The sequence below is a fragment of the Streptomyces sp. NPDC051064 genome (assembly GCF_044455985.1).
GTDB lineage: Bacteria > Actinomycetota > Actinomycetes > Streptomycetales > Streptomycetaceae > Streptomyces.
Window position 1 is genome coordinate 425213 of the sequence record NZ_JBITFK010000001.1, and the last position, 56232, is coordinate 481444.

The 56232-nt window shown below is 71.7% G+C and carries 51 protein-coding genes and 1 pseudogene (1 of these 52 running past the window's edge); 33 read left to right on the forward strand and 19 right to left on the reverse strand.

The annotated features are described in order from the left end of the window. Positions 1-119: 119 nt before the first annotated feature. Positions 120-476: an iron-sulfur cluster assembly accessory protein gene (locus ACIBCU_RS01970; protein ID WP_056784314.1), complete on the reverse strand. Its 357-nt coding sequence runs from the start codon at positions 474-476 to the stop codon at positions 120-122. A gap of 221 nt (positions 477-697) precedes the next feature. Between ACIBCU_RS01970 and nadA the strand changes: the two genes are divergently transcribed. Then, the gene (gene nadA, locus ACIBCU_RS01975) at positions 698-1885 is read left to right on the forward strand and encodes a quinolinate synthase NadA (RefSeq protein WP_399228562.1); all 1188 of its coding nucleotides are present in this window, start codon (positions 698-700) and stop codon (positions 1883-1885) included. Between the two features lie 83 nt (positions 1886-1968). On the opposite strand, the gene ACIBCU_RS01980 is transcribed toward nadA, so the two are convergent. From ACIBCU_RS01980 to ACIBCU_RS02000, 5 genes are all read right to left on the reverse strand, one after another. After that, the gene (locus ACIBCU_RS01980) at positions 1969-5121 is read right to left on the reverse strand and encodes an efflux RND transporter permease subunit (RefSeq protein WP_399228564.1); all 3153 of its coding nucleotides are present in this window, start codon (positions 5119-5121) and stop codon (positions 1969-1971) included. Positions 5122-5305: 184 nt separating this feature from the next. After that, the gene (locus ACIBCU_RS01985) at positions 5306-5992 is read right to left on the reverse strand and encodes a response regulator transcription factor (RefSeq protein ID WP_362933820.1); all 687 of its coding nucleotides are present in this window, start codon (positions 5990-5992) and stop codon (positions 5306-5308) included. Next, entirely contained in the window at positions 5989-7254 is a 1266-nt protein-coding gene (locus ACIBCU_RS01990; protein WP_362933823.1) for a sensor histidine kinase, read from the reverse strand. Before ACIBCU_RS01990 ends, ACIBCU_RS01985 begins: the two co-directional genes overlap by 4 nt. A gap of 131 nt (positions 7255-7385) precedes the next feature. Further along, positions 7386-7664 carry a hypothetical protein gene (locus ACIBCU_RS01995; protein ID WP_104784897.1) on the reverse strand — a complete coding sequence of 93 codons (279 nt, stop codon included), beginning with the start codon at positions 7662-7664 and terminating at the stop codon, positions 7386-7388. Positions 7665-7674: 10 nt separating this feature from the next. Then, positions 7675-8457: a PspA/IM30 family protein gene (locus ACIBCU_RS02000; RefSeq protein WP_362933826.1), complete on the reverse strand. Its 783-nt coding sequence runs from the start codon at positions 8455-8457 to the stop codon at positions 7675-7677. Positions 8458-8753: 296 nt separating this feature from the next. Here ACIBCU_RS02000 and ACIBCU_RS02005 point away from each other — a divergent pair, with 296 nt between their 5' ends. The 3 genes from ACIBCU_RS02005 (at position 8754) to ACIBCU_RS02015 (ending at position 11341) form a co-directional block, all read left to right on the forward strand. After that, positions 8754-9353 carry a DUF3043 domain-containing protein gene (locus ACIBCU_RS02005; protein WP_362933829.1) on the forward strand — a complete coding sequence of 200 codons (600 nt, stop codon included), beginning with the start codon at positions 8754-8756 and terminating at the stop codon, positions 9351-9353. A gap of 26 nt (positions 9354-9379) precedes the next feature. Beyond that, positions 9380-10147 (forward strand): methyltransferase domain-containing protein, encoded by a 768-nt coding sequence (locus ACIBCU_RS02010; protein WP_362933832.1) that lies wholly within the window; start codon positions 9380-9382, stop codon positions 10145-10147. Positions 10148-10267: 120 nt separating this feature from the next. After that, positions 10268-11341, forward strand: a complete 1074-nt coding sequence (locus ACIBCU_RS02015; RefSeq protein ID WP_399228569.1) for a S1C family serine protease — start codon at positions 10268-10270, stop codon at positions 11339-11341. 68 nt (positions 11342-11409) lie between these two features. Here ACIBCU_RS02015 and ACIBCU_RS02020 read toward each other — a convergent pair whose 3' ends face one another. Beyond that, positions 11410-11613: a hypothetical protein gene (locus ACIBCU_RS02020; protein WP_099176312.1), complete on the reverse strand. Its 204-nt coding sequence runs from the start codon at positions 11611-11613 to the stop codon at positions 11410-11412. Between the two features lie 86 nt (positions 11614-11699). Between ACIBCU_RS02020 and ACIBCU_RS02025 the strand changes: the two genes are divergently transcribed. Beyond that, positions 11700-12902, forward strand: coding sequence for a bifunctional adenosylcobinamide kinase/adenosylcobinamide-phosphate guanylyltransferase (locus ACIBCU_RS02025; RefSeq protein ID WP_362933838.1), 1203 nt, complete (start codon positions 11700-11702; stop codon positions 12900-12902). Between the two features lie 114 nt (positions 12903-13016). Then, positions 13017-14171 (forward strand): nicotinate-nucleotide--dimethylbenzimidazole phosphoribosyltransferase, encoded by a 1155-nt coding sequence (cobT, locus tag ACIBCU_RS02030; RefSeq protein ID WP_399228571.1) that lies wholly within the window; start codon positions 13017-13019, stop codon positions 14169-14171. A 37-nt stretch (positions 14172-14208) separates the two neighbouring features. Here cobT and ACIBCU_RS02035 read toward each other — a convergent pair whose 3' ends face one another. Then, positions 14209-14982, reverse strand: coding sequence for a hypothetical protein (locus tag ACIBCU_RS02035; RefSeq protein WP_362933844.1), 774 nt, complete (start codon positions 14980-14982; stop codon positions 14209-14211). Positions 14983-15069: 87 nt separating this feature from the next. Here ACIBCU_RS02035 and ACIBCU_RS02040 point away from each other — a divergent pair, with 87 nt between their 5' ends. From ACIBCU_RS02040 to ACIBCU_RS02080, 9 genes are all read left to right on the forward strand, one after another. Then, positions 15070-15858 carry an adenosylcobinamide-GDP ribazoletransferase gene (locus ACIBCU_RS02040; protein ID WP_399228574.1) on the forward strand — a complete coding sequence of 263 codons (789 nt, stop codon included), beginning with the start codon at positions 15070-15072 and terminating at the stop codon, positions 15856-15858. Positions 15859-16041: 183 nt separating this feature from the next. After that, positions 16042-17589 (forward strand): leucyl aminopeptidase, encoded by a 1548-nt coding sequence (locus tag ACIBCU_RS02045; protein ID WP_362933850.1) that lies wholly within the window; start codon positions 16042-16044, stop codon positions 17587-17589. Positions 17590-17931: 342 nt separating this feature from the next. Then, positions 17932-19320 carry a dihydrolipoyl dehydrogenase gene (gene lpdA, locus ACIBCU_RS02050; protein ID WP_104784911.1) on the forward strand — a complete coding sequence of 463 codons (1389 nt, stop codon included), beginning with the start codon at positions 17932-17934 and terminating at the stop codon, positions 19318-19320. A 55-nt stretch (positions 19321-19375) separates the two neighbouring features. Next, positions 19376-21172: a 2-oxoglutarate dehydrogenase, E2 component, dihydrolipoamide succinyltransferase gene (gene sucB / locus ACIBCU_RS02055; RefSeq protein WP_399228577.1), complete on the forward strand. Its 1797-nt coding sequence runs from the start codon at positions 19376-19378 to the stop codon at positions 21170-21172. 149 nt (positions 21173-21321) lie between these two features. Next, on the forward strand, positions 21322-21945 hold the full coding sequence (locus tag ACIBCU_RS02060; RefSeq protein ID WP_104784914.1) for a GntR family transcriptional regulator: 624 nt from the start codon (positions 21322-21324) through the stop codon (positions 21943-21945). Positions 21946-22215: 270 nt separating this feature from the next. Beyond that, the gene (gene aceE / locus ACIBCU_RS02065; protein ID WP_399228579.1) at positions 22216-24885 is read left to right on the forward strand and encodes a pyruvate dehydrogenase (acetyl-transferring), homodimeric type; all 2670 of its coding nucleotides are present in this window, start codon (positions 22216-22218) and stop codon (positions 24883-24885) included. Positions 24886-25272: 387 nt separating this feature from the next. Beyond that, a complete protein-coding gene (locus tag ACIBCU_RS02070) occupies positions 25273-26931 on the forward strand; it encodes a glycosyltransferase (protein ID WP_399228581.1) in 1659 nt (552 codons plus the stop codon). Between the two features lie 75 nt (positions 26932-27006). After that, a complete protein-coding gene (locus ACIBCU_RS02075) occupies positions 27007-27975 on the forward strand; it encodes a YafY family protein (protein ID WP_362933862.1) in 969 nt (322 codons plus the stop codon). Between the two features lie 83 nt (positions 27976-28058). Continuing rightward, positions 28059-28580 (forward strand): DUF4240 domain-containing protein, encoded by a 522-nt coding sequence (locus ACIBCU_RS02080; protein WP_399229718.1) that lies wholly within the window; start codon positions 28059-28061, stop codon positions 28578-28580. A gap of 22 nt (positions 28581-28602) precedes the next feature. On the opposite strand, the gene ACIBCU_RS02085 is transcribed toward ACIBCU_RS02080, so the two are convergent. Next, positions 28603-29130, reverse strand: a complete 528-nt coding sequence (locus tag ACIBCU_RS02085; RefSeq protein WP_362933865.1) for a GNAT family N-acetyltransferase — start codon at positions 29128-29130, stop codon at positions 28603-28605. A gap of 76 nt (positions 29131-29206) precedes the next feature. Here ACIBCU_RS02085 and ACIBCU_RS02090 point away from each other — a divergent pair, with 76 nt between their 5' ends. Next, complete coding sequence (locus ACIBCU_RS02090; protein WP_362933868.1) at positions 29207-30106, forward strand: TIGR01777 family oxidoreductase; 900 nt, start codon at positions 29207-29209, stop codon at positions 30104-30106. Positions 30107-30291: 185 nt separating this feature from the next. Then, a complete protein-coding gene (locus ACIBCU_RS02095; RefSeq protein WP_399228584.1) occupies positions 30292-31599 on the forward strand; it encodes an NAD(P)/FAD-dependent oxidoreductase in 1308 nt (435 codons plus the stop codon). Between the two features lie 8 nt (positions 31600-31607). On the opposite strand, the gene ACIBCU_RS02100 is transcribed toward ACIBCU_RS02095, so the two are convergent. Next, the gene (locus tag ACIBCU_RS02100; RefSeq protein WP_399228586.1) at positions 31608-33218 is read right to left on the reverse strand and encodes a regulator; all 1611 of its coding nucleotides are present in this window, start codon (positions 33216-33218) and stop codon (positions 31608-31610) included. A 309-nt stretch (positions 33219-33527) separates the two neighbouring features. Between ACIBCU_RS02100 and lipB the strand changes: the two genes are divergently transcribed. The 4 genes from lipB to ACIBCU_RS02120 all read left to right on the forward strand — a co-directional run bounded on the left by lipB (position 33528) and on the right by ACIBCU_RS02120 (position 36625). Continuing rightward, positions 33528-34337 (forward strand): lipoyl(octanoyl) transferase LipB, encoded by an 810-nt coding sequence (gene lipB, locus ACIBCU_RS02105; RefSeq protein ID WP_399228588.1) that lies wholly within the window; start codon positions 33528-33530, stop codon positions 34335-34337. 111 nt (positions 34338-34448) lie between these two features. Continuing rightward, positions 34449-35417 carry a lipoyl synthase gene (gene lipA / locus ACIBCU_RS02110; protein ID WP_399228590.1) on the forward strand — a complete coding sequence of 323 codons (969 nt, stop codon included), beginning with the start codon at positions 34449-34451 and terminating at the stop codon, positions 35415-35417. Positions 35418-35686: 269 nt separating this feature from the next. Then, on the forward strand, positions 35687-35887 hold the full coding sequence (locus ACIBCU_RS02115; RefSeq protein WP_362933880.1) for a hypothetical protein: 201 nt from the start codon (positions 35687-35689) through the stop codon (positions 35885-35887). A gap of 30 nt (positions 35888-35917) precedes the next feature. Next, entirely contained in the window at positions 35918-36625 is a 708-nt protein-coding gene (locus tag ACIBCU_RS02120) for a DUF4191 domain-containing protein (protein ID WP_104784929.1), read from the forward strand. A 114-nt stretch (positions 36626-36739) separates the two neighbouring features. Here ACIBCU_RS02120 and ACIBCU_RS02125 read toward each other — a convergent pair whose 3' ends face one another. Beyond that, positions 36740-37207 carry an RDD family protein gene (locus tag ACIBCU_RS02125; RefSeq protein ID WP_362933883.1) on the reverse strand — a complete coding sequence of 156 codons (468 nt, stop codon included), beginning with the start codon at positions 37205-37207 and terminating at the stop codon, positions 36740-36742. A 222-nt stretch (positions 37208-37429) separates the two neighbouring features. Here ACIBCU_RS02125 and glnA point away from each other — a divergent pair, with 222 nt between their 5' ends. Further along, positions 37430-38839 carry a type I glutamate--ammonia ligase gene (gene glnA, locus ACIBCU_RS02130; protein ID WP_104784933.1) on the forward strand — a complete coding sequence of 470 codons (1410 nt, stop codon included), beginning with the start codon at positions 37430-37432 and terminating at the stop codon, positions 38837-38839. Positions 38840-39030: 191 nt separating this feature from the next. Here glnA and ACIBCU_RS02135 read toward each other — a convergent pair whose 3' ends face one another. The 3 genes from ACIBCU_RS02135 to ACIBCU_RS02145 all read right to left on the reverse strand — a co-directional run bounded on the left by ACIBCU_RS02135 (position 39031) and on the right by ACIBCU_RS02145 (position 42599). Beyond that, a complete protein-coding gene (locus ACIBCU_RS02135; RefSeq protein ID WP_399228594.1) occupies positions 39031-40779 on the reverse strand; it encodes a choline/carnitine O-acyltransferase in 1749 nt (582 codons plus the stop codon). A 99-nt stretch (positions 40780-40878) separates the two neighbouring features. Beyond that, positions 40879-41685, reverse strand: a complete 807-nt coding sequence (locus ACIBCU_RS02140) for a class I SAM-dependent methyltransferase (RefSeq protein ID WP_362933889.1) — start codon at positions 41683-41685, stop codon at positions 40879-40881. 50 nt (positions 41686-41735) lie between these two features. Continuing rightward, positions 41736-42599: an arpA protein gene (locus ACIBCU_RS02145; protein WP_362933892.1), complete on the reverse strand. Its 864-nt coding sequence runs from the start codon at positions 42597-42599 to the stop codon at positions 41736-41738. Positions 42600-42813: 214 nt separating this feature from the next. Here ACIBCU_RS02145 and ACIBCU_RS02150 point away from each other — a divergent pair, with 214 nt between their 5' ends. Then, a complete protein-coding gene (locus ACIBCU_RS02150) occupies positions 42814-43263 on the forward strand; it encodes a hypothetical protein (RefSeq protein WP_399228597.1) in 450 nt (149 codons plus the stop codon). A 127-nt stretch (positions 43264-43390) separates the two neighbouring features. Here ACIBCU_RS02150 and ACIBCU_RS02155 read toward each other — a convergent pair whose 3' ends face one another. After that, entirely contained in the window at positions 43391-43660 is a 270-nt protein-coding gene (locus ACIBCU_RS02155; protein WP_362933898.1) for a hypothetical protein, read from the reverse strand. A 119-nt stretch (positions 43661-43779) separates the two neighbouring features. Here ACIBCU_RS02155 and ACIBCU_RS02160 point away from each other — a divergent pair, with 119 nt between their 5' ends. Then, positions 43780-44139, forward strand: coding sequence for an arsenate reductase family protein (locus ACIBCU_RS02160; RefSeq protein WP_362933901.1), 360 nt, complete (start codon positions 43780-43782; stop codon positions 44137-44139). On the opposite strand, the gene ACIBCU_RS02165 is transcribed toward ACIBCU_RS02160, so the two are convergent. Then, positions 44069-44998 carry an alpha/beta fold hydrolase gene (locus tag ACIBCU_RS02165; RefSeq protein ID WP_399228600.1) on the reverse strand — a complete coding sequence of 310 codons (930 nt, stop codon included), beginning with the start codon at positions 44996-44998 and terminating at the stop codon, positions 44069-44071. The genes ACIBCU_RS02160 and ACIBCU_RS02165 overlap by 71 nt on opposite strands. Before the next feature lie 52 nt (positions 44999-45050). On the opposite strand from ACIBCU_RS02165, the gene ACIBCU_RS02170 reads away from it, so the two are divergent. Then, positions 45051-45503 (forward strand): MarR family transcriptional regulator, encoded by a 453-nt coding sequence (locus tag ACIBCU_RS02170; RefSeq protein WP_399228602.1) that lies wholly within the window; start codon positions 45051-45053, stop codon positions 45501-45503. 146 nt (positions 45504-45649) lie between these two features. Here the strand turns inward: ACIBCU_RS02170 and ACIBCU_RS02175 are convergent. Then, a pseudogene (locus ACIBCU_RS02175) lies at positions 45650-46572 on the reverse strand (Gfo/Idh/MocA family protein). Between the two features lie 205 nt (positions 46573-46777). Between ACIBCU_RS02175 and glnII the strand changes: the two are divergent. The 4 genes from glnII to ACIBCU_RS02195 all read left to right on the forward strand — a co-directional run bounded on the left by glnII (position 46778) and on the right by ACIBCU_RS02195 (position 50872). After that, positions 46778-47812 (forward strand): glutamine synthetase, encoded by a 1035-nt coding sequence (gene glnII / locus ACIBCU_RS02180; RefSeq protein ID WP_399228604.1) that lies wholly within the window; start codon positions 46778-46780, stop codon positions 47810-47812. Positions 47813-48167: 355 nt separating this feature from the next. Beyond that, positions 48168-48797, forward strand: coding sequence for a winged helix-turn-helix domain-containing protein (locus ACIBCU_RS02185; RefSeq protein ID WP_362933916.1), 630 nt, complete (start codon positions 48168-48170; stop codon positions 48795-48797). Between the two features lie 177 nt (positions 48798-48974). Further along, a complete protein-coding gene (locus ACIBCU_RS02190) occupies positions 48975-50240 on the forward strand; it encodes a sensor histidine kinase (RefSeq protein ID WP_399228607.1) in 1266 nt (421 codons plus the stop codon). Next, positions 50225-50872, forward strand: a complete 648-nt coding sequence (locus ACIBCU_RS02195) for a response regulator transcription factor (protein WP_362933922.1) — start codon at positions 50225-50227, stop codon at positions 50870-50872. The genes ACIBCU_RS02190 and ACIBCU_RS02195 overlap by 16 nt, the downstream gene beginning before the upstream one ends. Before the next feature lie 18 nt (positions 50873-50890). On the opposite strand, the gene ACIBCU_RS02200 is transcribed toward ACIBCU_RS02195, so the two are convergent. Beyond that, positions 50891-51373 carry a MarR family winged helix-turn-helix transcriptional regulator gene (locus tag ACIBCU_RS02200; RefSeq protein WP_399228609.1) on the reverse strand — a complete coding sequence of 161 codons (483 nt, stop codon included), beginning with the start codon at positions 51371-51373 and terminating at the stop codon, positions 50891-50893. Positions 51374-51442: 69 nt separating this feature from the next. On the opposite strand from ACIBCU_RS02200, the gene ACIBCU_RS02205 reads away from it, so the two are divergent. Continuing rightward, the gene (locus ACIBCU_RS02205; RefSeq protein ID WP_362933928.1) at positions 51443-51988 is read left to right on the forward strand and encodes a carboxymuconolactone decarboxylase family protein; all 546 of its coding nucleotides are present in this window, start codon (positions 51443-51445) and stop codon (positions 51986-51988) included. Positions 51989-52087: 99 nt separating this feature from the next. Next, a complete protein-coding gene (locus tag ACIBCU_RS02210; RefSeq protein ID WP_362933931.1) occupies positions 52088-53581 on the forward strand; it encodes a DUF1996 domain-containing protein in 1494 nt (497 codons plus the stop codon). A gap of 34 nt (positions 53582-53615) precedes the next feature. Here the strand turns inward: ACIBCU_RS02210 and ACIBCU_RS02215 are convergent, their stop codons facing one another. After that, positions 53616-54092, reverse strand: a complete 477-nt coding sequence (locus tag ACIBCU_RS02215) for a hypothetical protein (protein ID WP_362933934.1) — start codon at positions 54090-54092, stop codon at positions 53616-53618. 108 nt (positions 54093-54200) lie between these two features. Here ACIBCU_RS02215 and ACIBCU_RS02220 point away from each other — a divergent pair, with 108 nt between their 5' ends. Beyond that, positions 54201-56126 carry a hypothetical protein gene (locus tag ACIBCU_RS02220; protein WP_399228613.1) on the forward strand — a complete coding sequence of 642 codons (1926 nt, stop codon included), beginning with the start codon at positions 54201-54203 and terminating at the stop codon, positions 56124-56126. Between the two features lie 54 nt (positions 56127-56180). Beyond that, a protein-coding gene (locus ACIBCU_RS02225) for a TetR/AcrR family transcriptional regulator (RefSeq protein WP_399228615.1) crosses the window boundary here: on the forward strand, positions 56181-56232 show its beginning. The gene runs 683 nt beyond the window's last position; the window shows 52 of its 735 coding nt (coding positions 1-52); its start codon is at positions 56181-56183; the stop codon falls past the right edge of the window.

A 56232-nucleotide genomic window follows, 5' to 3' on the forward strand; every position in this document is an offset into this window, starting at 1 on the left:
TGGGGGGCGCGGCGGGGGGGGGGGGGGCCGGGCGCCGCGGCCGCCCCCCCCCCCCCGCCCCCCCCGGGGGGGGGCCCCCCGGGGGGGGGGCCCCCCGCCGCTGTCGTACGACTCAGGGTTCAGCTGAAGGAGTCACCGCACGCGCAGGAGCCCGTGGCGTTCGGGTTGTCGATCGTGAAGCCCTGCTTCTCGATGGTGTCCACGAAGTCGACGGAGGCGCCGCCCAGGTACGGGGCGCTCATCCGGTCCGTGACGACCTTGACGCCGCCGAAGTCCTTCACGACGTCGCCGTCGAGCGAGCGCTCGTCGAAGAAGAGCTGGTAGCGCAGCCCCGAGCAGCCGCCGGGCTGTACGGCGACGCGCAGCGCGAGGTCGTCACGGCCTTCCTGCTCCAGCAGGGTCCTGACCTTGTCTGCGGCGGCGTCGGACAGGAGGATGCCGTCGCTCACGGTGGTGGTCTCGTCCGATACGGACATCTGCTTCTCTCCCGGGGTTGTACGGACTGCTTGCCGACGGTCCAACCATCGGGGCCGCGGATTCATTCCGGGCCAGGCGCGTGTCTGTTCCCTTCATGCTCGCACACCGCATGCGCGGGGGGATGCGTCACATCGACGCTATGGGCATCGTCAAGCTGACACAAAGCGGTTATGATAGATAGCGTCAATTAGACGAAAAGGCTTTTCGCAGAAAAGAAAGGGTGCGTGTCGTGACCACCGCCCAGCCCCTGGATGTCCAGCCGACGCCCCTCGCCCTTCTGCTGCTCGGCCGCGAGGCCGACCCGCGGAGCGAGCGCGGGGTCGAATGCCCCGGCGACCTGCCCTCCCCGTCCGACCCGGACCTGGTGGAGCGGGCTCGCGCCGCCAAGGAGAAGCTCGGGGACAAGGTCTTCGTGCTCGGGCACCACTACCAGCGCGACGAGGTCATCCAGTTCGCGGACGTCACCGGTGACTCCTTCAAGCTCGCCCGCGACGCGGCGGCACGGCCCGAGGCGGAGTACATCGTCTTCTGCGGCGTGCACTTCATGGCCGAGTCCGCGGACATCCTGACGGGCGACGACCAGAAGGTCGTCCTGCCGGACCTGGCCGCCGGCTGCTCGATGGCCGACATGGCCACCGCGGAGCAGGTCGCCGAGTGCTGGGACGTGCTGACGGAGGCGGGAGTCGCCGACCAGGTCGTGCCGGTCTCGTACATGAACTCCTCCGCCGACATCAAGGCCTTCACCGGTAGGCACGGCGGCACCATCTGCACCTCGTCCAACGCGAAGCGGGCGCTGGAGTGGGCCTTCGACCAGGGCGACAAGGTGCTCTTCCTCCCGGACCAGCACCTGGGCCGGAACACGGCCGTGCGGGACATGGGGATGACCCTGGAGGACTGCGTCCTCTACAACCCGCACAAGCCGAACGGCGGCCTGACAGCCGAGCAACTGCGGGACGCGAAGATGATCCTGTGGCGCGGGCACTGCTCGGTGCACGGGCGCTTCTCGGTGGAGTCCGTCGAGGACGTACGGGAGCGGATCCCGGGCGTCAACGTGCTGGTGCACCCGGAGTGCAAGCACGAGGTCGTGGCGGCCGCGGACTACGTGGGCTCGACGGAGTACATCATCAAGGCCCTGGAGGCGGCCCCGGCCGGCTCGAAGTGGGCCATCGGCACGGAGCTGAACCTGGTGCGCCGGCTGGCGAACCGTTTCGCCGACGAGGACAAGGAGATCGTCTTCCTCGACAAGACGGTGTGCTTCTGCTCGACGATGAACCGGATCGACCTGCCGCACCTGGTGTGGACCCTGGAGTCCCTGGCCGAGGGGAACCTGGTCAACCGGATCCAGGTCGACGCCGAGACGGAGAAGTTCGCGAAGCTGGCGCTGGAGCGGATGCTGGCGCTGCCGTAGCCCCCGTGGCTCCCTCGTGACAGAGGAAGGCCCCCGACGCCCTTGCAAGGGCGTCGGGGGCCTTCCTCTGTCACCGGAGGGTGTCAGGCCTTCGCGGGCTCCGGCTCCTCGGAGGTGGCTTCCTCCGGAGCGTCGGGGGCCGCCTCGCCGGACTTCGCCTCGCGCTTGGCCGCCTTCTTCTTCGCGCGGCGCTCCTTGCGGAGCTCGACCATCGCGTAGAGCGTCGGCACCAGGAGCAGGGTCAGCAGCGTGGACGTGATCAGACCGCCGATCACCACGACCGCCAGCGGCTGGGAGATGAAGCCGCCCTCACCCGTGACGCCGAGCGCCATCGGGAGCAGGGCGAAGATCGTCGCCAGTGCCGTCATCAGGATCGGACGCAGACGGTGGCGACCGCCCTCGACGACTGCCTCGACGACGCCCATGCCCTGCGCCCTGTACTGGTTGATCAGGTCGATCAGCACGATCGCGTTGGTCACCACGATGCCGATCAGCATCAGCATGCCGATCATCGCCGGGACGCCCATCGGGGTGCCGGTGGCGACCAGGAGGCCGATGGCGCCCGTCGCCGCGAACGGGATGGAGACCAGCAGGATCAGCGGCTGGATGAGCGACCGGAAGGTGGCCACCAGCAGCATGAAGACGATCGCGATGGCGGCCAGCATGGCCAGGCCGAGCTTCATGAAGGCGTCGTCCTGGTCCTGCGAGACGCCGCCGATGGTCGCCGTGGCGCCTTCCGGGAGGTCCAGGGCGTCGATCTTCGTCTGGAGCGAGGCACTCACCGCGCCCGTGTTGTCGCCGGTCGGCCTGGCGGTGATCGTCGCCGCGCGCTGACCGTCGATCCGGGTCATCGAGACCGGGCCGGGGACCAGCTTCACGTCGGCAATCTGGCCGAGCTCGACCGAACCGAGCCGCAGGGCCTTCAGCTCGGCCATCGTGGTGGCCGGCTTCGCCGACTTCACCAGGACGTCACGCTCGGTGTCGTCCATGATCGCCGTGCCGGACGGGGTGCCGCGCACGGCGCCCGCGACCGCCGCGCCGAGCGTCGCCTCGCTGAACCCCGCGTCGGCCGCTTTGTCGTTGGCCTTGACCGAGATGCGCGGGACACTCTGCGCCAGGTCGCTCTGGACGTCGGTGACGTCGTCGAGCTTCGCGACCTCGGTCCGCACCTCTTCGGACGCCTTCTTCAGGACGTCCGCGTCGGCGGCCTTGACCACGACGCTCAGGTCCTGGCTGCCGAAGCCGTCGCCGCCGGCGATGGTGGTGTCACCGATGCCGTCGAGCTTGCCGAGGGCCTCGTCGATCCGCTCCTGGGTGGCGTCGAAGTCCGCCGAGTCCTTGAGGGTGATCTGGTAGGACGCCTGGTTGGCGCCCGTACCGCCGCCGAAGGCCGCCATGAAGCCGGAGGAGCCGACGGTCACCTGGTAGTCCTTCACGCCGTCGTCCGCGGCGAGGACCTTCTCCACCTTCTGCGCCGCCTCGTCGGCCGCAGCCAGACTCGTGCCGGGAGTCAGCTCCTGCTTGATGGAGAGGACTTCCTGCTCGCCCTGGTCGAAGAAGTTCGTCTTCAGCAGGGGGGCCATGCCGAAGGTGCCGAACAGGACCACGAAGGCGATGACGATGCTGGTGATACGGCGCCGGGTCGCGAAGCGCAGCACCGGGACGTAGATCCGCTGGAGCCGGCTGGCGGCTTCCTTCTCCTCGGCCTTGCGACGCGCCTCGTCCGGGTTCGCGGCGGTGCCCTTGGGGGCCCGCAGGAACCAGTACGAGAGGACCGGGACCACGGTCAGAGAAACCAGCAGGGAGGCCAGCAGGGCCGCCGTGACGGTGAGGGAGAACGACCCGAAGAGCTGGCCGACCATGCCGCCGACCAGACCGATGGGCAGGAAGACCGCGACGGTGGTGAGCGTGGACGAGGTGACGGCGCCGGCCACCTCCTTGACCGCGGTGATGATCGCCGACTGGCGCTCCTCGCCGTAGCCGAGGTGCCGCTTGATGTTCTCCAGGACCACGATCGAGTCGTCGACGACGCGGCCGATCGCGATGGTCAGCGCGCCGAGGGTGAGCATGTTCAGCGACAGGTCGCGGGTCCAGAGCACGATCAGCGCGAGGACCACGGAGAGCGGGATGGAGACCGCGGTGACCAGCGTCGAGCGGATCGAGGCGAGGAACACCAGGATCACGACGACCGCGAAGAGCAGGCCGAGCGCGCCTTCGGTGGTGAGACCGGAGATCGCCTTGGAGACGGCGGGCCCCTGATCGGAGACGACGGTCAGCTCGGCGCCGGCGCCGAGGTCCTTGCGCAGGTCCGGGAGCTTGTCCTCGACGGCGTCCGAGATGGCGACGGCACTGCCGTCCTTGTCCATCGTCGCCATGACGGCGAGGCTCGGCTTGCCGTTCGTACGGGTGATGGAGACCGCGGTGGCGGGCTCCTGCTTCACCGTGGCGACGTCACCGACGCGGACCGGCTTTCCGGCCTTGCCCGCCGGGTCCGCCGCGGAGACCTTCAGGTCCTCGATCTGCTGGAGCGAGGTGAAGGAACCGCCCACCTGGATGGTGCGGCTCTTGCCCGACTCGGCGAAGGAGCCGGCCGGGACGGTGGCTCCGCCGGCCTGGAGTGCCTGGGCCAGCGAGGCGGCGTTCATGCCCGCCGCGGCGAGCTTCCTGTCGTCGGGGACGACGGAGACCTGGAGCTCCTGGACACCGTCGACCGCGACCTGGCCGACGCCCTCGATGTCCTGGAGCGCCGGGACGACCGTGCGGTCCAGCTTGTCGGCGAGCGCCTGCTGGTCCTCGTCGGAGGTGACGGCGAGGACGACGGTCGGGATGTCGTCCGTCGAACCCGCGATGACCTGCGGGTCCACATCGTCGGGCAGCTGGATGCGGGCGCGGTTCACGGCCTGCTGGATGTCGGCGACGAGCTGCTTCGTGCCTTCGTCACCGAAGTCGAAGCTCGCCATGATGACGGCGTTGCCCTCGCTGGCGGTCGAGGTGATGCCCTCGACTCCGTCGACGGCCTTGATGGCGTCCTCGAGGGGTTCGACGACCTGCTTCTCGACCACGTCGGGGGACGCACCCTGGTAGGGCGCCAGCACCGACACCATCGGGAGTTCGATGGTGGGCAGCAGCTGCTGCTTGAGCTGCGGGATCGCGATCGCTCCGAAAACGAGCGCGACGATCGAGATCAGCCCGATCAGGGCCCGTTGCGCGAGGCTGAATCTGGACAGCCAGGACATGGGTGGGTCTCTCTTCTGTGGCGTACGCGGCAGGTGAGGGGCCGTTCGGTACTCACTCCGGTGAGCACAGGGGACACAGCCCGCCCATCTATACGATCGCCGTCCCCGTGACCGAAATCGTCGGCCCCCGGGTTGCTTTCTTGTCCCGCGCATACCGCAGCTGGAGTAGCCGCTTCTCCACCCGTCACTCCACCCTGGGGCGGACCAGACCCGATTCGTAGGCAATGACGACCAATTGCGCGCGGTCCCGCGCGCCCAGTTTCGCCATGGCCCGGTTCACATGGGTCTTCACGGTGAGGGGGCTGACGACGAGCCGGTCGGCGATCTGGTCGTTGGAGTGACCGCCCGCGACCTGGACGAGCACCTCGCGCTCGCGCCCGGTGAGCGCGGCGAGGCGCTCGGTGTACTCCGTGCCGTCCGGGTCCTCCGTGCCGCCGCCCTGGGCCAGGAAGCTGGCGATGAGGCCCTTGGTCGCGACCGGGGAGAGCAGGGCCTCTCCGGCCGCAGCGACACGGATGGCGTTGAGCAGCTCGTCCGGCTCCGCGCCCTTGCCCAGGAAGCCGGACGCGCCGGCGCGCAGGGACTGCACGACGTACTCGTCCACCTCGAAGGTGGTGAGCATGACGATCCGTACGCCCGCCAGGTCCGGGTCCGCGCTGATCATGCGGGTGGCGGCGAGTCCGTCGGTGCCCGGCATCCGGATGTCCATCAGCACGACGTCGGCGAGGGTCGAGCGGGCCAGTTCCACGGCCTCCGCCCCGTCGGCGGCCTCGCCGACGACCCGCATGTCGGGCTCGGAGTCGACCAGCACCCGGAAGGCGCTGCGCAGCAGCGCCTGGTCGTCGGCGAGCAGCACCTTGATGGGCGTCATGCGCGTCCCCCCGTCGTCCCCGCCGTGTCCGGCCCTTCCGGAGCGCGTGTGCGGGATGTGACGGGCAGGATCGCATGAACCCTGAATCCGCCTCCGTAACGGGGCCCCGCCGTGAGGGTGCCGCCCAGGGCGGTGACGCGCTCGCGCATGCCGATCAGGCCGTGCCTGCCTCCGTCGGACGGCGCGGGGCGCGGGTCCCCTCCCCTGCCGTCGTCGAGCACGGTGACCTCCGCGGTCCTCCCGACCCGTACGACGCTCACCTCGGCCTTCGCGTCGGCGCCCGCGTGTTTGCGTACGTTGGTCAGCGCCTCCTGGATGATCCGGTAGGCCGCGAGGTCGACCGCCGCGGGCAGCGGGCTGTCCGGGTCGGTACAGGCGACCTCGACGGGGAGCCCGGCATTGCGGAAGGTGTCGACCAGGGTGTCGAGGACGGCGAGCCCCGGGGCGGGTTCGGTGGGCGCCTCCGGGTCGCCGGACTGGCGCAGCAGCCCGACCGTGGTCCGCAGTTCGTTGAGGGCGGAGCGGCTGGCTTCCCTTACGTGGGCGAGCGCCTCCTTCGCCTGGTCGGGGCGCTTGTCCATGACGTGGGCCGCGACCCCGGCCTGGACGTTGACCAGGGCGATGTGGTGGGCGACCACGTCGTGGAGGTCCCGGGCGATCCGCAGCCGCTCCTCGGCGACCCTGCGGCCGGCCTCCTCCTCGCGGGTGCGTTCCGCGCGCTCGGCCCGTTCCCTGATCGCGTCGATGAACGCGCGTCTGCTGCGCACGGCGTCACCCGCGGCACCGGCGAGGCCGGTCCAGGCGAGGACACCGAGGTTCTCCTGGCTGTACCAGGGCGTCGTGCCGACCACCATCGCGGCCACGGTCAGCACCCCCATGGTCAGCAGGCCCACCCGCCAGGTGGTGGGGCGGTCGGTACTGGCCGCGACGGAGAAGAGCGCGATGACGGCGCTCATCACGACGGGGGCGGGCGGATCCATGAAGACGAACTCGACGACGGACAGCAGCCCGGTCACCGCCAGCACCGTCATGGGCCTGCGCCGGCGCAGGACGAGTGCCGCGGCGGCGAGCACCATCAGCAGGACGCTCGACACCTCGGGCGTCCGCGCTCCGAAGACGGGCCCGTGGCCCGGGTCCGGCTCGGCGAACGACGCGCAGATCATGCAGACGAGCACGGCCAGGGCGAGGCCGGCGTCGAAGGCGAGGGGGTGGCCTCGCAGCCAGCGGCGGGTGCGCACGAGCCCGGTTCCGAGGGTGGTCACGTCGAGCTACGGTACGGCGTGCCGTCGGCGGTGCGGTCCGGACGGTGTCACGGCAGTGTGCGCGCGGCACGATGCCCCGCACCGGTCCGGCCGGTACGGGGCATCGTGGGAGTGCGGAGCGGGCGGGCCGGTCAGCCGGGGATCAGCCCGTCGTCGCGGAGCATGGAGCGCACCTCTTCGAGGGTGGCGTCGGGTGACGGCAGGATCAGTTCGGACGGCTCCAGGGAGTCGTCCGGGAGCGGTGAGCCGAGCTCGCGCACCTTGTCCAGGAGAGCGTGGAGCGTGGTGCGGAAGCCCGGTCCGTCACCGCTCTCCATCTCCGCGAGGAGTATGTCGTCGAGCTTGTTCAGCTCGGCGACATGACTGTCGGCCAGTACGACCTGGCCCTCCCCCATGATCCGTACGATCATGACGCCGCCCTCACTGCTTGTCGAACTTGTGCGGGGACTGCTGCGCCTGCGGTGCCGCGTCCTCGGCGCCGCCCTCGATGGCCTGCTGCTGCCCGGCGGAACCGCCGGCCAGCTCGGCCTTCATGCGCTGCAGCTCCAGTTCTACATCCGTACCACCGGAGATCCGGTCCAGCTCGGCGGCGATGTCGTCCTTCGCCGTGCCGGACGGGTCGTCGAGGGCCCCGGAGGCCAGCAGCTCGTCGATGGCCCCGGCGCGCGCCTGGAGCTGCTGGGTCTTGTCCTCGGCCCGCTGGATCGCCAGGCCGACGTCGCCCATCTCCTCGGAGATGCCGGAGAATGCCTCGCCGATCCGCGTCTGGGCCTGGGCCGCGGTGTAGGTGGCCTTGATGGTCTCCTTCTTCGTCCGGAAGGCGTCGACCTTGGCCTGCAGACGCTGGGCCGCGAGGGTGAGCTTCTCCTCCTCGCCCTGCAGCGTCTGGTGCTGCGTCTCCAGGTCCGAAACCTGCTGCTGGAGGGCGGCGCGCCTCGACAGCGCCTCGCGGGCCAGGTCCTCGCGGCCGAGCGCGAGCGCCTTGCGGCCCTGGTCCTCCAGCTTGGACGACTGTCCCTGCAGCTGGTTCAGCTGCAGCTCCAGCCGCTTGCGCGAGGTCGCCACATCGGCGACACCGCGGCGTACCTTCTGGAGCAGTTCGAGCTGCTTCTGGTACGAGTAATCGAGGGTCTCGCGCGGATCCTCGGCCCGGTCAAGGGCCTTGTTTGCCTTCGCGCGGAAGATCATTCCCATACGCTTCATGACACCGCTCATGGGCTTCGCGCGCCCCCTTCTGACGGACTGAGCTCCAGCACTCCAACAGAACCCACAGTACGGGCCCTGTCTCCATTACCGCACTGTTCGAGCACGGATGTGCTCCTCCGCAAGGACGACTGCCGCCGGTAACCGCTCCCGCGCAGGGAGTAGAAGACCATCAGGGATGGCGTGGGCAACGTCCGTTCTGCCCCTGTCGGAACACTTTTCAGGACGCAGGCCGTTGCCGGATCGTTCCCGGCCGGTCCCCGGTAGTACCGGACGACCCCGTACCCTTGGGTTTTGTGTTCCGTAGCCGTTCCAAGGAAGAGAAGGCCCCCACCGGCAAGGTGACGGCGGACCTCTCCAAGCAGCCCCGCGACCCCCAGGCTCCCAAGGGTCGCCCCACCCCCAGGCGCAGCGACGCCCAGACGCAGCGCCGACGTGCCTCCAGCGGTGCGCCGACCGACCGCAAGGAGGCCGCCAAGCGCCAGCGCGAAGCACGCCGGGCCGACATGGCCCGGCAGCGGGAGGCTCTCGCTTCGGGTGACGAGCGTTATCTGCCGGTGCGCGACAAGGGGCCCGTGCGGCGCTTCGTCCGTGACTTCGTGGACTCGCGCTTCTGCATCGCGGAGTATTTCCTTCCGCTCGCGGTGATCATCCTGATCCTCAGCGTGATCCAGATCCAGAACATCCAGAACATCTCGCTGCTGCTCTGGCTCGGCGTGATCGTGCTGATCGTCGTCGACTCCATCGGCCTCGGGTTCCGGCTCAAGAAGCAGCTGGCCCAGCGCTTCCCCGACACACCGAAGCGCGGCGCGGTGGCCTACGGCCTGATGCGTACGCTCCAGATGCGCCGGCTGCGCCTTCCCAAGCCTCAGGTCAAGCGGGGAGAGCGGCCCTGAGCACGGAGACCTCCGGCTTCACGGGGGTGTCCTCCCAGTGGCTGGGCGGGCTCGGCGGACTGCGCAACACGGTCCGCCAGGAGCTCGTCGCCCGGCAGCTCGACGAGCAGATAGCCGCTCGCTACCCCGTGGGGCAGCGGCTGCGGGTGCTCGACGTCGGCATGGGCCAGGGCACGCAGGCACTGCGCCTGGCCCGGGCCGGCCACTCCGTGACGGGCCTCGAGTCCGACGCCGAGATGCTGCGGTCGGCCCGGGAGTCCCTGGCGGCCGAGCCCGAGGGCATCCGGGAGCGGGTGCGGCTCATCGAGGGCGACGGCCGTGACACCGGGGTGCACTTCCTGCCCGGCAGCTTCGACGTGGTGCTCTGTCACGGGGTGCTGATGTATGTCCCCGAACCGGATCCGCTGCTGGCCGGCCTGGCCAGGATGCTGGCCCCCGGCGGGCTGCTCTCCCTGCTCGTGCGGAACGCGGACGCGCTGGCGATGCGCCCGGGATCGGCCGGCGACTTCGGCGCGGCCCTCGCCGCGTTCGACACGGACACGTACACGAACAGGCTCGGCCTCGACGTCCGGGCCGACCGGCTCGAAGTCCTGCGGGCCACCCTCGCCGGGATCGCCGCCCCGCTGCACGCCTGGTACGGCGTGCGGGTCTTCACGGACAACGTGAGCAACGACGCGGAGCTGCCGGGCCCCGAGGAGCTGGCGCGGGTGTTCGCGGCCGAGGACCGCGCGGGGCGGACCGATCCGTACCGCGGGGTGGCGGCGCTGCTGCACCTGTGCGGCGTACGCGGCTGACGCAGCCGGGGAGCGCACCCCGGGCCGGCACGGCCTGAGCGGCTGAATCCGTCGCCGCCGTACGCCTGATCGGCCCACCAGCGCAGGCCGTGGACGGCGGGCCCTGGCGATACTCCGGGCATGGACGCAACCCCTTCCCGCAGGCGGGTACGCCGCTCACTCATGCCCCTGGCCGCCGGCGCCTGCGTGATCGCCCTGGCGGTCGGCTGCGCCGGGCCGGGCCCCGCCCCGTCCGCCGCTCCGGCCCAGCAGGCGGTGGTGTCCCGGGCCACGAGCGATCTGGAGGATCAGTACCAGACCGTCATCAAGGACGTGCTGCCCTCCGTCGTGCAGATCGGCGCCGGAGACTCGCTCGGCTCGGGCATCGTCTACGACGACAAGGGCCACATCGTCACGAACGCCCATGTCGTGGGCAGCGAGAAGACGTTCGACGTCAGCGTCGCCACCGGAGAGAAGGTGCTCAAGGCGTCCCTGGTCTCCTCCTACCCGGAGCAGGACCTGGCCGTCATCAAGCTGGACGCCGTCCCCGGCGGGCTGCGGGCCGCGGAGTTCGGGGACACGGACGAGGTCGAGGTGGGACAGATCGTCCTGGCGATGGGCTCACCGCTCGGTCTCTCCAGCAGCGTCACCCAGGGCATCGTCTCGGCCGTGGGCCGGACGGTCAGCGAAGGCCGCTCGGGCGGCGGCACCGGGGCGACGCTCGCCGACATGGTGCAGACCTCGGCGGCCATCAACCCGGGCAACAGCGGCGGCGCACTGGTGAACCTCGACAGCGAGATCATCGGCATCCCGACCCTCGCGGCGACGGACAGCGAGCAGGGCGGCGGCGCGGCACCCGGGATCGGGTTCGCGATTCCCGTCTCGATGGTGCGGACGGTCGCGGACCAGATCATCCGGTCGGGAAAGGTCACCGACTCGGGCCGGGCGGCTCTGGACATCACGGGCCGCACCGTCGTCGACGACGACTACCAGCCCGCCGGTGTCGCGATCGTCAGCGTCGAGAAGGACGGGGCGGCGGCGGATGCCGGCCTGCGCGTCGGGGACGTCATCACCCGGATCGGCGACACTCCCGTCACGACGATCACCTCGCTCTCGGAGGCTCTGGCGGGCGAGAAGCCGGGCCGGAAGGTCCGGGTGACGTACACGCGGGGGGACTCGAGGAAGACGGCCGAGGTCACCCTGGGCGAGATCTGAGGGCCGGTCGGTGAGGGCGGGGAGACGAAGTCCCGCCCGGGCCCCGGGGCCCGGGCGGTCGCGGGGCCTCAGTCGGCCTGGAGGCTCATCGGGCCGTAGATCTTCGTCGCGTCCTCGAAGAGCGTCACCTGGTCCGCGCCGCCTTCGAGGAGCTCCTTCCAGAACTCACCGATCCAGGACTCCGCGTCGCCCTGAGTCGTGAACTCCTCCGGCTGCAGCGCCGGCTCCGTCTCCGTACCGTCGGACTTCTCGAACCGCCACGTCCACGCCATGTCCGCCTCCTGGGTCACGTTGCTCCCCGCAGACTAGTGGGTGTCCCGGGCGCGCAGGTGGTTCATGGACACGGGAGGATCAGAGCGTGGAACTGACACTGCTCGGCACCGGAGCCCCCGACGGGCTGCCGCGGCCCGACTGCCCCTGCGCCGTCTGCGCGTCCTCCCGCGGCGCCGGGGCCCGCGCCGCGACCGCGCTGCTCGTGGACGACGCGCTGCTGCTGGACCTCACCCCGGGCGCCGTGTTCGCCGCCGCCCGCGCGGGACACTCGCTCGCCGGCGTACGGCAGGTGCTGCTGACCCACCCCCATGACGGGCCCGCCGTGGAGCTGCCCGCCTCGCTCCCGCCCGCCGGGCGTGTCCCGGACGGCCAGGAGCTGACGCTGATCAGCGGGCACCGGATCCGGGCCCTGGCGATGGACGCCCCGGGCACCGGTTACGAGGTGACGGCACCGGAGGGCGAACGCCTGCTCTATCTGCCGCCCGGGGCCTCCCCCGCCGGTCTGGCCGACCCGGTGGCGGAGCCGTACGACATGGTCGTGTGCGATGTGATCGCGCGGCCGGACGCCGTGGCCCGGCTGCGGGCCGTGCAGGCCGTGGGGCCCACCACCGAGGTGATCGCCGTCCATCTGGACCACGACGCGCCCCCCGGCCCCGCGCTGGACCGCCGGCTCGCGGCGGGCGGGGCGCGGGCCGTACCGGACGGGACGACGCTGCCGGTGGGCGCCTACCACGCCGTGCCCGAGGTCCCCCGCCGCACTCTGGTCACGGGCGGGGCCCGGTCGGGGAAGTCGGTGGAGGCCGAACAGCGGATGGAGACCTTCCCCGAGGTGGTGTACGTGGCGACGGGCGGGCGCCGCGAAGGGGACGCGGAGTGGGAGTCCCGGATCGGGCTGCACCGGGAGCGCAGGCCTGCCGCCTGGCGCACCGAGGAGACCTGCGAGCTCGCCGGTCTGCTGGAGGAGGACGGCCCGCCGCTGCTGATCGACTGTCTGTCCCTGTGGCTGACGGACGCGATGGACCGGGTCGGCGCGTGGGACGACGACCGGTGGGCGGGCGGCGGGGAGGAGAAGCTGCGCGGACGGGTCGCCGAGCTGGTCCGCGCGGTGCGCGGGACCCGTCGTACGGTCGTCGCCGTGACCAACGAGACCGGCTCGGGTGTCGTCCCGGCGACGGCCTCCGGGCGGCGCTTCCGGGACGAACTGGGCCGTCTGAACGCCGCGTTCGCGGCCGAGTGCGAGCAGGTGCTGCTGGTGGTCGCGGGGCAGGCGCTGGTGCTGCGGGGCTGAGCCGTGGGCGGATGCGGGGCCGTGGGTGCGGGAAGGAGCGCCGGGTACTGTTCCGGGCAGGAGCCCCCCGGCGGGTTCCGGCCCACCTAGCGCCGACCCGCGAGGCAGACCCCCGTGAATCTGGACGACTTCTCCGACCTGATCGAACGCCCCGACGGGGGCGTACGGCGTGATGCCGAGGAACGACGGGAGCGGCTCGCCGTTCCCGTCGGTGCGCTCGGCCGCCTGGACGAGCTGGGTGAATGGCTGTCGGCCGCCCAGCAGTCGGTGCCGGTCAAGGCGGTCGAGCAGCCGCGCGTCGTGCTGTTCGCCGGTGATCACGGGGTGGCGGAGCTGGAGGTCTCCGGGCGGGCCGCGGGAACCGCGCACGAGCTCGTCCGGGCGGTGCTGGACGGTGCGAGCCCCGTCGCCGTGCTGGCCCGGCGCTTCTCCGTCCCCGTACGGATCGTGGACGCCGGCCTGGACTGCGACCCGGAGCTGCTGCCCGAAGCCGTCGTACGCCATCGGGTGCGGCGCGGCAGCGGCCGGATCGACGTCGAGGACGCGCTGACGGCCGAGGAGGCCGAGCAGGCCGTACGCCTCGGGATGCGCGTCGCCGACGAGGAGGCCGACTCCGGCACCGACCTGGTGGTGCTGGGCGATCTGAGCGTCGGCGGTACGACGGCCGCCTCGACCCTGATCGCCGCCCTGTGCGGCACGGACGCCTCGGTGGTGACCGGGCGCGGCGGCGCGGGTATCGACGACCTGGCGTGGATGCGTAAGTGCGCCGCGGTCCGGGACGCGCTGCGGCGGGCCCGGCCGGTCCTCGGTGACCAGCTGGAGCTGCTGGCGGCCGTGGGCGGTGCGGACCTGGCGGCCATGACGGGGTTCCTGCTGCAGAGCGCGGTGCGCCGCATGCCCGTGGTGCTGGACGGCGTGGTCTCGGCGGCCTGCGCCCTGGTGGCCCAGCGGGCGGCATTCCGGGCGCCGGACTGGTGGCTTGCGGGGCAGCTCAGCGGGGAGCCGGCGCAGCTGAAGGCGCTGGACCGGATGGCCCTGACCCCGCTGCTGGACCACGGGGTGACGGTGGGCGAGGGGAGCGGGGCCCTGCTGGCGCTGCCGCTCGTCCAGGCCGCGGCGGCGCTGGCGGCGGAGCTGCCCGAGCGCGCCCCGGAGCCCGAGTCGGAGCCCGAGTCGGAGTCCGCGCCGGAGCTCCCGTCGGAGTCCGCGCCGGAAAAGAAGGAAGCGGAGACCGAGGAGCCGTCGAAGGCCGCGGACTCGACCGCCTGAGACGACGCCCCCTCGGGGGCGGCCCGGTGGCGTGGCCTCACGTCCCGCCGCCGGGGCCGGGTCCCGGCAGCGGGGTCCTGTCCGGCGCCCCTCCGATCAGGTCCTGGAAGCGGCGTCGGGGCCCCGCCCAGCGGACATCGTGGTGATACGCCCTCAGCACCGCCCTGGCGCGGGCCCGGTGGCGCCGGCGGTAGAAGCGCTTCGCCCACAGCGAGGCGGGCCGGGCCAGGCGGAGCGCTCCGATCAGCGCGATGAACGGGATGAGGGTGCCGAGCACCGCCATCCGGGCCTTGCCCTTGAACAGGGTGATCAGGACGAAGCCGAAGTTGAGGACGTAGGTCAGGACGACGCCCAGCCTGTTCTGCTGCTGCTCACCGCTCAGTTCGTCCACACCGAGCGGTGAGAAGCCGGCGAGCACCAGCAGGACGAGCGAGGCGGTGAGGACGACGACCTCCACGCTCTGCCGGCCCTCCTCGGTCCAGTACACGTCGTCGAGGTGCAGGATCAGGGCGAACTCGTCGAGCACCAGGCCGGCTCCCGTCCCGAAGACCACCGCGAGGATCCCGGCGGCGACACCGTGCTGGCCGCTCGCGACCGCTCCGAAGCCACCGATCACCGTGAGCACGACGCCGGGCACCACGTGGTGGACGTGCACACCGCCGGGCGCGATGTTGCGGAACGGGCCCTTCCCGGCCCTGATCATCCGGGTGACCATCCTGGTGACGGCGAAGGTCAGCACGAACGCGCTCAGGGCGAGCAGCAGCGGGAGCTTGCCGGGCTCGACGATGTTCTGCTGGAACCAGTGACTCATGCCACCTCCGTCCGGACAGCCGCATGTGCGGCTTATGTGCCACTCTGCCCAATCCGGCACGCCGCCGCACCGGCTAGCCTGCGCGCGGTGACCTCCCTGAACAGCCACGGTCTGCGCTTCGCCTTCGGCACCCTGACCGCGCTCCCCGTCCGCGTCTCCCGCTGGGACCGCGGTACCGCCCGCGCCGGCATGCTGTGCGCCCCGCTCGCCGGACTCGTCGTGGGAGTGCTCGCGGCGGTCCCCGGGGTGCTCTTCCTGTGGGGCGGGTCGGGACCCCTGCTGGCGGCGGTCGCCTCCGTCGCGCTCCCCGCCGCGCTGACCCGCGGGCTGCACCTGGACGGCCTCGCGGACACCGCGGACGGGCTCGGCAGCGCCAAGCCGGCCGAGGACGCGCTGCGGATCATGAAGCAGTCGGACATCGGTCCGTTCGGCGTCATCACGCTTTTGTTCGTGCTGCTGGCCCAGGTCGCCGCGCTCCACGAGCTCTACGGCCGCGGCTGGGCGGACGGCGCGCTGGGCACCGTCACCGCCGCCGTCACCGCACGGCTCGCGCTCACGCTGGCCTCGCGCCGCGGCGTCCCGCCCGCCCGTCCGGAGGGCCTCGGCGCGGCGGTGGCGGGCACCGTCCCGCCCCGGGGCGGGGCGGCCGTGGCCTGTGCGGTGGTCGCGTGCTGCGCGGCGGCCGGTGCGCTCCTGGGCGGATACGGCACCGGCCTGCACCATGCCCTCGCCGCCCTGGCCGGCCTCGGCGCCGCGCAGGTGATGCTGCGTCACTGCGTGCGCCGCTTCGGCGGGGTGACCGGCGATGTGTTCGGCGCGCTGGAGGAGGCGGCGGCCACGGTGACGCTGCTGGCGCTCTCCCCCGGCCTCTCGTGACGGGACCCCGAGGGCCCCTGACGGCAGGGCCGGCCCCTCGGACGGCCCCGCCCCCGTGAGCCGGAAGCGGAGGCGCGCGTAGGCTCGTTCCCGGCGCGTCACGGCGGGATCTACGATGCGCTGGGCACGGTCGGCCCACCCCTCGACCGGCACACAACTCAACGGAAGCGAGATTTCACCACCGTGACTGCTCTCACTCTCAGCACCTCAGGTGCGGCGACGCTGCGCGCCGACGCACTCGTCGTCGGCGTCGCCAAGGGAGCCAAGGGGCCGGTCCTCGCACCGGGCGCCGAGGCCGTGGACAAGGCGTTCGACGGAAAGCTCGCCACCGTCCTGGAGACGCTTGGCGCCTCCGGTGCCGAGGGCGAAGTGACCAAGCTCCCCGCCCCGTCCGGCCTCAAGGTCCCGGTCGTCATCGCGGTCGGCCTCGGTCCGGTCCCGGCGAAGGACGAGGGGTACGAGGCCGAGGCGCTGCGCCGGGCCGCGGGCTCCGCCGCGCGTGCGCTGAAGGGGTCGAAGAAGGCCGGGTTCGCGCTGCCCGCCGAGTCCGCGGAGGACGCCGGTGCCGTCGCGGAGGGCGCCCTGCTGGGTGCGTACGCGTTCACCGCCTACCAGGGCGGCGAGAACAAGCTCGCCCCCAAGAGCGCCAAGTCCGGCCGGAACGACGCGAAGCTTCCGCTCGCCGAGGTCGCCCTGCTCGGCGCCAAGCCGCGTGACAAGGCCTTCAAGGCGGCCGCCGAGCGCGCCGTCGCGGTCACCGAGGAGATCAACCGGGCCCGCGACCTGATCAACACCCCGCCGAACGACCTGTATCCCGAGTCCTTCGCCGCCGTGGCCACCGCCGCCGGCAAGGAGCACGGCATCAAGGTGCAGGTCCTCGACGAGAAGGCGCTCGTCAAGGGCGGCTACGGCGGTCTGCTCGGCGTCGGCCAGGGCTCCACGCACGGCCCGCGCCTGGTCAAGCTCGCCTACACGCACCCCAAGGCGGAGAAGACACTCGCCCTGGTCGGCAAGGGCATCACCTACGACTCGGGCGGCATCTCGCTCAAGCCGGCGGGCCACAACGAGACGATGAAGTGCGACATGAGCGGCGCCGCCGCCGTGTTCGCCGCCGTCGTCGCGGCCTCCCGCCTCGGCCTCCAGGTCAACGTCACCGGCTGGCTGGCGCTCGCCGAGAACATGCCGTCCGGCAACGCCACCCGCCCGGGTGACGTCCTGCACATGTACAGCGGCAAGACCGTCGAGGTCCTCAACACCGACGCCGAGGGCCGGCTCGTCCTCGCCGACGCGCTGACCCGTGCGTCGGAGGAGAAGCCGGACGCGATCGTCGACGTGGCGACCCTGACCGGTGCGATGGTCCTGGCGCTGGGCAACCGCACCTTCGGTGTGATGGCCAACGACGACGCGTTCCGTACGTCGGTCCACGAGATCGCCGAGGAGGTCGGCGAGGCCTCCTGGCCGATGCCGCTCCCCGCCGACCTGCGCAAGGGCATGGACTCCCCGACCGCCGACATCGCCAACATGGGCGAGCGCATGGGCGGCGGCCTGGTGGCCGGTCTGTTCCTGAAGGAGTTCGTGGGCGAGGGCATCGCCTGGGCGCACCTGGACATCGCGGGCCCGGCCTTCCACGAGGGCGCGCCTTACGGCTACACGCCCAAGGGCGGCACCGGATCCGCTGTCCGCACCCTGGTGCGGCTGGCGGAGCGCACCGCGGCCGGCGACCTCGGCTGAGTCCGGAGCCGGCACCGCGCGCGGTCCCGCGCGCGAGGTTCGCTTGCGGCGCAGACGGCCCCGGGCATACGTCCGGGGCCGTCGGTGTTCCTCACGGTGGATCCGACCGGCATATTTCCGGAAATATGTACGTCTCGGCAACCATCCGGTCCGGATCTTCGTCCGGCTCGGAGCAGGGGCCCGCGTCCCGTCCGGACTCAACAAGTGCGAAGATGGGTTCTCGGCAGGACAGGGCCCCCACCACAGGGCCGAAAAACGCAAGCGGCCGAACACCAGCCGACCGGCCGGTCACACCCCAGCGACGGGGCCCGGCGTACGGCGCACATGCATGGAGGACGTGACGTGGCGAACGACGCCAGCACCGTTTTCGACCTAGTGATCCTCGGCGGTGGTAGCGGCGGTTACGCCGCGGCCCTGCGCGGAGCTCAGCTGGGCCTGGACGTCGCACTGATCGAGAAGGGCAAGGTCGGCGGCACCTGCCTGCACAACGGCTGCATCCCCACGAAGGCGCTGCTGCACGCCGGCGAGATCGCCGACCAGGCCCGCGAGGCCGAGCAGTTCGGCGTGAAGGCCACCTTCGAGGGCATCGACATGGAGGCCGTCCACAAGTACAAGGACGACGTGATCTCGGGCCTGTACAAAGGCCTGCAGGGTCTCATCGCCTCGCGCAAGGTGCACTACATCGAGGGTGAGGGCCGTCTCTCGTCGCCCACCTCGGTGGATGTCAACGGTCAGCGCGTCCAGGGCCGTCATGTGCTGCTGGCGACCGGCTCCGTGCCGAAGTCGCTGCCCGGCCTGGAGATCGACGGCAACCGCGTCATCTCCTCGGACCACGCGCTGAAGCTGGACCGCGTGCCGAAGTCCGCGATCGTCCTGGGCGGCGGCGTCATCGGCGTCGAGTTCGCCTCGGCGTGGAAGTCCTTCGGGGCCGACATCACGATCGTCGAGGGTCTGAAGCACCTGGTCCCGGTCGAGGACGAGAACAGCTCGAAGCTTCTTGAGCGCGCGTTCCGCAAGCGCGGCATCAAGTTCAACCTCGGCACCTTCTTCGACAAGGCCGAGTACACGCAGGACGGCGTGCGGGTGACCCTCGCCGACGGCAAGACCTTCGAGGCGGAGGTGCTGCTGGTCGCGATCGGCCGCGGCCCGGTCTCGCAGGGTCTGGGCTACGAGGAGGCGGGTGTCGCGATGGACCGCGGCTACGTCCTCGTCGACGAGTACATGCAGACCAACGTCCCGACGATCTCGGCCGTCGGCGACCTGGTCCCGACCCTCCAGCTCGCGCACGTCGGCTTCGCCGAGGGCATCCTGGTGGCGGAGCGGCTCGCCGGACTCAAGACCGTGCCGGTCGACTACGACGGCGTGCCGAAGGTGACGTACTGCCACCCCGAGGTCGCCTCCGTCGGCATCACCGAGGCCAAGGCCAAGGAGATCTACGGTGCGGACAAGGTCGTCGCCCTCAAGTACAACCTGGCGGGCAACGGCAAGAGCAAGATCCTGAAGACCGCGGGCGAGATCAAGCTCGTCCAGGTCAAGGACGGTGCCGTGGTCGGCGTCCACATGGTCGGTGACCGTATGGGCGAGCAGGTCGGCGAAGCCCAGCTGATCTACAACTGGGAGGCGCTGCCGGCCGAGGTCGCGCAGCTCATCCACGCCCACCCGACGCAGAACGAGGCGATGGGCGAGGCCCACCTGGCCCTGGCCGGCAAGCCTCTCCACTCCCACGACTGATCCAGTCCCGGGGACGACCGACCACTTCACACTTTCGTAAGGAGCAACTGAAACCATGTCGGTTTCCGTAACCCTTCCGGCGCTCGGCGAGAGCGTCACCGAGGGCACCGTCACCCGCTGGCTGAAGGCCGAGGGCGAGCACGTCGAGGCCGACGAGCCGCTGCTCGAGGTCTCGACCGACAAGGTCGACACCGAGATCCCCGCGCCCGCCTCCGGCGTGCTCGCGTCCATCAAGGTCGCCGAGGACGAGACCGTCGAGGTCGGCGCCGAACTGGCCGTCATCAACGACGGTTCGGGCGCCCCCGCCGCCGCGGCTCCGGCCGCCGAGCCGGAGGCCGCTCCGGCCCCGGCCGAGGAGGCTCCGGCGCCCGCCGCCGAGGCCCCTGCCGCCGAGGCTCCCGCCGCCGCTCCGGCCGGTGGCGCCTCCGGCACCGACGTCACCCTTCCGGCGCTCGGCGAGAGCGTCACCGAGGGCACCGTCACCCGCTGGCTGAAGGAGGTCGGCGAGGAGGTCGCGGAGGACGAGCCCCTGCTCGAGGTCTCCACGGACAAGGTCGACACCGAGATCCCCGCCCCGGTCGCCGGCGTGCTGCTGGAGATCGTCGTCGGCGAGGACGAGACCGCCGAGGTGGGCGCCAAGCTCGCCGTCATCGGCGCTCCGGGTGCCGCACCGGCCGCCGCTCCGGCAGAGGCCGCACCGGCCCCCGCCGCGGCTCCGGCCGAGGCCGCCCCGGCTCCTGCCGCCCCCGCACCGGCCGCTCCGGCACCGGCTCCCGCAGCCCCGGCCGCCCCTGCTCCGGCACCGGCCCAGGCCGCGCCCGCCGCTCCGGCGCCGGCTCCGGCCGCCCCGGCACAGGCCGCCGCTCCGGCGCCTGCCGCCCCGGCCGCGCACGCCGGTGACGACGGCGCGTACGTCACGCCGCTGGTCCGCAAGCTCGCCGCCGAGAACGGCGTCGACCTGGGCGCGGTCAAGGGCACCGGCGTCGGTGGCCGTATCCGCAAGCAGGACGTCGTCGCCGCGGCGGAGGCCGCCAAGGCCGCCGCCGCCGCTCCGGCTCCGGCCGCCGCCGCTCCGGCTCCGGCCGCCGCCACCCCGGCGGCCAAGGCCGCGCCGAAGCTCGAGGCGTCCCCGCTGCGCGGTCAGACGGTCAAGATGACCCGCATGCGCAAGGTCATCGGCGACAACATGATGAAGGCGCTGCACTCGCAGGCCCAGCTGACCACGGTCCTCGAGGTCGACATCACCAAGCTGATGAAGCTGCGCAACCAGGCGAAGGAGTCCTTCGCCGCCCGTGAGGGCGTCAAGCTGTCCCCGATGCCGTTCTTCGTGAAGGCGGCGGCCCAGGCGCTGAAGGCCCACCCGGTCGTCAACGCCCGGATCAACGAGGACGAGGGCACCATCACGTACTTCGACTCGGAGAACATCGGCATCGCCGTGGACGCCGAGAAGGGTCTGATGACCCCGGTCATCAAGGGTGCGGGCGACCTGAACATCGCCGGTATCGCGAAGAAGACCGCCGAGCTGGCCGGCAAGGCCCGCGGTGGCGGCCTCACCCCGGACGACATGTCGGGCGCGACCTTCACCGTCAGCAACACCGGTTCGCGCGGTGCGCTGTTCGACACGGTCATCGTGCCGCCGAACCAGGCGGCCATCCTGGGCATCGGTGCCACGGTCAAGCGTCCGGCGGTCATCGAGACCGCCGAGGGCACCGTCATCGGCGTCCGCGACATGACCTACCTGTCGCTCTCCTACGACCACCGTCTGGTGGACGGCGCGGACGCCGCCCGTTACCTGACCACGGTCAAGGCGATCCTCGAGGCGGGCGAGTTCGAGGTCGAGCTCGGCCTCTGAGCCGTACAGCTGTAACCAGCCTCACCAGCGGCGCCCCCGTCCGGAACACCTCCGGGCGGGGGCGCCGCCGTATTGTCTAGACACCACCGGTCGCCCCCGGCCGCCGCATCGGTGAGCAGCACCGGTTTGTTCGCCCGAAGGAGCACGTCATGACCCCGCCCGTCGTCCACTCGCTGCGCGAGCAGATCCGCGAGCACATCGTGGAAGGGATAGTCAGCGGGCGCTGGAAGCCGGGTGAACGGATCGTGGAGCGCCGCATCGCCACCGAGCTGGAGGTCAGTCAGACGCCCGTGCGCGAGGCCCTGCGCGAGCTGGAGACGCTGCGGCTGATCGAGTCGGCGCCCAACAAGGGGGTCCGGGTACGCAATCTCACCGCGGCCGACCTGGAGGAGAGCTATCCCGTACGGGCCGGTCTCGAGCAGATCGCGGCGGAGCTGGCGGCGCCCGCGCTCGGCGAGGACTGCTCGGCGCTCGCCCCGCACGTGGCGGCGCTGTACGAGGCGGACCGGCTGGCCGACGGCGAGGCGCAGGTGCGGCACACGGTGGCCTTCCACCGGGAGATGGTGCGCGCCGCCGGGAACGCCGTGCTGCTGCACACCTGGGAGGGGCTGGGCATCGAGGTGTTCACGGCCCTGTCGATCCGATGGCTGGGCACCGTGCAGAAGTCGTACGCGGAGGAGCACGAGGCGCTCATCGAGGCGTTCCTGCGCCGGGATCCGCAGATCGCCGTGATGGTGAAGGAGCACGTCCTCGGGTGCGCGCCGCGCGCCTGAGTTCCGGCGCCGGGCGGGCGCGCACATCTGGGTCGCAACCCGCTCGACCGTGCAGGTCAGCGCCCGTTTCGCCCCCTTGATCCCGTCACTCCGTGCCCCGTTTCGCGGCACCGCATGCCACTTTTCTTCATATCGAGAAGTTTTGCCCTTCACCCTTTGATCGATCATCGATCGGAGACTTACAGTTCACTCGCGGGCCCACCGGCCCCATCGCCCTGTCCTGCCAGCCAGGGACTTCTCCACCCCCTCCCACTCCGGAAGGCGGCGATCATGACCGACCCCGTAGCAACGCTTCCGAGCGAGCTCGACCAGCTCCCGGACCGCGACCCCGAGGAGACCGCCGAATGGGCGGCCTCCCTCGACGCCGTCACCAAGGCCGCGGGCCCGCACCGCGCCGCGTACCTGATGCGGCGTTCGCTCCAGCACGCTGAGGGCGCCGGCATCGCGCTGCCCAAGCTGCTGGAGAGCGATTACGTCAACACCATCCCCACCTCCGCCGAGCCCGCGTTCGACGGCGACCTGGAGATGGAATCGAGGATCACCGCGTGGAACCGCTGGAACGCGGCCGCGATGGTCACCCGTGGCGCCCGGTACGGCGTCGGAGGCCACATCGCCACGTTCGCCTCGGCGGCCTGGCTGTACGAGACCGGCTTCAACCACTTCTTCCGCGGCAAGGAAGGTGACGGCTCCGGCGACCAGCTCTACATCCAGGGCCACGCCTCGCCCGGCATCTATGCCCGCGCCTTCCTCGACGGCCGCCTCAGCGAGCAGCAGCTCGACAACTTCCGCCAGGAGTCGGGTGGCGACGGCCTGCCGTCCTACCCGCACCCGCGGCGGCTGCCCTGGCTGTGGGAGTTCCCCACCGTCTCGATGGGCCTCGGCCCGCTCTCGGCGATCTACCAGGCGCGCTTCAACCGCTATCTGACCAACCGCAAGATCAAGGACACGTCGAACTCGCGCGTCTGGGCCTTCCTGGGCGACGGCGAGATGGACGAGCCCGAGTCGACCGCCGCCCTCGCCCTCGCGGCCCGTGAGCAGCTCGACAACCTGACCTTCGTCATCAACTGCAACCTGCAGCGCCTCGACGGCCCGGTCCGCGCCAACTTCCGCGTGGTCCAGGAGCTGGAGGGCGCCTTCCGCGGCGCCGGCTGGAACGTCATCAAGACGCTCTGGGGCAACGCCTGGGACGAGCTGTTCCAGCTGGACACCACGGGCGCGCTGATCCGCCGCCTCCGCGAGGTCCCGGACGCGCAGTTCCAGACGTACGCGACGCGCGACGTGGCCTACATCCGCGAGCACTTCTTCGGCGCCGAGCCCGCCCTCGCCGAGCTGGCGAAACTCCTGAGCGACGCGAAGATCGCCGAGTGTTTCTACAGCTCCCGCGGCGGCCACGAGGCCCGCAAGGTGTACGCGGCCTACCGCGCGGCTCTGGAGCACAAGGGCGCGCCGACCGTGATCCTGGCCCAGACGGTCAAGGGCTACACGCTCGGCAAGGGCTTCGAGTCCAAGAACGCCAACCACCAGATGAAGAAGCTGTCGATCGACGAGTTCAAGGGCATGCGAGAGCTGCTCGGCCTCCCGATCCCGGACAGCGCCTTCGAGGACGGGCTGGTCCCCTACGGCCACCCGGGCGCCGACTCCCCCGAGGTCCGCTACCTCCAGGAGCGCCGTGCCGCCCTCGGCGGTCCGGCCCCCGCCCGCCGGGTGCACGCCGCCGCGCTGCCCCAGCCGGAGGAGCGCGCGTTCAAGGCCCTGTACAAGGGATCCGGCAAGCAGGAGATGGCCACCACCATGGCGTTCGTCCGCCTGGTGAAGGACCTGATGCGGGACAAGGAGACCGGCAGGCGCTGGGTGCCGATCGTCCCGGACGAGGCCCGTACCTTCGGTATGGAGTCGCTGTTCCCCTCGGCCGGCATCTACTCGCCGCTCGGCCAGACGTACGAGCCGGTCGACCGCGACCAGCTGATGTACTACAAGGAGGCCAAGGACGGCCAGATCCTCAACGAGGGGATCACCGAGGCCGGTGCCATGGCCGACTTCATCGCCGCCGCCTCGTCGTACGCGACGCACGGCGAGACGATGATCCCGTTCTACATCTTCTACTCGATGTTCGGCTGGCAGCGGACCGGCGACCAGATGTGGCAGCTCGCCGACCAGCTCGGCAAGGGCTTCATCGTCGGCGCCACGGCGGGCCGTACGACGCTCACGGGTGAGGGCCTCCAGCACGCGGACGGCCATTCGCACCTGATCGCGTCCACGAACCCGGCGTCGCTGAACTACGACCCGGCGTTCGCGTACGAGATCGCTGTGATCGTCAAGGACGGTCTGCGGAGGATGTACGGCCCCGATGCCGAGAACGTCTTCTACTACCTGACGGTCTACAACGAGCCGAAGCAGCAGCCCGCGATGCCGGAGGGCGTCGAGGAGGGCATCGTCAAGGGCCTGTACCGCTTCAAGGAGGGCACGCCCGCCTCGGCGGACGCCCCGCGCCTCCAGCTGCTGGGCTCCGGCACGGCGATCCACTGGGCCCTGAAGGCCCAGGAGCTGCTGGCCGCCGACTGGGGTGTCACGGCCGACGTCTGGTCCGCCACTTCGTGGGGCGAGCTGCGCCGCGAGGCGCTGGAGTGCGACGAGGCGCTGCTCCGCGGCGAGGAGCGCGTGCCCTACGTGACCCAGGCGCTCTCCGGTGCGCCGGGCCCCGTTCTCGCGGTCAGCGACTGGATGCGCGCGGTCCCGGACTCCATCAGCCAGTGGGTGGAGCAGGACTGGTCCTCGCTGGGCACGGACGGCTTCGGCCTCTCCGACACCCGTGAGGGCGCCCGGCGCCACTTCGGCGTCGACGCCGAGTCCGTCGCGGTCGCCGCGCTGGCCCAGCTGGCCCGCCGTGGCGAGATCCCGGCCTCCAAGGTCAAGGAGGCCCGGGAGAAGTACGGCCTCTGAGGGGCCTGAAGCCGGAGGGCTGTCTCCCTTCACACCGCGGGGCGGGCTCGTTTCGAGCCCGCCCTGCGGTCGTTCACCCACCGCGTCGCGGCTCATGCCCGTAGGGCACACAGGCGTCCACTTCATGAACCACAGCACAACGAATCAATAACTTCATCCGATGAATCGGAAGCTCCGTGCAACGCAAGGCGGTGTTCGGCGGTCTAGGAGGGCGAGTCCTACGCCTCTCGGGCGACGGGTCGGCTTCCGGGGGGAACCGGACGGCATAGATCTGTCCCTTGAGCGGCGATTTATGGGCTCATACGGGTATATCTACCGAATACCGTTTCGTGCGATTGGGCCGGGTATCCCCCACTACCCCCCGGCACGGCCTTGAGGGGACGCAGCATGACCACTGCCGAGAAGTTCGCGCCGCATACGCTGCGGGCCACGATCGTCGTTCCGATCTACAACGCGTCGCATTACATCGAGTCGTGCGCCCCGTCCCTGCTCCGGCAGAGCATCGGGCCCGACCAGTACGAAGTCGTCTATGTCAACGACGGATCGACCGACGACTCCGGGGAGCGTCTGGACCGGCTGGCCGCCGCCCACCCGCACGTCCGCGTCATCCACCAGGAGAACTCGGGCTGGCCCGGCAAGCCGCGCAACGTGGGGGTGGCGAGCAGCCGGGGCGAGTTCATCCAGTTCGTGGACCAGGACGACGAGCTGGGTGAGGAGGCTCTGGAGCGGCTGTGCGCCCTGGGCACGAAGAACGAGTCGGACATCGTGCTGGGCAAGGTCGTCGGCACCATGCAGCCGCCCAGCACCGTGTTCGCCCGGAACATCGACCGCTGCTCGGTGCGCGACCACTCGCTGATGGATTCGCTCACCCCGCACAAGATGTTCCGGCGATCGTTCCTCCTGGAGAACGGCATCAAGTTCCCCGAGGGCAGATGCCGGCTGGAGGACCAGCTGTTCATGGCCCGCGCCTACGTCGCCACCGAGCGGGTCTCCGTGCTGGCCGACCACCCCTGTTACTACTGGATGCGCCGCGAGGACAGGGGCAACAACAGCAGTGCCCCGATCGACGTCCAGGGGTACTTCGGCAATCTCCGCCAGGTCGTCCAGGCACTGAAGGACGGCACGGAGCCGGGCCCCGAGCGCGACGCGCTGCTGCGCCGCACCTACCGCGTGGAGATCCTCCACCAGGTGAGCGAGCCCCGGGTGCTCAGCCCGGCCCTGGACGTCCGGTCCCGGTTCGAGACGGTCCGGCAGCTCGTCGCGGACGAGTTCTCCCCCGGCGTGCGGGAAGGGCTCCCCGCCGTGCAGCGGCTGCGCGCGACGCTCCTGGAGGACGGCCGCCTCGACGGGTTGCGCGCCCTGGCCGAGCGCACCCGCACACTGCGGGCACGGGCCGGTCTGGGCCGGCTGCGCTGGCGGGACGGCAGGCTGACCGCCCCTCTCCAGATGACCATGACGCACGCGGACGGCACACCGGTGGTCATGGTGGAGCGCGACGGACGCCTGCTGCTCGACCCCCGGCTGCTGGAGGGGAACCCGGCGGTCACGGAGTGGGAGATCGGCGACCCTCTGCGCGCGGTGTCCGCGCACGTGCTCCTGAAGGACCGCAAGCGCCCCATGGGCTGGTTCCCCACCTGCGACCTCAGGGCAGCCGTCGTCCCCGCCGGCCCGGGGCGAAGCCGGCTGGTCGTCCGGGGCGAGCTGGAGATCGACCCGCTCACGGCGGCCGGCGGCGGCCCGCTGCAGCGCGGGATCTACGACGTGCGGGGCTCGCTGCAGCTGCTCGGCGTGGGCAGGAGCGTCCGGATCGAGGGGGACCGGCGCAGTGAGCTCACAGCGGCCGGAGCCACCCGGGTCGGCCCCGACGCCGTCGGCGTCGTTCCCTACTGGACCGCCGGGCGCACGCTCGCCGTCGACGTCGACGAGTTCTACCACCGCATGGACGCCCTCCCGCCGCGCAGGTGGACCGTGCACATACCGGCACCGGCGCGCCGCCCGCTCGGCCGGACCTGGCGCAGCCTGCGCGCGATGGCTCCCCGGCGCTGAGCCCGTGCGGCCGCGCCGCGCCTCCACGGGCCGGGCTCGCTGTGGAGGTGCGGGGCCGGCACGCACAATGGCCGCATGCGTGCTGCCCGGCTGATCAAGATGGTGCTGCTCCTGCAGTCCCGGCCCTCCATGACCGCCGCCCAGCTGGCCGAGGAGCTGGAGGTGTCGGAGCGCACCGTCACACGGGACGCCCAGGCGCTCTCGGAGGCGGGCGTGCCCGTGTACGCCGACCGCGGCCGGGCGGGCGGCTACCGGCTCGTGGGCGGCTACCGGACGCGGCTCACCGGGCTGGCCCGCCATGAGGCCGAGGCGCTCTTCCTGTCCGGGCTGCCCTCCGCCCTGCGTGAGATGGGGCTCGACGACGCCGCCTCGGCTGCCCGGCTGAAGGTCTCGGCGGCCCTGCTCCCCTCGCTCCGGGACGCCTCGCGCACCGTCGCCCAGCGCTTCCATCTGGACGCCCCCGGCTGGTACCACGAACCGGCCACCCCCGAGCTGCTGCCCGCCGTCGCGGAGGCCGTCTGGGACGACCGGCTGGTCCGGGCGCGCTACAGCCGCCGTCCCTCGGGCGAGGTGGAGCGGGAGCTGGCCCCGTACGGGCTCGTCCTGAAGGCCGGGGTCTGGTACCTCTGCGCCCGGGCCGGGGACGACTTCCGGGTGTACCGGATCGACCGGTTCGCCGCCGTCGCCGTCTCGGAGACCCGCTTCGTACGGGACGAGGACTTCGACCTGCCGCGCTTCTGGGAGGAACGGGCCGCGCAGTTCGCCCGTTCGATCCTGCGTACCGAGGTGACCGTGCGGCTGTCGGAGGCGGGGGTACGACGGCTGCCGCACGCCATGGACCGGGCCGCCGTCGACGAGGCGCTGGCCGGGGCCGCAGCGCCGGACGCGGAAGGCCGGCGCACGGTGGTCCTGCCGGTCGAGTCCGCCGAGGTGGCATACAGCCAGCTGCTGTCCCTCGGGCCCGAGGTGGAGGTCCTGGAGCCCGCCGCCCTGCGCGAACGCTTTGCCGATACCGCCGAACGACTGCGCGACCTCTATCGCTGAAGTGGCCCGGAAGTGACGTCGAAGGCTTCAATTCGGTGTCTGGGCGTGCGTCGCCTGCCGCCGGGGCAGATGCTGGACCCGTGATGGACGAGACGGAGTTCTGGGAGATCATCGACAGCACCCGCGAGGCCGCCGAGGGCGACCCCGAGGACCACGCCGACCTGCTCGTCGAACGGCTGGTGCGGCTCGATCCCGACTCCGTGCTGGATTTCGCCAGGCACTTCGAGGCCCGCTACAACCGCGCGTACCGCTGGGACCTGTGGGGCGCGGCGGCCGTGCTGCTCGGTGGGGCGAGCGACGACGCCTTCGACTACTTCCGCTGCTGGCTGATCGCACAGGGCCGCGAGGTCTTCGAGGGGGCGGTGCACGACCCGGACAGCCTGGCCGACCTGCTGGACGACTTCGACGAGGAGCTCGACGGGGACGGCGAGGACCTCGGTTACGCCGCCGACGAGGCGTACGAACAGCTCACCGGCGTCGTCGCCCCCGACCTGGGGCTGCCGCCGCAGGCGGCGGAACCGGCGGGCACGCCCTTCGGCTTCGACGACGACGCGGCGCTGGCGGAGCGCTACCCGGCCCTCTGGGAACGCTTCGGCCCGGTCTGAGCCCCGGACGCGCGCCCGGGATTCAGGCCGCCAGCGAGCGGCCCATCAGGACGTCGTCGACGTACCGCCCGCCCAGGAAGAACTCGCCGGGCAGTACGCCCTCGACGGCGAAGCCCTCGGACGCGTAGAGCGCCCGCGCGGCGGTGTTGTGGCCGAGCACCCGCAGAGTGAGCCGTCCGGCGCCCTGGCGTCGCGCCTCGGCGTACGCGGCGCGCAGCAGCGTACGTGCGACGCCGTGGCGCCGCCACCGGTCGGCGACGGCGAGGCCCTGTATCTGGCGGACGTGCGCGTTGCAGGCGAGCGGGGTCGGGCGGGCCAGCTGGATGTAGCCGGCCAGGTGCACCTCGTCCGTGCCGGTGACCGCCTCGACGACCAGGTGGTCGCCGGGCGGGTGCCGCTCGTCGAAGAAGGGCGCGTACGGCGGCTTCGGCTTCGGCTGCACGGCGTGGAGGGTCGACCAGGTGGCCCGGTCGAGCTCGGCGAGGGCGGTCTCGTCCTCCGGGACGGCGGGACGGACGGGGCCGAGGGACCTGAATCGTGGCACGGACATGCGCGCAACTGTGCCATGCGTGTCCGGCGCCTTCGACTCCCGCGTGACCGAGGGCGCATGGGGCAGGATGGACGGCATGCTGCGTTCCCGAATCGCCGTCACCGGATCGACCGGACTCATCGGAGCGGCGCTCGTGCGCTCGCTGCGTGCCGACGGGCACGAGGTGGTGCGCATGGTGCGCCGCCCGGCCGCCACCGGTGACGAGGTGGAGTGGGACCCGAAGCGCCAGTACGTCGATGCGGCGGGCCTGGTCGGCTGTGACGCGGTCGTCCACCTCGCGGGGGCGGGGGTCGGGGACCACCGGTGGACCGAGGCGTACAAGCGGGAGATCCGTGACAGCCGGGTGCTGGGCACGGCGGCCGTCGCCGAGGCGGTGGCTTCGCTGGACACTCCGCCGAAGGTGCTGCTGTCCGGGTCGGCCATCGGCTTCTACGGCGACACCGGCGACCGTGCCGTCGACGAGAGCGCGCCGCCCGGCGACGGTTTCCTGCCGTCCGTCTGCGTGGAGTGGGAGGAGGCGACGGCTCCCGCCGAGGAGGCGGGCGTCCGCACGGTCCACGCGCGGACCGGTCTGGTCGTCTCCCGGCGGGGCGGGGCATGGGGGCGGCTCTTCCCGCTGTTCAAGGCGGGGCTCGGCGGGCGGATGGGGAACGGCCGGCAGTACTGGAGCTTCATCGCGCTGCACGACCACGTCGCGGCGTTGCGGCACATCCTGGACACCGAGGCGCTGTCCGGCCCGGTGAACCTGACGGGCCCCTCCCCCGTCACCAACGGCGAGGTGACGGCAGCCATGGGGCGGGTGCTGCGGCGCCCGACCCTGTTCACCGCCCCGGCGCCCGCGCTGAAGGCCGCGCTCGGGGAGTTCTCCGGGGACGTCCTGGCCAGCCAGCGGGTGCTGCCCGGCCAACTTCTCGACTCGGGCTTCGCGTTCGCCTTCCCCGGCATCGACGACGCCATCCGCGCCGCACTGCGCTGACCACGGCCCGGCGCTCCCCCGGACCCGGCGCGGGACCGCCGTGCGACCCCGTGCACCGGTGCCCGGGGTGCGCGCTACTGCGCCTCTCTCGGCCATACACCTAGCCTCTACCCGAACTCGGGCATTCCGGGGGCCTGTTGGGGGCAATACCTCCCCACCAGTCGCACCGACTCGGGGAGGGACACGTGATCGGGGCACACACAGCAGACCACGCGGATGTGGTCATCATCGGGGCCGGGATCGCCGGCCTGTCGGCGGCCCACCAGCTGATCGGCGCAGGGGTGGGCGTCAGCGTTCTGGAGGCCGCCGCGCGGGTGGGCGGCCGGATGGCCACCCATGACGTGGACGGGTTCCGGCTCGACCACCTGGGCCCGCTGCTCAGTTCCGCGTATCCGGAGCTGAGCACCGCCCCAGGGCTCGAAGGACTGGTGCTGCGGGACTTCGCCCCGGGGGTGCTCGTCCACAGCGGGGGGCGGCAGTACCGCGCCGGGGACGTACGGAGCGCGAGGGGCGCACTCCGTGCGGTGCGCTCCCGGTCGAGCGCCCCTCGCGCGCCCCTGGGCGGGGCGATCGAACAGGCCAGGCTTGGCGCCTGGCTGGCCCGGCTCGCCACCACTCCGGAGTCCCGGATCCTGACCAGGCCCGACAGGGCGGCGTCCGAGGCACTCTCCGCCCTCCCGCCCCGCACGGTCGGAGGGTTCCTGCGGCCCCTCCTCTCGGCGCTGCTCGGCGACCCCGGGCTCACCACGTCCAGCCGCATGGCCGACCTCACCCTCCGGGACTACGCCCGCGGCCGGCTCTGTGTGCCCGCGGGCGGCTCCGCGACGCTGCCCGAACTGCTGGCGGCCGCCCTGCCGTCCGGGACCGTACGCACCGGGGTGCACGTGACCGCGGCGGACATCACCTCCGTACGCACGAAGGAGCACGGCGAGCTCGGCTGCCGGTCACTCCTGCTGGCCACCGGCGCGGGGGCGGCCGCCGAACTGCTGCCGGGGCTGCGGACGCCCGCCTTCCACCCGGTGACCGTGCTGCACCACACCACCGGGGAGGCACCGGCGACCGGGGGCCGTCTGCTGCTGGACGCGGACCGCTCGGGTCCGGTCGCGCACACCGCCGTGATGAGCGAGGTCGACCCCTCGCGCGCCCCGCGCGGCCGGGCCCTGATCACGTCCACGGTGCTCGGCCCTCCGCCGCGGGACCTCGACGGCGAGGTGCGCGCGCATCTGGCCTCGCTGTACGGCACGCCCACCGACGACTGGGAACTGCTGGCCGCCCATCACGACCCGGAGGCGGTCCCCGCCATGCCGCCGCCGCACGACCCGCGCCGCCCGGTCCGGCTGCTCGCCGGGCTGTACGTCTGCGGCGACCACCGCGACACCAGCACGGTCCAGGGCGCGCTGCGCTCCGGCAGGCGCGCCGCCTCGGCGATCCTCGCGGACCTGGGGGTGCGCCGGCAGGGGGCGGACGGGACGGTGCTGCCCGCCGCCGCGTAGGCCGTCGGTCAGCCCAGCGCCGCGACCCGGTCGCGGTATCCCCGTACGGCGACGGCGTCGCGGTACGGCTCCAGGCGGCGCTCGAAGTCCCGTACGTACTCCGTCGCGCGCACCGACCGCATCTCCGCGGCCTGCTGGGCCGCCTCGGCGCCCAGCAGGCACGCCTGGTCCAGCTCTCCGAGCCCGAGCCGCGCGGAGGCGAGCACCACCCGGCAGAACAACCGGCTCCGGGCGTACGCCGGCGCGCGCAGCTGGAGCGACCGCTCGGCGTGCTGGGCGGAGACGCGGTACTGCTGCAGATCGCGGTGGCAGTGGCCGAACTCGTCGGCGAGCTGGGCCTCGTCGAAGTAGCGGGCCCAGTGCGGCACGTCGTCCCCGGGCCGGGAGATCCCCAGCGCGCGTTCCGCCCGTACGAGCGCGGCGACGCAGGGCCTGGTCTCCCCGAGGACGCCGTGCCCGCGCGCCTCGACCGCGTGCAGCAGGGCCATGACGACGGGCGGAGCGGAGGAACCGATGCCCTGCTGGGCGACCCGTGCGAGCTGGATGGCTTCCCTGCCGTGCCCGAGATAGACCGCCTGCCGGCTCATCGTGATCAGGACGTAGGCGCCGTACGCCCGGTCCCCGGCGGCCTGGGCGAGCCGCAACGCCTGGACGAAGTAGCGCTGGGCGAGGCCGTGCGCCGCGATGTCGTACGAGGTCCATCCCGCGAGCCGGGTCAGATCGGCCGCGGCGGAGAACAGCCGGCGGCCCAGCGTCTCGCCGTAGCTCCCGCGGAGCATGGGCTCGGCCTCGTGCTCCAGGTACCGGACGAGGGCCTGCCTGGCGTGGCCACCGCCGTAGGCGTTGTCCAGCGTGCGGAAGAGCTCGCCCACCGAGCGCAGGGCGGCGACGTCACCGCTGCCGACCCGCTGGCCGCCCCCGCGCTCGGACTGCCGCTGGCGCGGGACGCCCAGGAGCGGTGCCATGGGAGCCGCCGGGCGGGAGGGGACGGGGTCACGGCCGGCGCCGGCCCGGGTGCTGTTGGCGCCCGCCCCGTAGACCGGACCGGGGGCGCCGGCTCCGTGGGACTGCGGGAGCCCGTGCGGGGGCCGGTTCCCGTGGCCCTCGGCGGGCGTACGGGGGGCCGGCAGGCCGGTGGCGCCGTTCGCGCGTTCCTGGGATTCGCCCCGGCCGACCCATTCGTCGGCCCGCCCGATCAGCCAGTCCCTGCTGGGGACGACCAGTCCGGCGGGGGTGAACGCGATCCTGCGCAGCTCCGCATGGCTGCCCGAGTCCTTGCGCCACAGCCCGCTGACGATGTCGACGGCCTCGGCGGGCGTGGCCGCGAACTCCAGACCGGCATAGACGGGCGCACACGCGTCCAGGCCCAGGTCCTGCGCGGAGAGCCGGCGTCCGAGCCGTCTGGTGAAGACCTCGGCGATCAGCGCGGGGGTGGTGCCCCGGGGCTGCTGACCGCGCAGCCAGCGGGTCACCGAGGTCTTGTCGTATCGCAGGTCGAGCCCGTGTTCGAGGCCGAGCTGGTCCACCCGGCGGGCCAGGCCCGCATGGGAGAACCCGGCCTCCGCGATGAGGGCAGCGAGCCGCCGGTTCGGGGTGCGCTGCGGAGGTCGTTCCGACATCAGCTGTAAGGTCTCCTGCCTTCGGCGCCGGGCGGGCAGCCCTTACGGGCTCCCCCACGATTGGGAGCGGGCGAGCCCGTTATGGAACGGCGCGAACTTAACTGCCCAGGCGGCGGCGCCAACGGCCTTCGCTCCACGTTCATCCGATCGTGTGAGGATTAATGGATCGCTGACGGGAAGCGCCCCGTCCGGAACCTGCCGGACCCCGTGTTCGGGAGCGGTCGTACAGTTGCTCAGGGCGCACACGGATGGTGCCGTGACCCGGGGACACCCCCGGCCCTCCGGCACCGCGAGCAGGGAGGCACCCGAGTGAGTGAGCTGCGGTTCGTCCGTCTGGGATTCGGCGAGGAGCGGGTCGACTACCAGGAGGCCTGGCAGAAGCAGCGCGAGGTGCACGCCGCCAGGTTCGAGGACACCGTCCCCGACACCTGCCTGCTCCTCGAGCACCCGTCCGTCTACACGGCGGGACGGCGCACGACGGAGAGCGAGCGCCCGCTCGACGGCACCCCGGTCATCGATGTCGACCGCGGCGGGAAGATCACCTGGCACGGCCCGGGACAGCTCATCGGCTACCCGATCCTCAAGCTCCCCCGCCCGGTGGACGTGGTGGCGCACGTCCGCCGCCTGGAGGACGCCCTGATCCGCACGGCCGCCGAGTTCGGCGTGGAGACCAGCCGGGTCGAGGGCCGCAGCGGTGTCTGGGTCCTCGGCGACCCGGTCGAGGACCGCCCCTCGCTCGGCGGGCTCTCCCTCGACTTCGACCCCCGGTTGCACGACGAGGAGTTCGACCCCCGGCTGAACGGCCCCGAGTACGCGCCCTCGAACGCCGGGCAGCGCCGCGAGGACCGCAAGCTGGCCGCGATCGGCATCCGGGTCGCCAAGGGCGTCACCATGCACGGCTTCTCCCTGAACGTGAACCCGGACAACACCTCGTTCGACCGGATCGTGCCGTGCGGGATCCGGGACGCGGGCGTGACCTCGCTCTCGTACGAACTCGGCCGCGAGATCACGATCGACCACGTCCTCCCGGTCGCCGAGAGGCACCTGCGGGACGTCCTGGAGAACGCGGAGCTCGCGCCCCGCGTCCTCGCGCCGAAGGAACCGGCCGCCTCGGCGTAGGGAATAGGCCCCGTCGGCCACAGGTTGGCCAGACGCAAGGCCGTTCTAACCACGGGCGTACCCTGGTGTTCGCCGAAGAATCCAATGCAGCGAAAGCAAAGGGGTGCCGGAGTGTCCGGTGTCGCACCCGACGGGCGCAAGATGCTGCGCCTGGAGGTCCGAAACAGCCAGACCCCCATCGAGCGCAAGCCCGAGTGGATCAAAACCCGGGCGAAGATGGGCCCCGAGTACACGAAGATGCAGGCGCTCGTGAAGGGCGAGGGTCTGCACACCGTGTGCCAGGAGGCCGGCTGTCCGAACATCTACGAGTGCTGGGAAGACCGCGAGGCGACGTTCCTCATCGGCGGCGACCAGTGCACCCGGCGCTGCGACTTCTGCCAGATCGACACGGGGAAGCCGCAGGCGCTGGACCGTGACGAGCCCCGCCGCGTGGGCGAGTCCGTCGTGACGATGGACCTGAACTACGCCACGATCACCGGCGTCGCACGCGACGACCTGGAGGACGGCGGCGCGTGGCTGTACGCGGAGACCGTGCGCCAGATCCATGCCCAGACCGCGGGACGGGAGGGCGGCGCCACGAAGGTGGAGCTGCTCATCCCCGACTTCAACGCGGAGCCCGCGCAGCTCGCCGAGGTCTTCTCCTCGCGCCCGCAGGTGCTCGCGCACAACGTCGAGACGGTGCCGCGGATCTTCAAGCGGATCCGGCCCGGCTTCCGTTACGAGCGCTCCCTGGACGTCATCACGCGGGCCCGCGAGGCCGGCCTGGTGACGAAGTCCAACCTGATCCTCGGCATGGGCGAGACCCGCGAGGAAGTCAGCGAGGCGCTCCAGGACCTGCACGACGCGGGTTGCGAGCTCATCACGATTACGCAGTACCTCCGGCCCTCCGCGCGGCACCATCCGGTCGAGCGCTGGGTGAAGCCGCACGAGTTCGTGGAGCTGAAGGACGAGGCCGACGCGATCGGTTACTCGGGCGTCATGTCCGGGCCGCTGGTGCGCTCCTCGTACCGCGCGGGACGCCTCTTCCAGCAGGCGATGGAGCGGCGCGGTGCGACCGCCGCGACCGCACCGGCCGTGTGAATCGGCGCACAAGAAGCTACTGAGCGGTAATGCCCGCGACGACGCGGCCCGTACGTCCCCCGCAGGTGAGGGGCCCGTATGGGCCGCGTCGGCGTGCGCGGCGCCGAAATCAGAGTTTCATTGGTGTTTGACCGACCGGTCATGCACTGGTAACACCGAGCAGTGACCCTAGGTACATACGCGGTGGCTCCGCAGCCGCCGTCGTCATTGCTTCCCGCTACCCAGTGCGCGCCGGGCGCGCGCATCCGCTCCGAGGGGGAACACCCACGATGCACGCCGCACCGGTACGAGCCAACGCCATCCCGACCGTCACCACCGCACTCCGCGCCGTCGAGTCGCTGCTGATGAGCAGCGGCCAGCGCACCGCCCGCCGCAACGCCTGGACGGCCGTCCTCGAGGACCGCCGCAGGGCACAGGACCGGGTCGAGGTGGAGCATGTGCTGAAGGCTGTGGCCGACCACCGTTCCTAGGTCACTCCCGCGCCACGTAAACTTCCGTACATGGCGAGGAAGGCAAACACTGACGGCGCGGACAGCGCCGAGAACGCGGGGCGGCTCAAGCAGATCGCCCTGACCTACAAGATGACCAGGCGGTCGGACCCCAAGGTGGGTCTTGTCGTCGCGGGTGTGGGAATCGTCACCTTCGGTGTCCTCCTCGCCATCGGTTTCCTGATCGGTCACCCGGTCTACGCGGGCATCCTGGGCTTCGTCCTGGCCTTCCTCGCGATGGCGATCATCTTCGGACGGCGTGCCGAGCGCGCGGCCTTCGGCCAGATGGAGGGACAGCCCGGCGCTGCCGCGGCGGTGCTGGACCGGGTCGGCCGTGGCTGGACGACGACCCCGGCCGTCGCGATGAACCGCAGCCAGGACGTCGTCCACCGGGCGGTCGGCAAGGCCGGCATCGTCCTGGTGGCGGAGGGCAACCCGAACCGGGTGAAGAGCCTGCTGGCGGCCGAGAAGAAGCGGATGGCTCGCATCGTCGTGGACGTGCCGGTGCACGACATCATCGTCGGCGACGGCGAGGGCCAGGTGCCGCTGAAGAAGGTGCGCACCACGATGCTGAAGCTTCCGCGGGTCCTGACCGGCCCGCAGGTGACCGCCGCCAACGACCGGCTTCGGGCGATGGGCGACCTGATGAGCAACATGCCGCTGCCCAAGGGCCCGATGCCGAAGGGCATGCGGATGCCGCGCGGCGGAAAGATGCGCTGACCGAGCACGTACGCAGGAGAGCGGCCCCGGACGATGTACGCGTCCGGGGCCGCTCTTCTTCGTACGTGTCTTCTTCGTACGTGTCTTCTTCGTACGTACCCGGATACGGGCGTCTCAGATGCGGACCTGGACGGCGCGGGCCAGCCGGTCGTGGAGGCCGCGGCTGTCGCGGTCCCAGACGATGGCCGGGATCACCAGGAGGAGCAGCACGCTCCGCACGACGACCCGCACGACGCCGAGCCGTCCGCCGTCCTCGGCGATGACCCGCAGGCCCAGAATCCGCTTGCCCGGGGTGGAACCGACGGTTCCGACCGTCAGGAAACTCATGACGAGGAAGACGCCGAGCGCCCAGTTCCCGGCAGACTGCTGGTCACCACGAGCGAGCAGGCCGTATGCGATCACCATGCACAAGGCCCAGTCGATGAAGAGGGCCCCGAAACGGCGGCCCAGCGGGGCGATGGACCCCGGGCCTCCCTGGGGCAGACCGAGGCGCTCGCCCCGGTAACCGAAGTCGGCGCCCATCTCCTCGGCCGCCGCGCGCGGCCCCGAGAGCCACGATCCGATTGCTTGCCTGTTGTCCACCCGACCACGGTACTGCGCCCGCGTTTGTACCCGGCCGGGCGGGGCACCGAACACGTCATCGAGGTGCCACCCACGGCCGCCCTGGTTAACTTGTGCGAAACAAATGGGTCATGCTGGAGAAATCCCGTCTGCCTATGGTCGGGTCCAGCGTGTGCCACCGCACTGGCCACACAAACGAGCTGCAACCCCGCCCTTTCCCGGGTCGGGAGTAGGAGGAGTTGGATGTTCCAGAACGCCGACGAAGTCCAGAAGTACATCGCCGACAACGACGTCAAGTTCGTCGACGTCCGGTTCTGCGACCTGCCGGGTGTGATGCAGCACTTCACGATCCCGGCGGCGTCCTTCGACCCGGCCGAGGAACTGGCCTTCGACGGCTCGTCGATCCGCGGCTTCCAGGCCATCCACGAGTCGGACATGGCGCTCCGTGCGGACCTGTCCACGGCCCGTGTCGACCCGTTCCGCCGCGACAAGACGGTGAACGTCAACTTCTTCATCCACGACCCGATCACCGGCGAGCAGTACAGCCGTGACCCGCGGAACGTGGCCAAGAAGGCCGAGGCCTACCTCGCCTCGACCGGCATCGCGGACACCGCGTACTTCGGCCCCGAGGCGGAGTTCTACGTCTTCGACAACGTCCGCTTCCAGACGTCGGCGAACGAGAGCTTCTACCACATCGACTCCGAGGCCGGCGCCTGGAACACCGGTGCGGTCGAGAACAACCGCGGTTACAAGGTCCGCTACAAGGGCGGCTACTTCCCGACGCCGCCGGTCGACCACTTCGCCGACCTGCGCGCCGAGATCTCCATGGAGCTGGACAAGAACGGCCTCCAGGTCGAGCGCCAGCACCACGAGGTCGGCACCGCCGGCCAGGCCGAGATCAACTACAAGTTCAACACGCTGCTCGCCGCGGCCGACGACCTGATGCTCTTCAAGTACATCGTGAAGAACGTCGCCTGGCGCAACGGCAAGACCGCGACCTTCATGCCGAAGCCGATCTTCGGTGACAACGGCTCGGGCATGCACGTCCACCAGTCCCTGTGGTCCGGCGGCTCCCCGCTCTTCTACGACGAGCAGGGCTACGCGGGCCTCTCGGACATGGCGCGCTACTACATCGGCGGCATCCTGAAGCACGCCCCGTCGCTGCTGGCCTTCACCAACCCGACGGTGAACTCCTACCACCGTCTGGTCCCGGGCTTCGAGGCGCCGGTCAACATGGTGTACTCGCAGCGCAACCGCTCCGCCGCGATGCGCATCCCGATCACGGGCTCCAACCCGAAGGCGAAGCGCGTCGAGTTCCGCGCCCCCGACCCGTCCTCGAACCCGTACCTGGCGTTCTCGGCCCTGCTGATGGCCGGCCTGGACGGCGTCAAGAACAAGATCGAGCCCCCGGAGCCGATCGACAAGGACCTCTACGAGCTGGCCCCCGAGGAGCACGCGGGCGTCCAGCAGGTCCCGACGTCCCTCCCGGCGGTCCTCGACGCGCTCGAGGCCGACCACGAGTACCTCCAGGCCGGCGGCGTCTTCACGCCCGACCTGATCGAGACGTGGATCGACTACAAGCGCACGCACGAGATCGCCCCGATCCAGCTGCGCCCGCACCCGCACGAGTTCGAGCTGTACTTCGACCTCTAGACACGCAGCGGTTCGCAGGAACATGAGCGAGGGCCGCCACCCCCTGGTCGGGGTGGCGGCCCTCGCTCGTCGTCATGCCGGAAGGGCCCCGGCGGCCGAGGGGTCTGATCGAGGAAACCGCCCCCACCGCCACGGCATGAGCGGGCCAGGAGTGTGCTCTCCCGGCCCGCCCCGTCCCCCGGCGACTCAGGTCAGTCCGCGAGGAGCCCGCGCAGTTCGGTGACCGCCTCGCGGAGGTGGTCACCGAAGGCGTGCATCTGGCCGGCCACCGCCTGCGGGGTGCTCAGGTAGAGGTTGAAGCGGTCCGGCAGCAGGACGTAGGCGACGCCGATGCAGCGGCTGCTCGTGGAGCCGAAGCCGAAGTACTGGATGTTCTCCGACGGCGCCGAGCTCGTGCTCAGGTAATCGTCGCGCATGGTGAGCCAGCCCGGGGAGCGGTACAGCGCGGGCTGTTCGTCCACGCCGAGTTCGCCGCCGCGGCGGCGCTGGATCAGTTCGAGCTCCCAGAGGTGCTGCTCGGGGGCCTCGCCCGCCTGGCACTCCTTCGCCCGCGCCACATGGGCCCCGGCGGCGGCCCGGAATGCGGCGCGGCGGGTGTCCCGGTCGGCCGTCGGGTCGTCCATCGCCGCGACGAAGGCGCGCATCTCGGGGGTGACCACGCGCATCGCCTCGGTGCGGCCGTGGCGGTACTGCCGGGTGGCGATCGACTCGTACGTGGCTCCCAGGTGGCCCTTGGCGCGCTGGTGGGCCAGTTGGTACGCGACCTGGACGAAGGCGTCCGGGGACACTCCGAGCGCCTTGGCCGCCGTACTGCCGAAGTCCTCGAACGACACGGTGCGGGTGGCGGTGGCGTCGCCGTACGCGGCGAACTCCTCGGCCGCGGTGCGCACCTGCGCCCGCTGGGACGCGTCCAGTTCGAAGGTCAGCGGGCGCGGGGCCGGCTCGCCCTGGGGGCGCGCCCCGGAGAGGCGCGAGTGCTCGTCCGGCGGGGTGCCGAGCAGGGCGTCGGTGAAGCTGAGGATGGTCGTCCCGTCCAGCTCGCAGTGCTCGACGTTGATGCCTGCCCGGCCGTCCGCGTAGACGACGAAGGAGACGGCCTTGTCGAACCAGCGGTTGCCCCGGTCCCCGTGGAGCAGTTCGTCGCAGGCGGCCTGGGTGTCCTGGGGTGCGAAGTCCTCCAGGCAGACGCAGAAGAGCGCGGTCTCGATGTCGTCGAGCGTGCGGGCGTTGCCGGGGTGGCCGTCGACGAGGGCCGCGCGGGTGGCCGCCCACTCGGCGCGCGCCATGGTGGTGAGGTGCCCGGCCCGGTCCTCCTCGGGCGTGTGGACGTCGGCCTTGGTGACGGCGCGCAGCCCGGCCTCGATCTCGTCGAGGCTGTGCGGCACGCCGTCGGGGCCGAGCACGTCCAGCCGGAACATGGTGCCCCGGAAGAACACGACGATGTGCCGGGCCGTGGACGGCCCGGGCGCCTGCTCGCTGTACGGGGCGCGCACCGTGTCCAGCGGCACCCCGGGGATGCGGGTCGTGGAGAAGAGGTACGTGTTCTGCACCATCGACTGGGGAACGCCGCGCTGCTCCACCGGCGCGATCAGCCCCTCGTCGAGCCGCCGCTTGTAGTGCAGCGCCCCCGCGACGAGCCCGGCCGCCCGGTCGAGCTGCCCCTGCCCGGTGTCCTGGAAGAGGAAGAAGAAGTTGGCGTTGAGCGCGATCCGGTCGCGGCGGCCGAGGTAGCGGTACGGCCAGAAGGTGTCGAGCCAGCTGTGCACACCCTCCGTGGCGTCGTACTCCTCCAGCGCCGCGTGCAGCGTCCGGCCGGGGCCGCCGGGCCGCAGGAAGGCGGCGACCTCGGCCTCCGTCGCGGCCCGCTCCTCGGCGGTCAGCAGTGGGGCGCACCAGGCGAGGAACCTCTCGCAGCTCGCCTCGAGCGTGGGCAGCGGCACGCGCGGAAGGCTTCCTTCACGGGCGAAGGTCGCGCCGGCTGCTGCTTCCTGACTGACGTTCAATGCGGCTCTCTTCTCGGTGAGTGGGGATGGTGGGGTCTACCGGTGCTGCGGCCTGGAGAGATGGAGCTGAGCGTAGAGCCAGCCTTCCTCCTCCAGCCCGCTCGCGTCCACATCGGCCGCGGCGAGACTGTCCAGGACGCCCTGCCGCTCCTGCGGGCCCGCGAACCGCCGCTGCTTGAAGACCCCGTCGACCCGGGTCGTCCGGTAACCCAGCTCCTCCAGGGCCTTCTCGACGGGGGCGAAGGGGAACATCCGCAGCACGAAGTGCGCCATCCAGGGGAGGCGGCCGTCCTGCGCGTCGACGACACGGCTGAGGGTGCGCTCGGTGACGTAGCCGATGCAGCCCGTCGAGATCACCAGGTCCGTCCCGGCGAGCAGGTCGCGCTGCTCGGGGGTGGGGTCCCCCGCCTCGAGGTCGGCGTTGACGATGTCGTCGAGGAATCCGGCCTCGTGGGCGTAGGCCAGTGCGCCGGCGGAGGCGTCCAGGCCGGTGAAGCGCAGGGCCCGCGCGGGGCTTCGGGAGCGGGAGAGGTCGCGGTCGCGCTCCAGCAGCCCGGCGCGGGTGCCGGGGCCGCTGCCGTCGTAGCGCGCGTACAGCTCGTCCATCGTGGCGTCGTACTTGAGCAGGGCGGCGTTGATCCCGTACGAGCAGCCGATGTCCAGCACGCGGGGGACGGCGACCTGTTCCGTCTCCCGGTACTCCTTGACGAGCTTGTCGAAGTAGGGCTTGGCCAGTTGGGGCACGCAGTAGCCGAGCGGGCGGAGCACCTGGAAGTACGTGCGGGGGTCGGGCGCGGTGTAGATGTGGTCCAGCGAGACTTTTCCGGACGCGTCGAGACGCAAGGGGTTCTCCTCGGTGGGGCGCGTGGCAGTGCCTGAACCGTTCGCCTGGGCTAGTCCAGGAGCTGGTCACCCCGTACGGCCCGGCCTTCCGCCGCCAGGTGTTCGGGCAGTACGCGGCCGAAGAGCTGCCGGGTGCGCGACACGCTCCCGATGACGCCGGGGCGCTCGCTGTAGGCGAAGATCGCGCTGTGGCGCGCGAGGCCGCCCCGGACGGGGCTGACCCGGTGCAGCGAGTAGCGGCCCTTGAACAGCTGGAGGTCGCCCGGGCGCAGGGGCAGGCGCTCCGGCGCGCCCTTGCCGTCCAGAACGTCCCGGACGTCGTCGAAGCGCTCGTCGTCGGCGGACCTGATGTTCGGGCAGTACTCGAACGATCCGCCCTCCTGCGCCTCCTGGGTCAGCATGCTGACCGTGTACTCGTTGGTGTCGAAGTGCCAGGGGTGCTCCATGCCCGGCCGTACGACGTTGAGCACCAGCCCGGAGAGCGGGTCGGCGAGTTCGTGAAGGCGGGGCAGTCCGAAGCAGTCGGCGACGAAGCGCTGGAACGCCTCGTGGGCGTAGAGGCGGCCGATGAGGGACCCCCCGGGAATGTGGTCGCGGGCGACGAACGCGTTGCCGCGCTCGAAGGTGCGGCGGCCGGGATGGTGCTCGGGCAGGTCCTCGTCCACGTCGATGTTGTAGACGTTGACCGTCTCGACGTCGAAGTACGCGTGCGGGGCGAGGGCCGCGCACTCCTGTCGCAGGACCTCCTGGAGCGGAGGGCGGACGAAGTCAGGCAGTACGGTGCAGCCGCCTTCGGCCAGTTCGCGCCTCGCCCGTGCCACCACGGCGCGGGCCTGTGGACTCCCGGGTTCCGACAAGGGGTAGTGGTCCGTGTCGACCACCTGGTCGAGCGTGATGGCTTGCAGAGTGCTCATTGCGACCCTCTCCACGCGCACGTCGGTAACACAACTGACGAGTAACAGAGTTGAAGTTCCCACAGCCCCGCTGTGTTGTCTGTGACACGTCACACTTCCGGAGAGCGTGTGCGGTGGCCAGAGGCCCTTTCCGGCCGCGACCGGGGGTCCGGGGTCAGTCGAGGTCGAAGGAGTTCCCAAGCCCACCGTCGACCGTGACGAGACTCTGTCTTGGGTGGAGGAGGAGTTCCTTAAGCACTTCGGACGCTTCCGCCGCACACAGGCAGTGCGCATCGCCGGCGTCGACAACCGACCGGAGATCGAAGAACTGCGGGACAACCTGCGTGAGCTTGGCTCCCGTATGGCCTCCCTGCGTGGCGCTGCGGCCGACGTCATCGCGGAGCAGATGAACGGCACTGGAGACCGGCTTGCAGAGCTGGAGAAGACACCGTTCGTCCCTGCGCGGGAAGAGGTGATCGAGCTGGACACCACGTGGGCCGACGACTGGGCATCCTCCACCAGCGAGGAGCGACGTCAGATGGTGTTGGACCTATCCGTGCGCGTCACCGTCGGACCGCCCGCGGGGTGGCGCCGACCTGCGAGCGAGCGCCTGACGTTCGACATCGCCAGGCCGGATCCGAAGGCGGACGCCGCAGAGGAAGCGGCCCTCCGCGCTGCCCCCTGACGCTCAGAGCACAGCAGAAAGCCCCGGCAGCGAGCGCCGGGGCTTTTTTGCGTCACCGCACCCGTCCCGCATGACATCGAACCGGCGCCTGTGCCCCCGGCCTCTTTGGGGGCACAGGCGGGCCGGGTCAGCGGCCGTAGCGGATCAGGGCACGGACCATGCGGCAGGTGGTGTCGGACGGCGGGTGGATGGCAAGACGGTCCGCGGTCGCGCGGATGCGGGCGTTGTCGGCGCTCGACGGCTGGTACACCCCGGTGTCGAGCAGGGCTATCGCCAGGCGCATGGCCTTCAGGCGGCGGTTGTGGGAGACATACCACTCGCGGGGCCGGCCCGCGGGGAGCGGCTTCTTCCGCAGCGGCTTGTGGAGCGGCTGGGTCGTGACTGTGGCAACGGCCATCGGCAACCTCCTGGCACGGTGGTGGAACCCTCACGAACTACCCCCATTTTACTGCCCACCACTGACAATCGCCCCTGGCCAGAGGCGTTTTCGGGGATCCCTCCCGTACCCTTGGCCCCATGGAGATCTGGATCAATCCGGCCTGTTCCAAATGCCGCAGCGCGGTGAGCCTGCTCGACGCGGAGGGCGCCGATTACACGGTCCGCCGCTACCTGGAGGACGTACCCTCGCCTGCGGAGATCCGCGCCGTGCTCGACCGTCTCGGTCTGGAGCCGTGGGACATCACCCGGACCCAGGAGGCGGAGGCGAAGGAGCTCGGGGTCAAGGAGTGGCCGAGGGACGCCGGTTCGCGCGAGCGGTGGATCGCGGCGCTGGCCGGACACCCGAAGCTGATCCAGCGTCCGATCATCACCGCGCAGGACGGTTCGGCCGTGGTGGCGCGGACGGACGAGGCGGTACGGGACGCGCTGGGGCGCTGAGGAAGACCTCGATGTGGCGGCTGATCCCGGCCGCCCCGGGGGCACCCAGCGGCATGGAGTGGTGGGTGGCTCCCCCGACCGTCACCACCGTGCCGGCGTGCGGGAGCAGCCGGCCGGCGGCCGCGGCGACGCGTCCCGCGTCGTGGGCGCGGCTGTCCTCGGCGAGCACGACGAGCGTCTCCACCTCCAGGCCCCGCAGCTCCTCGGGCGAGGGCTTCGGTCCGGTGACCGGACGGCCGGAGGGAAAGCCCACCGCCTCGTCCCGCAGCCGCGTCCAGGCGGAGCTCAGGGGCGCGCCTCCCGTCTCCCAGGCCAGGAACGCGCGGGTGCGGCGGACCGTGGGGCGGAGCAGCATCGGCAGAGCGTGCAGCAGATAGCCGGGGCGGAAGCCGGCGAAGCACTGGGTCGGGTCCACCAGGACGAGCCGGCTCACGCGCCGGGGCGCGTGCAGGGCGTACCGCAGGGCGATCCAGCCGCCGTACGAGTGGCCGCAGAGCGCGGCGGATTCCGCGCCGAGACCGTCCAGCAGGGCGTCGAGCCACGCCGCCAGATCGGCCGCCGAGCGGAGCGGGCGCTCCCCCGGCGTGCTGCGGCCCGGCTCGCCGACGAGATCGACCGCGTGGACGCGGTGAGTGCGTCCGAGGTGGGCCGCCTGGACGGACCACACGGTGGAGGTGGCGCCGCCTCCGGGCAGCAGGACCAGGGGCGGTGCGCCCTCGGGCCCGCAGCTGTTGACGTGCGTCGCGCCGTACGGGGTCGGGACCAGGGACGAGGACGTCCCGGCGGGCCAGTCGGCGGCCAGGACTTCGTCGTACGCGGCGAGGAAGGCCGGCGGGGCGGGGCGGGGAGCGTGCGTCATGAATGCCTCCTGTTCCCCTATTTTATCTCGCTGAGCGAGATAAAATAGGGGAATGACCGCTGAAGACGGGCCGGAGATGGCCACAGTCCATCTGCTGCGCCGGGTGTCGGTCGAATTCGGCCTGCGGCAGGCGGAGTTCGCCACCCGGAACGGGATGCACCCCACCGACGTACGCGCCTTGATCTGTCTGCTCGACGCGGACCGCTCGGGGACATCCGCGACCGCAGGATGGCTCGGGGCCCAGCTGGGGCTCAACTCCGCCGGGACCAGCGCGCTCATCGACCGGCTGGAGCGCCTCGGCCACATCACCCGCACCCGGGACGCCCGGGACCGCCGCCGGGTGCTGCTCGCGGTCGACGCGCGGGCGGTCGAGCGGGGGCAGGAGTTCTTCGGGCCTCCCCTGGCCCGGATGGCCGACCTGCTGCGTACCTTCGACGGCCGGGAGGCCGCAGCCGTCCGGCGCTTCCTCCAGGAGGCTCACATGGCGCTGGCCGAGCGGCCCTGAGATTCGCGCCGTTCGGCTTGCTTCTGCAGTGCCACGCGGCGCTTGCGGTAATCGGCCCGGCGCCGGCGGCTCGCCTTTTCCGCGTGGTCCGAACGTCGGCACCGTAACCGGCCGTCCGGGCCTGCTCCTGGGACGTGACGAGCGGATCAGGCCCGCCCCACAGCCTTCTCCGCCTGCGCGAGCACCTCGGTGAGACGCAGCCCGAACCGTACGTCGCAGGAGTGCGCCACCCCCGTACGCGCCGCGTCGGCCAGCGCGTCCACGGCCGCCCTGAACGCGCCGAGCGCGTCGCCGCCTGCCGTCGGCAGGGCGGACACGCCCCGCTCGCCCCGGAATTCGACCTCGGTCCCGGCCGCGCGCTCCGGTGCGCCCAGGGCGAGCGTCACCGTGCTCGACGCGCCGGAGGTGTGGCGCAGCAGCAGATGGGTGGCGTCCGCCGGGCCACGGGCCGCGACCACCTCCGTCACATCACCCAGGACCGGGATCAGGACCGAGAGCGCGTGCGGGCCCACGTCCCAGAGGCCGCCCTTCTCGCGGCGCCAGGGCGAGGCGCCGAACTCGCTGCTCGCACCCGGGGCGAACAGCGCGCCCATCCACAGGGCGCGTGCCGTGAACCAGCCGCCCGCCGCGGCCTGCTCGGCGATCCACCCGGCCGTGCCCTCGGCGAACCGCAGCGTGCAGAAGACCACGGAGGCGACCCGGGCCCGCTCGGCGGCGTCGGCGACCTCACGCGCGCCCGCCACGGTGGTGGCGACCGGCTTGTCCAGCAGGAGGTGGCATCCCGCCTCGGCGGCGCGCGCGGCCAGGGGGGCCTGGACGTCGGGCGGCACGGCGAACGCCACCGCGTCACTCGCGGCCAGGAGCGCGTCGATGCCCTCCTCGCCGGTGTACGCCTCGGTGCCGTGGGCTGCGGCGAGCGCGTCCGCCGCTTCGGGGCGGCGCCCCCATACGCCGCTCAGCACGGTGCGGGGTGGGCGGCGAGGGCGGGGGCGTGGGTGAGTCGCGCCCAGGGGCCCGCCCCCACGAGGCCGACCCGCAGCGGCGCGGCGGAATCCGGGTGTGAGGTCATGCCGCCAGTCTGCCCGGGCCGGGTCGCCGGCGCGGAACGTATCCAGTGCGCCGCAGGGTGAGACGGCCCGGGGCGGCGGGGACCTGCCGTCCGACACCCCCGGGAAACCTCGGTAACACGGGGTTCACATTCGGGCAACGGTCGGGAAATCGCGTTTTGCGAAGCTGCGCACCATAGACCGCAGCACCCGCAAAGGATGGCGTCCGTGACGTTCAAGGCTGAGTACATCTGGATCGACGGCACCGAGCCGACCGCCAAGCTTCGTTCCAAGACGAAGATCATGGCCGGAAGCCCTTCGAAGGCCGTGGCGGATCTGCCCATCTGGGGCTTCGACGGTTCGAGCACCAACCAGGCCGAGGGCCACGCCTCCGACCGGGTCCTGAAGCCGGTCTTCGCGTGTCCGGACCCGATCCGCGGCGGTGACGACATCCTCGTCCTGTGCGAGGTCTTCCACATCGACATGACTCCGCACGAGTCCAACACCCGCGCCTCGCTGCGTCCGGTCGCCGAGCAGTTCGCGGGCCAGGAGCCGATCTTCGGCATCGAGCAGGAGTACACCTTCTTCGACGGACACCGTCCGCTCGGCTTCCCCGAGGGCGGCTTCCCGGCCGCGCAGGGCGGCTACTACTGCGGTGTGGGCTCCGACGAGATCTTCGGCCGCGAGATCGTCGAGAAGCACCTGGACAACTGCCTGAAGGCGGGCCTCGCGATCTCCGGCATCAACGCCGAGGTCATGCCCGGCCAGTGGGAGTTCCAGGTCGGTCCGGTCTCGCCGCTGGAGGTCTCCGACCACCTGTGGATCGCCCGCTGGCTGCTCTACCGCACCGCCGAGGACTTCAACGTCTCCGCGACCCTGGACCCGAAGCCGGTCAAGGGCGACTGGAACGGCGCGGGCGCGCACACCAACTTCTCCACGAAGGCGATGCGCGAGGGCTACGAGGCGATCATCACCGCGGCCGAGTCGCTCGGTGAGGGCTCGAAGCCGATGGACCACGTCAAGCACTACGGCGCGGGCATCGACGACCGCCTGACCGGCCTGCACGAGACCGCCCCGTGGAACGAGTACAGCTACGGCGTCTCCAACCGCGGCGCCTCGGTCCGTATCCCGTGGCAGGTCGAGCAGGACCAGAAGGGCTACATCGAGGACCGTCGCCCGAACGCCAACGTCGACCCGTACGTGGTCACGCGGCTGATCGTCGACACCTGCTGCACCGCGCTGGAGAAGGCCGGCCAGGTCTGATCCGTCACCGGCTCGGCACGAAGGGGCGTCCGCTCGCGGGCGCCCCTTCGGCGTGCCCGGCCGGTGCGGGAGAGGTGCGTGAGGAACCTGACACGGCGGCCCGTATCGACGGGTGAGAGGCTCTCCTGCGCAGCCGCGATCTCTGCTTCAATGGGGACATGGCCAGCTTCCAGCACACCGCGTCGGGTCGCAGCGACCTCGAGCCGTTCTGGCCCTCTCGTCAGCACCATGACTTCGACCGGGTGTGTTGCCGCGCGTGGAACGCGCAGGCCCTCTAAAGCCGATCACCCCGGCCTTCGGCCCGCGCGCACGACGTACGTCCTGGACGACTCCTCGCGCGAAAGAGCTGACCCTCATGGCGAACACCCGTACCTTCTCCACCGCTTCCGCCGCCACCGCGGCGTCCGCGGTGCCCGCTGCGGCCACCAACGCCCGCAACACCGTCTCCCCCAACCGCCACCGGCTGCGTGCCGTCGACCGTGACGAGGTCGTCGAGCTCTCGGACGTCGCCGGCTTCCTGCCGCCGGGCGCCACCTGGCTGCCCGCACCCCAGCACACGCTGCCGGCCCTGCCGGGCCGGCCGCCGATGGTCGGCTACCTGGTGCTCGTGCCCGCCGACCAGCAGCCCGCTCTGGCCGGGGCCGTGGCCTCCGCCCGGAACCGGGAGTTCGTTCCGGAGCCGGCGGTGACCGACGCCCCGGCCGGCGGCCCCGTGCGGATCGACTCGACGCGGCGCACCGCCGCCGTGGACGGCGTCACCCTCGATCTCACGTACCTCGAGTTCGAGCTGCTGGCACACCTGGTGGCGCACCCGCACCGGGTGCACACCCGGGACCAGCTGGTGACGACGGTCTGGGGTTACGGGCATGTGGGCGACGGGCGCACCGTCGACGTCCACGTGGCCCGGCTGCGCCGCAAGCTGGGCGCCGAGCACCGCCGGTCGATCCAGACCGTGCGGCGCGTGGGCTACAAGTACACGCCCTGATCGCACACCGCTCGTACAGAAGGCCCCGGGTTCTTCCCCGGGGCCTCCCGCCGTTCCGATGGTGGTGCCAGGTACACCCCGGCCGGGGGTCGGAACGGCTGACGGTGCCCCTTGCGTAGAGGCGAGACTGGGTGCCGAACGGGATCCGATGTGGGCCCGGCGAGGGGAGACACCACCATGAAGTCGGCACAGAGCCGGGTACGGACCGCGATGCTCACCGGAGGGCGGGCGTTCGTCCTCTCCTTCGCGAGCATCGCGGGCTCGGTCACCCTCTTCGTCCTGTCGGTCCTCTCGATCACCTTCGTCGTGCTCGGGGTGGGGCTGGTCACCACGCCGTGGGTCATGGCAGCCGTGCGCAAGCACGCCAACCAGCGCCGGCTGCTCGCGGCGACCTGGTCGGACATCCGCATCCCGGTCCCCTACCGGCCGTTCCCGAAGGATGTGCGCTCCGGATTCACCGGGCAGGTCGAGCGCACCACTCTGCTGCTGAAGGACCCCGCCACCTGGCGGGACCTGCGGTGGCTGCTGATCGACATGACGGCGGGGTACGTCCTGCTGGTCCTCACCTTCGCTCTGCTGGTCTGGCCGCTGGAAGGGCTCGTCCTGGCGGCGGGACTGTGGCGGGTGTTCGAGGACGACGCGTACTGGTACGGATTCGTGCCGGTGGACAGCCAGACGACGGCCCTGGCCGCCGCGGCACTCGGCGTCGTGATCTTCCATGTCGGGCTGTTCGCGAGCAAGCCCCTGCTGCGCCTGCACTTCGTGCTCGCCCGGTCGGTCCTGTCGCCCACTCAGGAGGAACTCGCGCAGCGCATCGAGCGCCTCACCGAAACCCGGCACGAGGCCGTGGACACGGCGGCGTCCGAACTGCGGCGCATCGAGCGGGATCTGCACGACGGGGCGCAGGCGCGGCTGGTCGCCATGGGCATGAACCTCGGCACCATCGAGGCGCTCGTCGAGAAGGACCCGGTGGAGGCGAAGAAGCTGCTGGCGATGGCCCGCACGTCCTCCGCGGAGGCCCTGACCGAGCTGCGCGATCTCGTACGGGGCATCCACCCGCCGGTGCTCGCCGAACGCGGGCTCGGGGACGCCGTGAAGGCGCTGGCCCTGCGGCTGCCGATCGCGTCGGAGGTGACCGTGGAGCTCGGCGGCCGGGCCGAGGCACCGGTCGAGTCGGCGGCGTACTTCGCGGTGAGCGAGATCCTGACGAACGCGGTGAAGCACTCCGGTGCCGACCGCATCTGGGTGGACATGCACCACTCCGAGGGCATGCTGCGGATCTCCGTCACGGACAACGGCAAGGGCGGTGCGACCGTCGGAACGGGCTCGGGACTGAGCGGAGTCGAACGCCGGCTGGGTACATTCGACGGCGTCCTGGCCGTCAGCAGTCCTGCGGGCGGTCCCACCATGGTGACCATGGAGATCCCTTGCGCGTTGTCCTAGCCGAAGATCTCTTCCTGCTCCGCGACGGCCTCGTGCGCATGCTGGAAGCCTACGATTTCGAGATCGCGGCGGCAGTCGAGTCCGGGCCCGAACTGACCAAGGCCCTGGCCGAGTTGGAGCCGGACGTCGCCGTCGTCGACGTCCGGCTCCCGCCGTCCCACACGGACGAGGGCCTCCAGTGCGCGCTGGCCGCCCGCCGCCGCACACCCGGGCTTCCGGTGCTCGTCCTGTCGCAGCACGTGGAGCAGCTGTACGCCCGGGAGCTTCTGGCCGACGGCAACGGCGGTATCGGCTATCTGCTGAAGGACCGGGTGTTCGACGCCGACCAGTTCATCGACGCGGTACGCCGGGTCGCCGCCGGCGGTACGGCGATGGACCCGCAGGTCATCTCGCAGCTGCTGTCGCGGCGTTCGGCGGACGAGCCGATGGGCGGCCTGACGCCCCGGGAGCGTGAGGTCATGGAGCTGATGGCGCAGGGCCGTTCCAACGTGGCGATCGCGTCGCAGCTGGTGGTCACGGAGCGGGCGGTGGCCAAGCACACCTCGAACATCTTCAGCAAGCTCGGTCTGCCGGTGTCGGACGACGACAACCGGCGCGTGCTCGCGGTCCTGGCCTACCTCGACCGGGGCTGACCGCACGGCCGGCTCCCCTCAGCCGGCGAACCAGCGCTCCGCGTCCAGCCGGAAGGCGGCTGCGGGTGCCATCCTCCGCAGGTCCGCCTCCAGGGCCCCGACCCGCTCCGCGCCGAGCACCTGGGCCCACTCCGCGCGGAGCCGGTCGAAGCCCTCGGCGGATCTGACCAGCATGTCGACGCCGCGGGCGGTGAGCCTGACCAGTTTGCGCCGGCCGTCGCCGGGATCGTCGACCCGTTCCACGTAGCCGAGGCCCTCCAGCTTGTCGACCGTCTTCCCCGCCGCCTGCTTGGAGACTCCCAGCCGACGGCCGATCTCACTGGCGCTCGCACCCTCCTGCCCCACCGCCTGAAGCGCGAAGCCGTATGCCGGACGCACGTCCGGGTGGCCGTGGGCGGCCAGGTCGCGGTGCAGGGTGTCGATGATCGACCGGAAGCCCGCGAACAGCAGCAGGGGCAGCTCGTATCCCGCCTCTCCTCCTCCGCTCCTCTCCTCAGCCATTGCACATCTCGACAACCTGGTTTACTTTTTCGACAATCACGTTGTCGAGTTTACCGCGAGGGGACCGCCATGTCCGGTACGCACTTCCCCGATCACACCATCGGCTCGGCGCCGCAGGCGTCCCGCCGCACCATGGAGGCCATGGCCGGCAAGCAGGGGGGCCGCGTCCCGTCCGCCGTGGCCCGGCTCGCCACGTCGCCGGAGACGCTCAACGGCTTCCTCCAGGCGAGCGCGGCCTTCGAGTCGAGCACGCTGGACCCGCTGTCCCGCGAGGTCGTCGTCATGACGATGGCCACCCGCAACGACTGCCACATCTGCGTGGAGATGCACACGGGGAGACTGCGGTCACTCGGCGCGGCACCGGAGCTCGTCGCGGCGCTGCGGGCCTCCGAGGAGCAGCCTCTGCCGGACGAACGACTGGAGGGCGTACGGCGGTTCACCCTCGCAGTCCTGGAGACGGCCGGTGCGGTCGGGGACGAGCGCCTCCAGGACTTCCTGTCGCTGGGCCACACCTCGCGCAACGCCCTGGAGGTGGTTCTCGGCATCGGCGCCTACACGATGTCGACGCTGGCCAACCGGATGACGGGAGCGCCGGTGGAGGCCGTGCCGGTGTAGTCCGCCCGTGCGAATTCCGCGGCGTGCTGAACGGGCGGGGCTGCCGGTCCGTATGGGACGTCACGCTTCTGACTCGAAGCACCGAAGCGGAGGAGTTCCATGGGACGCACATCGCGCAAGAAACGTTCGACGCTCGCCGGCCGGGCCGTGGCCGCCGCGGCCGCACTGGCTCTGGGCGGAGGTGGGCTGGTCGCCGTCAATGTCTACGCGAGCGCCGGAGAGGGCGGGTCCGGTCCGCCTCCGGCGCAGACCCGGGACACGGCTCGCCAGATGTCCACCATCGACTGTCCCGACGCGGGGATCGCCCTTCCCGACGTGCCGGACGGGGCGCGGCCGGAGGTCGACCGCGAACTGGCCGCCATGGATACGCAGATCACCGACGCGTACCGGGAGTTCGCGGACCGCAGGGAGCGGATCGCCCGGGATCCGGCTCTCGCCGGGAACGCGGTGCTCGGTCCGCTGAGGAGCAGGCGGGCGGCCAGCCTCGAACGGATCCGGATCGCCGTCGAGCGGGCCCGGGGCGAACAGCCGCAGGGCCTGGAGGGACTCGCGGGATGCAGCCTGCGCGCCGACGACGAGCAGGGCCGGGACGGCGGGGGCGGGGACGGCGACCAGGGAGGCGAGGAAGAAGGGCAGGAGGGCGGCCGGAGTGAAGGCCAGGGCCAGGGTGACGGCCAGGACCAGGGCGGCGAACAGGGCCAGGAGGGCAACGGCCCCGAGGCGTCCGACTTCGTCGACATCCGGTCCGTCCAGCCCGGCACCGACCGCCCCCGTGACCGCAGGAGCGCCTCCCGGGGTACGTTCACCACCGACTGCGGCCGCAACGAGAACGGCAAGTTCAACCCGGACAACGTCATCGCCGCCCCGGGCGTGAGCAACGGCGCCCACCACATGCACGACTACGTCGGCAATCAGGCCACCGACGCGTTCGCCGGCGACGACGACCTGGCCGCCGGAGAGACCACCTGCCGCAACCAGGGCGACCGGTCCACGTACTACTGGCCCGTGCTCCGTCTGCAGAACGGCCAGGACGAGAACGATGTGGAGGCGGACGGCGGCGGCAAGGACCGGAACACCGGGGAGATCCAGACCCCGTCCCAGGTCACGCTGAAGTTCACCGGCTCCCCCGCCGGGAAGGTCACGGCCATGCCGCGCTTCCTGCGGATCATCACCGGGGACGCCAAGGCCTTCACCAACGGCGACGCCAATGCCAACGCGTCCTGGAGCTGCACCGGTTTCGAGGACAGGCAGCTGAAGGACAAGTACCCGATCTGTCCGGAGGGCAGCCAGGTGGTGCGGTCCTTCGCCTTCCAGAGCTGCTGGGACGGGCGGAACACCGACAGCGCCAACCACCGCACCCATGTGGCGTTCGCCCAGGACGACGGGCGGTGCCCGGACGGCTTCAGGGCCATCCCGCAGCTGGTCCAGCGCATCGTGTACGACGTCCCGCCGGGCCCGGGCTTCGCCGTGGACTCCTTCCCGGAGCAGCTGCACAAACCCGTGACCGATCACGGCGACTTCATCAACGTCTTCGACGACGCGTTGATGAAGAAGGTGGTGAGCTGCGTCAACGGCGGGCGCAGGTGCCGCTGACCCCTCGGACTCCCTGCCCCTCGAACCTGCGCGGTCAGCTCCCGTGGTGACCGGAGTGCCCTTCCTCGCTCCCCCCACCCGCACTGCTCCCCGAGTGGTGCGGCGAGGCGGTCTCCACCGTCCCCCCGAGCCGGCCGCGCAGCGCCGTGACCACGTCCGCGTCACCGACCGCGACCCACTTGCGCCCGACCAGATACGAGCCGCCGTAGTCGTTGGCCTCGTTGATCCACTCTCGCTGGCCGCGGTCGGTGGCGAAGGTCGCCAGCACGTAACGCCCTTCCCCCGTCGTGCAGTTGGCCTGCCTGAGCTCCTCGGCGTCGGTCTGCACGTCCGGCTCGCAGTGCGCCTTCGACGCGAGCTGCTCCAGGGTCCCGCTCGCGGTGGCCGGCACGGCGGGCTTGTCGTCGCCGTCCGCTCCCCCGCCGCACGCGGTGAGCAGTCCGATCCCCGCCAGCACGGCCACGGACAGCCGGCCGGCCCGCCGTCGTCGCCACTCCCGCTGCTCCGCCATGCGGCCATCGTGCCCCGGGGCCCCCGGCTTCCGGGGGGAAACCGCACAACCCGCTCCGGAGCGCGCGCGCCGGAGTGACCATCGCACCATTCGCTCGTTCAGCTGAATATGCCCCCACTGCGAGCAGTACCGCCGTCCGCCGGCCGCCCGTATGCCGAGCAGGCCGCCGGGGAGCGGGCCAAGGCCACGCCGGCCGAGCACTACGCCCGGCTGGTGCGGCTCGCGTATCTCGTGCTGGCCCCCTCGCTCGGCCGTAACCGGCGGGTGCTGTCGGCCCACTGGCTGGTCCAGCGGGCCCTGGCCGGCGGGCAGGGCGGAGATCCGGGGAGCGCGTACGCGTACGTACGTCTCCGGGTGCTGCGTTCCGCGCTGGAGGCGGGGCTGCCGTTGCTCCGGTTCGGCCGGCCACGGCGGGCGCAGTTCCCGCCGCTGATGCCGCAGGTATGGGGGCTGCGGCTGTTCCCGCACTCCTGCGGCGCGGACGAGCTGGCTCTGGAGCAGGCCCTGGCCGAGACGTCGGGGCCCTGCCGGGCCGCGCATGTGCTGCGGGGGCTCGAAGGGCTCGACGACGCCGAGGTGTGCCGGGTTCTGGAAGCGGCGGGTGTCGACGACCCCCGGGCGGCGCTGCTGGAGGCCGACTCGCTCACGGCGCCCCACGCCCTGCTGGCCTCACCGGAGTTCGACCCGTGCTCGCTGCAGGCCAGGCCGACCGATCCGGTCCGCCGCCGGCGGCGCGGACGGGCCCTTCTGGCCGGTGCCGGCGCCCTGCTGGTCTGCGGGACTCTCGTGCTGATGCCGGGGGACGGCCTGGGCGGACCCGGCGCCTCTTCCGCCCCGCTCTACTCACGCAACCACGCCGCCCAGCAGGCCCTGGACCCGGCCGAGGTGCGCAGGGTGCCCGGCGGGCTCTGGCGGGGCTCCACGCGCAGGGACTTCACCGTCTGGCCCACACGCGGCGACCGGGCCGGGGACACCGGCCTGCTGGGCCGCGCCCTCGCCGCGTGGGCGCGGCCCGGCCCGGCGGTGGCCGCGACGGCGACGCCCGGGACGCCCGGCGGGCCGCCGATGGGACCGCCGCAACTGCTGTACGCGGGCGAGGTGGGCCGGGCTGCCGTGGTGCTGTTCCACGACGGCCTGCGCGTCGTGCGCTACGCCGAGCCCCGCAACGCCGATCCGTCCGGGGGTGCCGCGCTGGACTTCGCCCGGGTGGACGGCGCGGACGCGGTGGCGGCGAGCGCCCTGGTGGTGGAGCGCCGTGCCGGCCGGATCCGCTATCTGACCGCGCCCTGGGTGCGGGACGTCGGCGTACGCGACCTGCTCGCGCCGCACGAGGCGGCCCGGCCGCTGGCCCGCGACCGTCACGGGGTGACGGACCCGCTGACGCTGCCGGAGACCGAGGAGGGCAGCCGGGCCGACTGCCGTTCCTGGCAGGCCCTGGAGTCGCGGGACGGCACCGCGGCGCGGCTGATGACGGATCTCGGTGAGATCACTCCCGTACGCCTCACCTCCGGTGCGCCGTCGGCCCCGCACGACGTGGCGGGCCGGGCCGAGCGGGAGAGCTGGGCGCGCACGGCCTGTCTGCTGCCGGCGGTTCGGTCCAACGGCGTGCGGTCGGTGAACTCCTGGCAGTACGCGAAGCAGCGGCTGCCGGAGGGAGAGGGGGACGCCCTGTGGTTCTGCACCAGGGCGGACACCTGGCGGGGCACGGGCAGCAGAGTCCTGGCCCAGTTCCAGGCGCCGCCCGAGCTCTCGGGCGGCGCCGGGGCGCCGGCGGCGGTCGCGGCCCGTGCCGTGGACTCGCCGGACTGCGGGATACGCAGGCCCCGGGTGCTGGCGGGCGTGCTCTGGAAGTCGGACGGCGGCCGGTGGTACGTACTGGCGGCGGGCTCACGGCAGTTCGCGGCCCTGACCGCGACCGGAGGTGTGCGGGGCAAGGCGCACGGGCGGCTGCTGGTGCTGCCCGCCAGGGAGGGCGACCGGCCCCGGCTGGACGGGCTGCTGACGGACGGCAGCCGGGTGGGCTCCCTGCGCTGAGGCCGGGGGCGGGCAGGCGCAGGTCACTTGCCCTGTCCCGTTAGGCTGTTCGGCATGACGACCGGGGTGCGACGCAGGATGGGCGTCGATGAGCGCAGGGCCCAGT

What these genes read in the sequence shown, in the direction of transcription:
- ACIBCU_RS01970 (WP_056784314.1), bottom strand. Translation starts at nt 476, where the DNA reads ATGTCCGTATCGGACGAGACCACCACCGTGAGCGACGGCATCCTCCTG.
- ACIBCU_RS01980 (WP_399228564.1), bottom strand. Translation starts at nt 5,121, where the DNA reads ATGTCCTGGCTGTCCAGATTCAGCCTCGCGCAACGGGCCCTGATCGGG.
- ACIBCU_RS01985 (WP_362933820.1), bottom strand. Translation starts at nt 5,992, where the DNA reads ATGACGCCCATCAAGGTGCTGCTCGCCGACGACCAGGCGCTGCTGCGC.
- ACIBCU_RS01995 (WP_104784897.1), bottom strand. Translation starts at nt 7,664, where the DNA reads ATGATCGTACGGATCATGGGGGAGGGCCAGGTCGTACTGGCCGACAGT.
- ACIBCU_RS02000 (WP_362933826.1), bottom strand. Translation starts at nt 8,457, where the DNA reads ATGAAGCGTATGGGAATGATCTTCCGCGCGAAGGCAAACAAGGCCCTT.
- ACIBCU_RS02015 (WP_399228569.1), top strand. Translation starts at nt 10,268, where the DNA reads ATGGACGCAACCCCTTCCCGCAGGCGGGTACGCCGCTCACTCATGCCC.
- ACIBCU_RS02020 (WP_099176312.1), bottom strand. Translation starts at nt 11,613, where the DNA reads ATGGCGTGGACGTGGCGGTTCGAGAAGTCCGACGGTACGGAGACGGAG.
- ACIBCU_RS02035 (WP_362933844.1), bottom strand. Translation starts at nt 14,982, where the DNA reads ATGAGTCACTGGTTCCAGCAGAACATCGTCGAGCCCGGCAAGCTCCCG.
- sucB (WP_399228577.1), top strand. Translation starts at nt 19,376, where the DNA reads ATGTCGGTTTCCGTAACCCTTCCGGCGCTCGGCGAGAGCGTCACCGAG.
- ACIBCU_RS02060 (WP_104784914.1), top strand. Translation starts at nt 21,322, where the DNA reads ATGACCCCGCCCGTCGTCCACTCGCTGCGCGAGCAGATCCGCGAGCAC.
- aceE (WP_399228579.1), top strand. Translation starts at nt 22,216, where the DNA reads ATGACCGACCCCGTAGCAACGCTTCCGAGCGAGCTCGACCAGCTCCCG.
- ACIBCU_RS02070 (WP_399228581.1), top strand. Translation starts at nt 25,273, where the DNA reads ATGACCACTGCCGAGAAGTTCGCGCCGCATACGCTGCGGGCCACGATC.
- ACIBCU_RS02075 (WP_362933862.1), top strand. Translation starts at nt 27,007, where the DNA reads ATGCGTGCTGCCCGGCTGATCAAGATGGTGCTGCTCCTGCAGTCCCGG.
- ACIBCU_RS02080 (WP_399229718.1), top strand. Translation starts at nt 28,059, where the DNA reads ATGGACGAGACGGAGTTCTGGGAGATCATCGACAGCACCCGCGAGGCC.
- ACIBCU_RS02085 (WP_362933865.1), bottom strand. Translation starts at nt 29,130, where the DNA reads ATGTCCGTGCCACGATTCAGGTCCCTCGGCCCCGTCCGTCCCGCCGTC.
- ACIBCU_RS02090 (WP_362933868.1), top strand. Translation starts at nt 29,207, where the DNA reads ATGCTGCGTTCCCGAATCGCCGTCACCGGATCGACCGGACTCATCGGA.
- ACIBCU_RS02100 (WP_399228586.1), bottom strand. Translation starts at nt 33,218, where the DNA reads ATGTCGGAACGACCTCCGCAGCGCACCCCGAACCGGCGGCTCGCTGCC.
- ACIBCU_RS02115 (WP_362933880.1), top strand. Translation starts at nt 35,687, where the DNA reads ATGCACGCCGCACCGGTACGAGCCAACGCCATCCCGACCGTCACCACC.
- ACIBCU_RS02120 (WP_104784929.1), top strand. Translation starts at nt 35,918, where the DNA reads ATGGCGAGGAAGGCAAACACTGACGGCGCGGACAGCGCCGAGAACGCG.
- glnA (WP_104784933.1), top strand. Translation starts at nt 37,430, where the DNA reads ATGTTCCAGAACGCCGACGAAGTCCAGAAGTACATCGCCGACAACGAC.
- ACIBCU_RS02145 (WP_362933892.1), bottom strand. Translation starts at nt 42,599, where the DNA reads ATGAGCACTCTGCAAGCCATCACGCTCGACCAGGTGGTCGACACGGAC.
- ACIBCU_RS02155 (WP_362933898.1), bottom strand. Translation starts at nt 43,660, where the DNA reads ATGGCCGTTGCCACAGTCACGACCCAGCCGCTCCACAAGCCGCTGCGG.
- ACIBCU_RS02160 (WP_362933901.1), top strand. Translation starts at nt 43,780, where the DNA reads ATGGAGATCTGGATCAATCCGGCCTGTTCCAAATGCCGCAGCGCGGTG.
- ACIBCU_RS02165 (WP_399228600.1), bottom strand. Translation starts at nt 44,998, where the DNA reads ATGACGCACGCTCCCCGCCCCGCCCCGCCGGCCTTCCTCGCCGCGTAC.
- ACIBCU_RS02170 (WP_399228602.1), top strand. Translation starts at nt 45,051, where the DNA reads ATGACCGCTGAAGACGGGCCGGAGATGGCCACAGTCCATCTGCTGCGC.
- ACIBCU_RS02185 (WP_362933916.1), top strand. Translation starts at nt 48,168, where the DNA reads ATGGCGAACACCCGTACCTTCTCCACCGCTTCCGCCGCCACCGCGGCG.
- ACIBCU_RS02190 (WP_399228607.1), top strand. Translation starts at nt 48,975, where the DNA reads ATGAAGTCGGCACAGAGCCGGGTACGGACCGCGATGCTCACCGGAGGG.
- ACIBCU_RS02200 (WP_399228609.1), bottom strand. Translation starts at nt 51,373, where the DNA reads ATGGCTGAGGAGAGGAGCGGAGGAGGAGAGGCGGGATACGAGCTGCCC.
- ACIBCU_RS02205 (WP_362933928.1), top strand. Translation starts at nt 51,443, where the DNA reads ATGTCCGGTACGCACTTCCCCGATCACACCATCGGCTCGGCGCCGCAG.
- ACIBCU_RS02210 (WP_362933931.1), top strand. Translation starts at nt 52,088, where the DNA reads ATGGGACGCACATCGCGCAAGAAACGTTCGACGCTCGCCGGCCGGGCC.
- ACIBCU_RS02215 (WP_362933934.1), bottom strand. Translation starts at nt 54,092, where the DNA reads ATGGCGGAGCAGCGGGAGTGGCGACGACGGCGGGCCGGCCGGCTGTCC.
- ACIBCU_RS02220 (WP_399228613.1), top strand. Translation starts at nt 54,201, where the DNA reads ATGCCCCCACTGCGAGCAGTACCGCCGTCCGCCGGCCGCCCGTATGCC.